We start from the raw sequence: 57,671 nt of genomic DNA, 5'->3' as shown, positions 1-57,671 counted from the left end.
GAAGGGTCAGTATCCTTACACCTCCACGCAGTTATCGGTACAAAAGAAAAGACATGGGGAGGTCACCTTCTTGAAGGAACGGTCAGCCTAAACTTCGAGATAGTGGCTATCGAAATAGCGGGAATCTCTGCCTCGCGTTACAGGGATGAAAAATCAAAGATCAACCTCATACGTGAATAAGCACGAGCTGCCTGGAGCGGCTTAACCGGACAAGCACAAAAACATGCGGGAGGTGGGGTTTGAACCCACGCAGCCAACGGCACTGGAGCTCCCATCGATAGCGATCCTGAGTCCAGCCCCTTTGACCAAGCTCGGGCACTCCCGCAGTAAGACCGAGACCCACACTATTAAGTCTTTACGGGACGGCCCACATCTGCGGGCCTCATACGCGTCCATTTCGTCAGACAGCCTATTAAACGAGACCTTTCTGCCCTTGTAAGTTAGCATGCACGTCAAGAGCGAATTAGCCCACACTAGCAGAAGGGGCTTCACATCGCTTGGCAACCGCAGGGGACGTTCGCCTTGCCGCCCGCACGCGCGAGCGGCTTGATCGCTGGAGGGCGCACCGGCAACAGGCCCCTCTCAGGTTAGAGGTTTGTGGAACTTCCGCGAGGGGTGCTCGTTTCCTTAAGGGGATTTCCGCCCGGTAAACTCCCGTTAGAGTTAAAAAGAAGACGCAGCTCTGAATATGGAACTTCCAAGATCAAGAGAGGAGCTAGCCAAATACATAGACCATACCTTATTGAATCCTTCGGCATCTTATTCGGAGATTGATAAGTTGTGTGATGAAGCGAGACTTTACGGCTTTTATGCAGTATGCGTTAATCCGATTCACGTGGCCAGGTGCAGGCAGAGGCTTCAGGGTACCGACGTAAAGGTCGTATCGGTTGTCGGATTCCCCTTTGGGGCCTCTCGCACCGATGTAAAAACTGAAGAGGCCTCCCGGGCAATAGATGATGGGGCAGATGAGATTGACTTCGTCATGAATATAGGGGCGCTTCGCTCCGGAGATCTCTTGATGGTTAGACGCGATATGGAGCAAATGGCGTCTCTGGTAAAGGACCGCGGAAAGCTGTCCAAGGTGATCTTGGAGACGGGCTACCTCACTGATGACCAAAAGGCCATCGCTTGCCAGCTCGCCGTCGAGGCTGGCATTGACTTCGTCAAGACCAGCACAGGCTATGGCCCGAAGGGAGCAACGGTCGAAGACGTCATGCTCATGAAGCGTGCTGTCGGTAACAGGGCAAGGGTTAAGGCGGCAGGGGGGATAACCGATGCCGGAAAAGCTATGGCGATGATAGGCGCAGGAGCGTCTCGCATAGGATCAAGCCACGGCGTGCAGATACTCCTGTCATTCAATCCAAATGTAGAGAAGTCGGGGCGAACCTCTCTGAGTACCTCAGCACTGCACTCTCCGATCTAAGGACTAAGACGATCTAATGCACAAGCAAGCGCCTCAAGCTGTATGTTGTGCAGCCAGAGACGTGATAACCGAGATAAGGACTTGGTCGCCAGGATAGGACTTAGCCTTGCTAGCATACTCCTGCGCCCTCTTGCGAAGGGCCTCATCAGCTAACGCCTGCTCGACGGCATCCCTGAGCTGTTCAGGGGTCAGTCCGCGAAGCGGGAGGACCAAAGCTATTCCTTTTTTCTCAAGGGATTTCGCTATTCCCCAGTGCTCAGTGTGTGATATCGGCGGCGTCAGTATAAATGGTACCCCAAGATCCACGAATTCGGCCATGCTGGTTTGACCAGCGACCGAAACCAGAGAGTTTATCTCCATACTCCCGTAGTCCCTTATCCAGTCATATACGAGCAACTTTCCATCGAATTCCGAGGAAGCGAAGTTTCCCCGCGCGTTTCCTCTGCTCATAATCGCGCGAACGCCATCCCTGGCCAACAGGACACCTGTCTTGTAGTACAGGTCGTTCAAGATCACCCTTTCCGATTCTATTCCGCTGACCCTTAGGTAAACTACCCCATGATCGCTCTTCCTGCACGCGGTGACCCTACCACAGGGCCCGGCGTAAACCAATTTATCTCTCTTTCTCAAGGGCCACCAAAGCACCACGTTTTCTTCGGCTATCGTCAGCGGAGGGGGAAAATCCGATATCACTACCTTGTCCGAAAATGACCAAAAGGTCGACAGTACCCTGTAGGCGATCGCATCGACAAACCGCTTGAACCTAGGATCCCTGATCGGAGTGAGGACCTTCAACTCATGTATAAGTAACACGATCCTTTTGCCAGCAAGCTTTGCCGCCAGCACCGTAGAAAGCCTTGAATCACTTAAAACGACGTCAGGCTTCTCCTTCCTGATTATGCGATACTCGTCAGCGAGTTGAGTAAAAAAAGAGTTCAGCTGACGGAACAACGACAGAATTGTCCCCTTCATTGTGACCTCACCTCCTTTGGTAACGTAACCGACGGAGGGCTCAGCGTAAGTCCTGAAACCAGACGCTCTTGCAAAATGCACGGCATCACCGTAAGTCGTGAAGTAAACGTCCCATCCAACGCTTCCGAGATACAGGGCGGTTGGCAGGTCCCTCCCAACATGTCCATAACCGATTCCGCATGCCCCTACGTGAAGCTTCATCTAAAGCACCAACTATAGAGGCTTCCTCACGATAGGTCCAAGGGGCTCTTTCTCTGCAAAAACGATGGCTGTAAATGAAAGAACCTTGGTGCGCTCGTCCCTCCAGGCGCTCGGATCCAACCCCGCTTTTATGCACGTCTCGCGTAAAAACTCCTCGGGACCCCAGCCGTATTCCACTGCCACTTGAGGTAAAAGCAAACCGCTCCTGGTGTACCTCTGAACTATAAGGCCATCCCTGCCCACTTTGATATATGATGGAAGCTGCTCTTTGGGTACCGTTAGCTCTTGAGGAGGAGTTAAAACCGACACTTCAAATGTCACTTGCCCAAGCTCCTCGATGCTCAGCGGGTAAAAGCGCGGATCCTCGGTGGCAGCAGCTATAGCTGCCTCGATCGTCGCCTGAACCAACGGAAGTATGGGATAGGGAAAACCTATGCACCCCCTGAGCTCATCATAAGCTCCCTTATTACTTCTCCCATTTATCGTGACAAACACCCCAGCCCTTTCCCAGAGTTGCTTGGGAGTGTCCTTTGGAGGTGCTATCTTAAAGCTCATGTTACTGGCCAAATATTCCTCAACAGCTCTCCTCGCGAGTGCAACCAATAACTCGCCATCTCCATCGCTAAGCTCCATCCCTTCCTACTTATTTCTTAAGATTAAAGCTAATCGCTTGCCACCGTTTAGCAGCATCTTTAGCATTTCTCTCTTCTTCTGTATCTCTCTGGCGTTCCAAAACTCCTTCGACCTCGCCTGCGAATCCCTTAGCAATCTCGCGTCAAAGAGAACGACATTACCCATGTCCACGTAACTCAGGTCCTTGGGCATTATCGGAAACATCCCCCTTTCTGCCACTTGCTCAGCGGTCCTGTCGTCACCTTTGATGATGAAGAGGTACTCGACGCCGCTCCTTTTCAACCGATCTAAGACTTCGTCACTTACCCCGTCATCAATGGCAACGACCTTAAACGAGCCCGTTTCCGCTTCGTCCTCTGGATGAGGGCTCTCCAGCTTTGGTACCAGCACGTCGGTGCCCTCAGCCACCCGCCGAAGCAGCCCCCTTAGCGCTTCAAGCTCCCTTCTAAGCGCATCGTTCTCGCCCTGTCTGTCTGCGAGCAAGCGCTCCAGCGTGTCAACCCTGCGCCGCATCATCTCAATGCGCCTATCTCTGTAAAGGGAAAGCTCGCGTTGCTGCCTCAGTATCTGCTCGTTCTCCTTGAGCTTGTTCACTTCATCGCGAAGCGCGTCGTTTTCATCTCTGAGCTCGCTTACAAGGTTCTCCAGGCTAGCTATCTTCTCACGGCCTATTGGTGGCCTAGTTCCTTTAGCGCGCCCAGGCTCGCGCGGAAAGGCCACTGCGTTCACGGATGCCCTTTTCACGGCCTCCTTCACGTTCTCGCCAGATAAGAGCAACAAAAGCGCCTTTGTGAGCTCGTTTGACGTAAGCCCGCTTTCCATAACGTCGCTCATCTTTTTGCGGGTTACACTTAAGCAGAGTTGGGCTGCAAACAGCGCATCTGATTCATGTATTTCAAGCCCCTCCCAACCGTTTCTTCTCAATAACTCGGTTTTTTCATAAGCAGTATAATAGCGGTTTGGCCTGAACACTGGGCATCCAAAAGCGCTCGCCAACCTTTTAACAGCCCTTGGGACCTTTGGCACATCGGTCGCTACCGCGATTGGCCTTCCCACCGAAATAACGTCCATGGCTACGTCACGGGATCCTTTGTAAGTCTTCGAAAGAAGTAACCTGCCATCTATCGATAGCACGGCAAGACCACTCGACATGCCGGGATCAAAGCCAACTATGACGGGCCTCTCCTCTATTTAGCTTTTCACCATGGAAATGAGATCGGCCGAAAAAAAGTCTTTCGCTCTGGAAGAAATAACCGATATCGCTCGTCCAATCAGAAGGACAGCTGAAAGCTTAAAGCCGCAGCAATCGTCAAATTCATGGGAAGGGGAAGAAATAGCCTGCTGCCAGAAGAAAAGCACAGGCGCGCTCTCAAAAATTTCTGCATAGCGCTGGCTAAAGGAGATCAGGCAACGGCTAAAAAAGAACTTGACGTCATAGAAAGTGCCCAAGGCAAGGGAGAACTTTGGAACGGTTTTCTTTGGGGGCTCAACGGCATGTATGAGGCGGCCGTAAGGAAGGACGTAAGGGCGCTGTTCGTGATGGCATATTCAAGACTTAGCGCAGATGAAATAAAGAAAGTGATGGCCGACCTCAGGCGCGAAGAGGGGGCACTTTTTTTGTCTGAAAGAGAAAGGGGAGTTTTCGAGGCAAACCTTTTCGGGTTAGAAACTGTAGTGGAAGCCCTTGAAAAAGGAACAATAAAGAGGGAAAACCAGCAAGGGGAAGAGGCGCCCATAGTGGACGACGAGGCATCATCCTCGGATGAACAAGGGTAAGCTACCTCACCGCTTTCGAGCGGGGGCTTCGGGCAGCGCGGCCGCGCGTTTCGTTAAGGCACGGGCCGAGCTGAGCCAAGTTGAGGTCGTGATCGCGCGCTGCCAGGCTTTCGGATTTTGGGAGGCATCTCCTAAAATACCCATGCCATGAATTATGCCCTTTTTATCTCCCCGTACTAACGGGCGGGGTCTCCGGTAATAAGGATGGACGTACCTTGCGCGTCGAGGTAGTTCAGGAATGACTTATTGCCATCCCTGCGGGAGATGCAGTACTTGTCCATTTCCTTTAAGGATTGTAAACAGCTCTGAAAAACCGAGGCGTTTCTGGAGCAGGCCCTTCTGCACCTCGTAAGAGGTAGAGCTTTAATCTGGCAAAAGTTATCAAGCTACATGCAAATCGGCGCAATTTTAAAGTCTTTAAAGAGGCTATCCATACCCTTTCTCACAACAAGGGAATTCCTCTCATTTACGCTGCATAAAGTTAAAAGCCTCGCGCTCAATTTAACACCGTGAAGACCGGCTTATCTGCCATCGATATCTCAGCTTGGATCACCGAAAACGCGGATGAGATCACGGGCTCGCGCGTGGATGCCGTTTACGAGTTAGGCTCCATCTTCTTGTTTCGCATTAGAACTAGGGCCGGCGACCGGACCCTAGTCATGAGGCCTGGCCGTTACCTGTACTTGACCAACGTTCATGAGCGCGAGCTTCCCAACTCAAGACCACATCCTCAGCTAAACCAGATCCTCAGGGGCCAAACTTTGAAAGCGATAGAACAGGTAGACACAGAAAGGGTGATAAAGCTCGAGTTTAATGGACAGATCGAGCTTTACCTAGAACTTTTTTCAACTGGACAGCTAGCAGTGGTAGTAAATGGAAAGATAGTTTATTTGCTTCAAACCCTTAGGGCAAGGGACAGGATACTCGAGCAGGGTAAGCCCTACGCGCTGCCTCCCCCAAGGGGCCTACCACTTGAGCGGGCAAAAGCACTTGAAAAAATAGATGGACCTGCCCTTACCTCACTTACCCACCAGATCTCGTTTCCCTTGGAGGGCATAAAGGAGGCCCTTGCTAGAGCAAAGTTGTTGGAGGACAAGGAGCTGACGCCTGAAGGCTACAAGGCATTCATCGTTGAGGCTGAAAAGTTGTGGGAAATGACGAAGAGGAAAGAGGAAATCAGGCCCGTAATAACGAAGTCCGAAAACGGGGTCTCTTTTCATCCATTTCGCTTCATAAGCGATGAAGTTAACGCACAACAGAGGAAGACGTTTAACGAGACCATAGAGGAAGCGTTTTTCCAAGAACTTACTGAAGGAAAAGAGGAGGAGGCTGAAAGGCTTGAAAGAACGGTAAAGAACGCCACCGCGGCTGCTGAAGCCCATAGGCAAAGGGCACAGGAATTAAAGGAAAAAGTGGAGCTCCTTTCCGCTTTGGCTCCCTCGCTTTCGACTGCCCTCTCGGAGCTATCGGCCCTTCAGAAGAAACGCGGCTGGAACGCCCTGGAGCCCGGTGAAGTCGCCGGGCTTCACCTCGTATCAAAGAATCCAAACGGCGGCTACGTAACGTTTGAAGAGGCTCCAGACATACCGTTGGCAATAAACAAGAAGATATGGGATCAGATAGCTGAGCTCCACACCCAACAAGAGGAAGAAGAAAGAAAGGAAAAAAGTGCTATGGAAAAGATCAGGGAACTGGAGGCAAAGCTCAGCGGCAAGAAACAAGAAAGCCAACTCAGGGAGCTAGAGGCATCCATGAGAGTTGCGAGAAAGAGAGAGTGGTACGAAAGGTACAGATGGTTCATAACAAGCGATGGCATACTTGTTATAGGCGGGAAAGACGCAGATCAAAACATTTCGATAATAAGGAATGTAATGAGAAGTGGCCTTTGGGCACTTCATGCTGACGTCCACGGTTCTCCTCTGGCTATAATTTACGAGGACGCTGAAAAAGTCCCTGAAACGAGCGTAAATGAGGCTGCCCAGTTCGTTGCTTCGTACTCCAAGGCGTGGGCCGAAGGTCTTCTTTCCATAAAGGTATCCCTCTTTAAGTCGGAGCAAGTGTCGCTTTCGCCCCCCAGCGGGACTTTCCTATCAAAGGGCTCTTTCATGATATACGGCAAAAAAAGGGAGATAGACGCTGAGCTTGCGCTGTCCATAGGCGTTGAAGCGAGAGAAGGGTGGTTCAGGGTGATCTCGGGTCCTCCCAAGGCCGTTGGGAAAAGGGCCTTAGCCTACGTTACCATAAGGCCTGGTGACCTTCAACGCGAGAAACTGATTGAGGCAATAAGGAAAAGGTTAGCGTTCGAACTAAAGAAGCTTGGTTCTCCTCTTGGCTACATGATAAAGGACTCCGACGTGGAGCCGCTTCTGCCAAGCGGAAAAGGATCTATCATTTCGGATCAACGAGTAGCGCTAACGCGAACGGGTAAAAGGGGTAAGCATCTAGAAGTATAGGCATAACAAGATAATAACCGATGAACGGCGCCCGATCCACGGCAATGCCTTCAGGCCCGAAGCGCAGGAAGCCCACGCCTAGCAGCAACATCGAGTACTTTTTGTCTCACTTCTCCCTTAACTCCCTTCCAATCAAGCAGAAGGGCACTTGTATTACCGTTGGCTTTAAGGACCACGTCGATCACTCTCTCAGGATCGTTCTCCTCCAGTATGGACCCCTGCACTATGTGCCCAACCGCTACGTTGCTCTTGAGAACGTATTTGGTTATGTTTGGAGCATAGTGAGGACCTCCAAGTCCGAGCACCGGTCTAAACTGCTTCCAGTTTCCACAATTTCTGAGCACCTCAGCTATGCCTTCAGCCACAACCCTGGCGTGCTCCGGAACTGACCACTGAGAGGGGCCGCTGCCAAGCTCGGCGAAGAAAGACGGCACTTTTAGGTCAGAAGGGCCATGATGAGTTACCTCATAAGTTACTTGAAACTCCGGTGAGGCTAATCTCTTCATGGTTTCCAGCGCAACACGCATGGGTAATGGAGCCGATACCGATACTTCATACGGAACTCCGCCGAACGGCGCTTCGCTACCAGGATTACCGCTCACATGAACCGTAAACGATGGCAGTTTACCCACGTGCTTAGAGGCAAAAACCACCAGGTCTGCCCGCGGAACGTCTGGGCTCTTCAGATCGATAAGGTCTTTTTCAACGGCTACTATTGGCGCATTTGGTATAAGCTGCCGCAACTGAGATGTTATGTTTATACCCGCTTCGTCATTCGTAGAAAAAACCACAACGCACCCCATGCGTGCATCACCCCGCCAAACGGTGAGACCCTACGACCTCAGCGATGCACAAGCTACCTCGGATCCCTTGCTTATGGTGATCTAGGCCCTCAGTTCCGGTGCGGCCATCCATTTCTCTATATAGCGATCGGTCTTGTTGTTTGTTATGTCGTCTATAAAAGCGGGCATGGCGTCAAGCCGCTTACCGATGACCTCTTTCACCTCTTCTCTTATGGATTCCGCCGTAAGGCCCGGCCTCATGATCAATTGGGCGGTAACGCTCTTAGGAGAGTTAACTGGCCGCCCTATCTGGCTCACCATCCACACGTATACCTCTTCCAATCCCTTCTCAAAGAACTGGGAGTATATGTCACGCGCCATGTCAAAGGACAGTATGTTATAAATCAAACCCACGTGACTGACGGTATTCTTGCCAGCAGCTGCCTCATTGCTTGCAGGCCTATTCAGCGATATTATTCCGTCAACCCTGTTACCCCTGCCGACCTCACCGGAATCGGCGTCTTCCGCGGACGTGCCCGTAACCGTAAGGTAAACGCCGTTAAGCCCCTTGCCTCTCCTGTCAAGCGCGTTGAGGGAGAACTCGAGCTCCTCCCCTTCAAGAAACTCAGACTTTATGTATTCCTCTACTTCAGACTTGAGCTTCTCCTTCTTATTGAAGTAGTCGTCCTCGCTTTTGACGTACCTATCGACGAAGGCAACTGCAGCGGTTATGTCGAACTTGTTCTTCTTTCTTATGGTCATCACCTTTATGTCTTCACCGACCTCCGGATGCTCCTGCTTGAAGGCCTTGGAGTTCAGGTGCCTTTCCAATAAGTAGGTCATGCGCTCAGATTTCGTCAACGGAGCGTAACCGACTGTGGCCGAAGTGTCGTTAGCCTTAGGAATTTCGCCCTTCTCCGAGTACTTTATTGTGGTGCTGTTCTTTACCTTCATTTTCTCGTTCAATATGTACGAAAGCTCTTTAGATCCCTGCTCGATCTCCACCTGGTAAACGATGTCGGAATCGGGGTCAAGGATCTGGTGAAGGGAATTGAGGTTTTCCCTTATCCACTTCTTAGCCGAGGATATCCCTATCTCTCCAACGTCGATCGTCTCTTCTCCCGCGCTCCATGTTGCCCTATCTCCAAGTATGAACAACATGGGTTTTATGATCTTTCCTCCTCCCCAGTTCTGCTCAGCTCTGCCTGCTCTTAGAAATGCCTTATCCACGTTATAATGGTAAATATCATTGAATTTCTTCCAATAGGCGGCCGCAAGCTGGTGTGAAAACTCCTCAACAACGCCGTCGCATATGGTATCAGGGTGCCCTATTCCCTTCCTTTCCACCACTTCTAGCGGTTGAGCGTAAAGCGGAGTCTGCTTCAGCTCCTCGATAAGCAGTTCATCACTTCCAGATGACATGTTACTAGAAACAGCGCGTCCCTAAATAAATTTTTTTATCGATAAAACGTCTAAAAGGTAGCCCCCTGCCCATCACGGACGCTGGAGATCTAGGACCTCACCAAGGCGATCAACGCTATTTCGGTAGCCGCGTTCAAAGGAAGGGAACTAACACCTACGGCAAACCTGGAATGTTTCCCCTTTTCTCCAAAGACTTCAACAAGCAGATCGGACGCGCCGTTAACCACTTTGGCTTGCTCGGTAAACTCAGGATCCGAGTTGACGAACCCCTCCACGCGAACTATCCCCTGCACCGCATCAAGTGACCCCGCCGCTGTCCTGAGCACAGACAAGGCATTAATAGCACAGAGCTTAGCGGACTGAATACCTTGGTCAACGGTCAAATCTCTCGGAAGCTTGCCAGCGTACTTTACTTTGCCGTTTTCCAGCGGCAGCTGGCCAGAAACGTATATCAAACGGGAAGACCTCAAATCCTCTTCCTTCAGGGCAAAATAAGGCGCGTAACTGGCCAAGGCAGATGGTGGTGCGGGTAGCGATATCCCAAGTTGACGAAGCCTCTCTTCAACGCTCATATGAGAGTTCCAGCGCCTCTTTTAACTGTAACGCCTCACTTAAACTGTATAAAGGAGGAAAGATCAGTAACGCCTATTATCTCGTCAAAGCTCAGGCCCAAAGCGTCCAGTATTTGCTCGAGGGTACTTCTCAGGCTTTCTATGTACTTATCTAAGTCTATCTCATCTACCGACGCGAGCTCCGTGGGTTTCACGCCCTCACCTCCTCTCACCTTAACGAACGAGATCACCTCTCCAGGGCCGAGTGGCTTCCCCGTCACGGCGACGTACATACGCGCCGCTTTCACGTGCTGAGGAGTGGTCTTGGTATACGTCGAAAGGTTTTTGTTAAGCATCATATTGAAAGAGACCTCCTCCAAGGAGAATTGCTTGTTCTTTATCCTGGTATATACGTCCTTTACTATCTTCTTGATGTCCTGCTTAGCTGACTCAAACTCCTTTTCATCCTTCACGCTAGCCAATACCTGAAGTATCTGAGAAAACGCCTTCTTAACGATTTCTGGCGTGTTTCTCTTCTTGCCCAATAGACCTTTAACATCCACTTGACCCGAAGGCGTGACCCCGAGGTAATTTTTCTTCAGCTCGGAAAAGACCACGTACCTGTACCTCTTGTCCACCTCGAGCCCTATCCTTAGGGTTTTTTCTGCCCATTGCGATAATTGCTCAAGCTGTTCCTCGGCCGGCTTATAAAGGAAAACGCTATCGGTATCGCCGTAAAGGACCCTAATGCCCATGTCCTGAGCCTTCTTTGTCGTTTGCGTTATGGCGTACCTCCCCATGGCTGTTGTTGCCTCTGCTACCGAAGGAGTGTAGAGTGGAAACGTCTCAGCTCCAAGAACCCCATATGAGGCGTTTATGAAGACCTTCAAAGCCCTCTGGACAACGTCGTACCACACCTTCGCTTGAGGATCGGTCGCCTCCTTAGCCTTTTTCTTAAACCACTTGATCCTAAAGTCCCTTATGAGACCCACATAAGTCGAAAAGATGCCCTGCCAAATTGTGCACACCCAGTGATCGGTTCCCGGTATCTTGTTCGACCTACACTGAGGATGAGGGCAGTCAATGGTCTCGTAGGATAAATTGTATTCCTTAATTATCGAGGGGTACAGCGAACCGAAGTCCATGACAGCCACGTCAAAGTAAACACCCGTAGTTGGCTTGATGACTATGGCACCTTGGTATTTCTTGCCCTTGATGATCGCCTTGCTCTGAACCGTTCCCTTAACGGCCAGGTCGCTCTGATTAGGGATTAGGTAGTTCTTTTCGCGATGCGCCGCGAAGATGGCGCTCCTGGTCCACCCGCTTATACCAAGCCTCACGACCTCCTCTATGGAAAGCCTGGAGATCCTCATTATCAAGAATATTAGCTTCATAACCAAGGAGTCTTGAAATGTAGTAAGCTCAAGGGTGATCTCGGCGTCGTTGAAGTTATAGGCTGAAAGCTGGCCCGTGGTAAGCCCATGCAGAGCAGGAGGCACGACGATCTTTCCTTTCTTAAGCAGCGCCTTCGTTATCTCATCGAGCGTGAAACCCTTGTATGCGCCTCCGAATGCATAAATCTGTATGGCGGCGTTCTTAAAGAACTTATAGAGGTCTAGGTGCCATCCATTGGTAATGTAAGCCTGATCCCTGCTCAGCGAAATGGGGATTTGCTCCTTCTTAAAGCCAAGGTTAAGAGCACGGTGATAAAGGTAGCTAAGGTCAAAGTTATCACCGTTAAAGGTTAGCAGAAGAGGATATTCTTCCATGGTCTTGAAGGTCTTCCTGAGAAGCTCAGCCTCATCGTCAACCTCTTCCACCACAACGTCACTAGGAAGGTCTGCAGACTCTCCTCTCGGAAGTTCAGCCTCATCACGCATTAGAAGATAAACCACCTTTCTTCCATCGCTTCCCGAGAAGGCCGTAGATATAACCGCAAACTTTGCCTCCTCAGGATTCGGAACCAGGTTCTCCCTAGGCGTATAAACCTCTATATCAAGAGCTGCCCTCTTGATGTCAGGAGCTGCAGATATGAGCAAGGGGAAGTACTTGAAAGCCTGAGCCACGTAATCTTCTGTCTCTCCCTCGAAGATCTTTCTCAGCTGCAGCTCTTCGTCTGGAGTAAGATCATTAGGATATGGCCTTATGCTTCCATCGTAAACCATGTAAGGCATGCCCGGCAAAAGCCCGTTGTCGTACGTATAGCAACTGGTATACCTTATCTTCGCTTCCCAGACCCTTGGCAATATTTCCCTGAAGGAGTTTGGCTTACCCCCTATGGCAAGAGGATCACTAGCCATGAGCTTGGTCAGCTGAAGGTACTCACCTGTTAGGGCGTTGTACTTCCTAACCCTTATGGCATCCACGAACTCCTTGCTCTTGGCAATTTGGGGTATTTCTTTGATCTTGTCTGGTGGCACGTCCGTTATGAGGTAAGGCTTGTGGTTTGTCCGATCGTAGTAGGCGTAGACGTTCCCGTCCTCGTCCACGAGCTTCATGTAGGCCTTGCCCTTTTGGGCATCGTACTCGACGGAAAGGAGGTACACTTTTTTTCCTTCCGGAGGCTCGGGCAAGGCCTCCCCATAGCGAATGACCTCGCCCTCCTCCCTTTCCTCCTGCTCATAAATTTCTTCCTCTTCCGCCTCCTCTTCCATAAGGTGGTTGGGCCATAGAAGATAAACCTGACCTATGAAAGGGCAGGCCTCTCAAGATCAAAATTGATCTATTTCTTCGGATCCCTTATTCCCTGTGGGGTTATCTCAAATACCGCCTCCCCTTCCGGAAGGTAAGAGCTGTCGACTAGGTGCGCTATCCTAAGACCTCCCTTGCTTCTCCTCAGGTTGATCCTATTGTTAGGCCCATGCATCATTATGTTACCACCGGCCGACGTGTTCGGGTTTCCAAAGAAGACATCAGGCCTCGACATTATCTGGTTGGTGACAACGACCGCTATGTTGTAAACGTCCGCTAGATTTGTGAGGTCATGGAGATGCCTGTTGAGCTTCTGCTGCCTATCGGCCAAGTGCTCTCTTCCCTGGAATTGCTTGGAGCTCCTAAAGAAGCCTATGACACTATCCACAACGACAAGCTTCGTGTTCCACGCCTTTATGGTATTATCTGGATCCATGAGTATTTTCTCAACTGTAGCCATTTGATCGTCTGTGGCCCGTGCCACGTAAACCCTTGTTCTTTTAAGTGCTTCATCGGGATCCAGGCCCGCAGCCGCGGCAACTTCTCTGAACCTCTTGGGATTAAACGTCTTTTCCGAGTCAATTATAAACGGATTTCCATCCAGTCCGCCCTTCTCCTTCGGGAGCATTACGTTAACGGCCAGCTGTATGGCCAGTTGAGTTTTTCCTGATCCACCCTCCCCATAAAACTCCGTGACCTCCCCGACAGGCACACCCCCTCCAAGAAGGTCATCAAGAGCCGAGGAACCCGTGGTTATCTTTCCCCTATTCTGAACCATCTTCTCCAAGTCATCAGCGGTTATTATCTGTATGTTCAGCTTCTCCCTTGCCGAATTTATTATCTTATGGCACATGGCAACGCTAAGGCCCGTTGCCGCGGAGAGTTCCTCTGCAGAAGCGATTGAAAGGCTTTCATAAGACGTGTAATCGTTTTCATAAAGGCGGAGGGCCGTCGCCTCCCCCACTCCATCGAGCTCCATAAGCTTCTTGATTATGGGGCTATCCTCAGGCACTTCTATGCCCTCGTCGCCTTCGTTCTCGCTCATTTTCACTTAATATCACGTACTTACTATTAAGGAATTATGGGGTGTGCTGAAAGTGACGCTCGTATCACTTGTTCTTCCAGATGGCATGCAAAGCTTATATCGATACAAGTATTTTGAAATTGCCTCGGTGGTATAGCCCGGTCAAGTATGGCGGCCTCTCGAGCCGCAGACCCGAGTTCAAATCTCGGCCGAGGCATACTTCGTGATCTTTTACACATTTGTGTGAGATAAAAAGCGTGAAGTTTATTCGCCACCGGCTGATTTAAAGCGATCACAGCAGTGAGCGAAGACAAGGAACTGATAAAAAAGGTCGTCGAAAAGGCGGTCCAAGAGGGGGTACCGCCAGAGATCGCAAGAGGGGTGGTTGAGGGGAACTGGGATGACTGGAAGAACGAGTTCAACCTTGAGGGTGACAAGGAAAAAGTGATAGGTCTCATCGTTAAGGAGGTTAAAAAAATATATCTCAGCGCCATAAACTCCGATACATACGGCGAGATAGCAGAGCAGCACAATCCCTACATGGAGCGCTTTCCCATAAGTTACTCAGATAATGGGCTTTCAAGAAAGACTATCGAGGGACTCAACGCCATAGCAAAGGACCTAGACTACGAGCTAGGCCAGATCACGTCAATGAGCAAGAGCGAGCTGCTGTCAAGGGTAAAAGAACTCATAAGCAAAGCAAAAGACATGGACAACGAGTACGCAGTAGAATGGCTCGAAAGCCTCATGGAACAACTGCTGAATACCCGAACTTTTTGACCCTATTATCGGGAGCTTTTTGACCTTACCAGGGAAGGCATGAATGAGCATCACTAACTTAAGAAAGAGGGTTTCTTGCTATATTAAGTCCCAAAGAGGTTAAATGCTGACGCACGTATTTATATGAGTTGGGTGAGCCCTGCGACACGGATAGGTTGAGGGTTATAATTCCGGTCGGGGGTCAAGCGCTTAGGCTAAGACCTCTAACAGCCGAAGTATCGAAGGCGGTCATTAGACTTCTCAACCGCCCCATCGTTGAGATAGCTATGGCCAATCTCGCGCGTCAAGGCGTAAAAAACTTCATATTCGGGGTGAAGGGCTACGTGAATTACAAGAGCCTGTTTGACTACTTTGGTGACGGGAGGGGGTTCTCTTCCTATTATGCCATAGAGCCAAGAGCTCACATAAAGTACCAGCCGAGAGTTGATGACGTGGGCAATGCCGACTCCGTGAGGATAAATATGGATTATTATGATATAACCGATCCCGTCGTTGGAGTGCAGGGAGACAACATATTTGATGTAGACATAAAGGAGCTGATCAAGTTCCACGAACAAAAGGACGCCGTAATGACCATAGGGGTGACTGCCGTCGACGACGTCTCAGAGTACGGGGTTGCCAAACTCGATAAGGACATGAGGGTAATGGGATTTGTTGAAAAGCCTAAAAAGGAGGAAGCACCATCAAACCTCATAAATACTGGGGTTTACTTTTTAAGCCCTAAGATAAGGGAAATCTTCCAAGAGGAGCAAGTTAAAAACATGATAAAGGCGGGGCGCTTGGACTTCGGTCTGGACTTCATACCTTACTTACTGAAAAGAGACTACCCGATTTACGCGTACCCTATCAGAGGTCAGTGGTACGACATAGGGAGCCCAAATAAGTACCTGGAAACGATGCAAAAACTCCTTAAGGTTGAAGAGCCTTGGCTCCCAAAAGGAAACCAGATTGCGGCTGACGCGTCCGTTTGGGTACAAGGTGAAAGCGCTGAATCAATTAAAAGGGCAAAGGAGATCGAGAATAAGATAAAGATGGGGAAGATTAAGGTTGAAGGATCCGTTTTGATAGGCAGGCACTGCTCCATAGGAGATAACGTTTACATCAAAGACTCTTCCATAGATAACTATACCATAATAGGAGATGGATCTGTGATAGAGAACTCGGCTATCATGGATCGTGTATTCATCGGTAAAGCTGCACAGATCCGCGATAGCATCGTGGGAAGGCACGCGGAAATTCTCTCCTCCGAAACGGCACAAACAAAGATAATGGGTGTTAGCGTGATTGCAGATGACGTAAGGGTGGGCGAAGGAGTTAGCCTGATAGCCACAAAGATATATCCACATGAGATCATTCCGCCCAAGCGCATAATGGTCGAAGAAGTTGTGTGAACTATTTAGCCATAAAGGACGGCGCTTCACATCGCTTGGCAACCGCAGGGGACGTTCGCCTTGCCGCCGCGAGCGCGAGCGGCTTGATCGCTGGAGGGCGCACCGGCAACGGGCTCCTCTACGGTTAGAGGTTCGTGGAACTTCCGTGAGGGGGCTCTCGTTTCCTTAAGGGGACTTCCGTTCCCCTCCCCCTTGACTATCGCTGAGGTAAAGAAAGCAAAGGCTCGCCTCAAGGCGCCTGCGCTTTCTGAATTCAGCACCTTATCGTGCCGGGCAGCAGCTTCAAGAAAGGCCAAATAAGGAGGGGAGGGCCTCATAGGCCTACTGTTAAACTCTGGGTGGAACTGCGTTCCAACGAAAAACGGAAGCGATGGGTCCTCTATGGCCTCGACTCTCTTTCCCTCGTAGTCAAACGCCGAAAAAACCAGACCTGCTGCTTGAAGTGCCTCCCAGTACTTTGGATTGACCTCGTATCTGTGCCTATGCCTTTCCCTTGGATCTCTTCCTCCGTACATAGCAAACAGCTTTGTATCCTTAATGAGCCTTATGTTTGACCCTCCTAACCTCATGGTTCCACCCATGTCCTTCAAGTTCTTCTGCTCTGGAAGCAGATCTATCACGGGATCTGGTGTGTTTGGATCGAGCTCGGTGCTGTTCGCCTTAAGCCCCAGCTTTTCTCTTGCGAATTCCACCACTGCGAGCTGCATACCGAAACAGATGCCCAAGAAGGGAAGCTTCAGCTTCCGCGCTTCGGCTATCGAGGTTATCATACCCTCGCTTCCTCTCTTACCAAAGCCGGGAAGCACCATCACGCCGTTCAGGTCCGGAAATCCCGAGAGACCATTACCCTTTTCCACCTCCTCAGCATCTATCCAAACGAGTTCAGGCTCAAAACCCAATCTCGCCCCAGCGTGCTTGAGCGCCTCCACTATACTGACGTAAGCGTCCCTCAGCTTAACGTACTTTCCCACCATTCCGATTTTGGGACCTTTTTGCAGGCCCGTGAAGGTTGATGAAAGCTTAAGCGGAAGGTCGCTTTCCCATAAGGACTTCAAGCTAAACTGTCCCAGTATTATGTCCCTAAATCCCTGCGATTCAAGCAAAAGCGGGACTTGATAAATAGAGGGCATATCAGGAACTCTTATAACTCTTTCAACGGGCAGCGACGAAAACAGCGCAAGCTTTGCCCTTTCTTCATCACCGATGGCCCTAGGTGAACGGGCAACGAGCACATCAGGCTGTATCCCTATCTCCCTGAGGGCCTGAACCGAGTGCTGGGCAGGCTTTGTCTTGCTCTCGCCAGTGCTTTCCAAATACGGGACGTAAGCCACGTGAACAAAAAACGCATCTTTTCCCAGCTCCAACTTCATCTGCCGCAGGGCCTCTAAAAAAGGCAGCCCCTCTATGTCTCCTACGGTCCCTCCTACCTCAACTATGAAGAAATCCGCGCCCGACTTTGTGGCTACTGTCCTTATTTTTTCCTTTATATTATCTGTCACATGTGGGATTACCTGAACGCATTCTCCGAGGTAATCTCCCCTCCTTTCTTTCTCAATCACTTCCCTGTAAACGATTCCCGTCGTAAGGTTGTTCTCCTTACCCATGTTCTTATCGAGAAAGCGCTCATAAGTACCCAGATCAAGATCGGTTTCCCCTCCGTCATCCGTCACGAACACTTCTCCATGGCGATAAGGATTCATCGTACCCGCATCTACATTAAGGTAAGGATCAATCTTCATCATGGATACCTTAAAGCCAGCAGAGGAGAGCAACATACCGGTTGATGCAGATACAACCCCCTTACCAAGCCCGCTCATAACTCCACCTGTGACGAATATGTACCGCATATCCACTTTACGGTTACAGATTTAGGCTTATCCCGGGAACCCCTCTCACTCACGCGAACTACTCAAAGCCATAAAGGACGGCGCTTCACATCGCTTGGCAACCGCAGGGGACGCTCGCCTTGCCGCCCGCACGCGCGAGCGGCTTGATCGCTGGAGGGCGCACCGGCAACGGGCTCCTCTACGGTTAGAGGTTCGTGGAACTTCCGTGAGGGGGCTCTCGTTTCCTTAAGGGGACTTCCGTTCCCCTCCCCCTTGACTATCGCTGAGGTAAGAGAATCTGTTCTGTTAACCGAGTAACTTAGCATGCCGCCACGAACCATGACCTCAATGCGACATGCTTAAGCGCAAGAGCCTAAAAAAACTGTGAGCTTTAGTGACGTTGCCATCTCGCTATGACCATACGGTATCCGAGCCAAAGTGGCAAAGCTACTGGCTGAGGTCGGACGTCTACGAGCAAGGGTTCGCTTTCAAGCCCGAATCAGGAAAACCCATATACGTTATAGATACGCCTCCACCCTTCACAAGCGGAGAACCACACATGGGCACGGTGTACTTCACTATGATAGTGGACACGCTTGCGAGATACAAGAGGATGAAGGGATATACCGTGCTTCTTCCCCAAGGGTGGGACACACATGGCCTTCCCACAGAGCTGCAGGTCCAATATAACCTAAAGATCAGCAAGGACAACCCAGATGCCTTCAGGCAAGCGTGCAGGGATTGGACAAAGAAAACAATAAAGTCCATAAAAGATGGCATGATAGCTGTGGGCTACAGGCCCGACTGGGAAAAGTACGAATACAGTACCGATGAAGATCGCTACATCAAGGCAGTCCAGCTTTCCCTTATAGATATGTTCGAAAAAGGGCTCATATACAGGAAACGGTTTCCCGTGTACTGGTGCCCTCACTGCAACACGGTAGTTTCTCAGGCTGAGGTCGGTTACGTGGAAAGGGATGGGTCGCTTGCCTTCATCAAGTTCAAGGCCGCATCTTTAGATGGAAGAGACGTTCAGGTAGCCACAACGAGACCAGAGTTGCTCTTCGCGTGCGTCGCGGTGCTCGTTCACCCATCTGATGAGAGGTACAAGGACGTCGTGGGAAAGGAAGTAATAGTCCCACTAGCAGAGAGGCCAGTAAGAGTTATGGCCGATGAGGCAGTCGACCCGAAGTTTGGGACGGGAGCCGTAATGGTAGCCACGTTCGGCGATGAACAAGACATAAAGTGGCAGATCAAATATGACCTGCCGATAATTGAGGTCATCGATGAAAAGGGAACGCTGAAGAACTCTGGCGAGCTATCAGGCTTGAGCATTGCAGATGCAAGGAAGAAAGCGTTTGAAATGCTCAAACAAAGAAACGAGTTGGTTGACTTAAAGCCCTTCAGGCATAACGTCCTGTCCCACACCGAGAGGCAGAACTGCATGACACCAATCGAGTTCCTATCCAGATATCAGTTCATGGCGAAGATGGTGGACGTAAAGGATGATGTGCTAAGGGCTGCAGAGTCCATGAAGTGGCACCCTCAGCTCATGTTGGATAGGGTTCGGGCTTGGCATTCGGCGCTGGAGTGGGACTGGGTAATATCCAGACAGCGCCTTTTTGGTACTCCTCTTCCTTTTTGGGTATGCAAGGATTGCGGTTCCCTTATACCAGCCCGGCGTGAGGACCTTCCAGTCGACCCAAGAAAGAATGCTCCGCCCGTAAATAAGTGTCCTGTCTGCGGTTCTACAAACTTAGTTGGAGTGGAGGACGTAGCAGACGGTTGGGTCGACTCGAGCATAACCCCGCTCTTTGTAACCGGGTTCTTTGACAACAATTCGCTTTTCAAAAGGGCCTATCCAGTTGACGTTAGACAACAAGGATATGAGATAATTAGGACATGGTTCTGGTACAGCGCCTATAGGGGCATAGTCCTTGCTGGAAAGGCGCCGTTCAAGAGCGTGCTCATCAACGGCATGATCTTGGCCCCAGATGGAAGACCCATGAGCAAGTCGCGCGGAAACGCCATCAACGCTATACAAACGGCAAAAGAACAAGGCGCGGACTCCCTAAGGTACGCCCTTCTCTCGCTAACTGTGGGTGCCGACTTTCCCTTCCACTGGGAAGCTGTTAAGAGGGGAAAGGCCCTACTTCAAAAGCTTTGGTCCGCCTTCCGCCTCATATCTACATGGTCCGTCGAGCCCGTGCAAAACTCCCCCCCGTCTAACTCTCCCATTGATAATTGGATAATGAAGAGGCTCTCTGAAACGGAAAAGACTTACTCAGAGGCCATGGACGACTATAGATTTAACGATGCCCTTGACTCGCTTGTCCAATTCTTCTGGCACGATGTGTGTGATAATTATCTGGAGATTGCAAAACCCAGGATGAGTAGCGGGGATAAAGAATGCGCTTTTGTTCTGGGATTCACTTTTGACTCGCTGCTTAGGCTGTTCTCGCCCTTTCTTCCTCACATAACAGAAGAGATCTATCAGGACCTGAAATGGGGGGACAAGCTAACCGTGCACGCGCTAGAATGGCCAAAGGAACCAGTGTTTAGGGAGGATTTAGCCTCTGAAGGCGCGAAGGAGGTCCAAATAATAGCGGAGGTTAGGTCTGCTAAGGCTGCGAAGGGGCTGCCCTTAGGACAATGGGTCGAAAGGGCTGAGATAAGTGCCGACCTAACTGGGATTTCCAGCGTTCCCAATCTCGAAAGGATGATAGGCGATGTCTTAAGGATTAAAAGCGTGACGGTACAACAGGGAAGCTTTTCGGCTACGTTCAAGCCATAGCCTGCGATAGGATAACCATTATTTTTTGTAGGTCATGAGATGGAACGGATATTGATGCGGCCTTGGCATGGCCTCCTCCCTCGAGCCCAAACTGGGCTGCCAGCGTCCTGCAAAAAGCTCCCACATCAAATAACCCATCACTCCTGAATACAAGATCGGTCCACTCTTCCTTCATCGTAGCGCAGACACCAACGCCCTTTCCGAAATACTTCATGGCATAGAAGGCGGCCTTGCCCGCGTAGCCTATTATTGGGGGATTTTCCACTAAGGCATAACCACTAAGAGCTTTACCATGAGATTTCACGTAGTCATATATCTCGTACTCATGCCTTAGGCCTACCATTGCCAGCTCATCCACGCCATGCACGTAGCCTGGCCGGACGTGCTCTGCCAAAGCCCTTGCTAGCCTCGCGGAAAAAGGCGGGTCATGTCTTTCTGAAAGCGCGTAACCGATCATTGCCGCCTCGTAATAAACGGTCCTTTTGTCATGTCTAGATAGGATATCTCTTACGGTCGGCGTATCATCCATGTAATCCCCTATGGAGCCGTAAGCTGCCAGCAGTTCGGCCTTCTCGTCGCCATAATACCTAAACGCTATTTCCGATGCAGATGCCGAGAGGTCATAAAGGAACTCGACAAACGAAAGATCTGATGGCTTTACGCCCACTGGTAAAGGGTGATGATCTATATAATGTATCTTGTACTTCGACGCGAGTTCTTCCATCTCGTTAACGTTCCTTGGAATTGCTATGTCGGCTATAGCTATCTCGGATCCCTCAGGTATCGAGGAAAAAATCCTTAATAGCTCCCTTGGCCCTGAGGTCAGTATTCTGGCGCCTGGCGAGAACCTCTCAAGGATGGCAGCCGAGCACACGCCATCCTCATCACCGTGCACTATGAGGTAATCGAACAACTCATGTCTACTAGACTTGGCGAAGCTTATAATTCTTTGTGCGCGTAAGTCGCGCCTTAAGGGGACGTCTAGTAAAACGGATAACCTACCAATTTAAGTGCTTAAAATCGCGCTGTTCCAAGTAAGCCATTTAGCGTTCACCGTTCAGGGCTTTCAGAGGGGTTATTTAGAAACAAAGTTCAGGACCTACCAGAAGAGGTCGAAAGCGCTTTCTCCAGCGCCTTCTTTACCTCTTCGGATACCTTTTTTCCATCCACTTTTCCCCTTACAGACCTCATCACGTCGCCCATCACGGCACCGTACGCGCCCATACCCTTGCTCTTTACGAGCTGGGCATCCCTTTCCATGACCTCACCGATTATCTTCTGCAGGTCGACTTCGCCTCCCACCAAGGAATCCGCAAGTGCCTTTAGTTGCTCTTCATCGCTTGGCCGCCTCTCGGAGACAAGCTTTAACAATCCCTCTACCGCTTCCTTCGGATAGCCCCCGTCCACAAGTTTTAGAATCGATAACAACTGCCAATCCGCCAGAAGCGAGACTTGGACGCCCTCCCTCTCCAGCGATTTAAGCGTGCCCATGAGTACTGAAGCGACGTAAGCTGGAGGGAGGTGCGTTTCCTTCAAGGCTTTTTCCGCGATCAAACGCAAAGGCGAGACGTAAAGCTCCTCCGCAGAGCTCTGATCCAGCGAGAACCGATGCCTGAGCTCGTTTACAACGACATAATAAGGTGGAGGGACTGGGCCTAAGTCCAAAGAAGGCCTTGAAATGGGGGGAACGTCGGTTTCTGGATACATCCTGGCGCCCCCGGGAAGCGGGCGCGTGTAAATCGTCCTTGCGCCGCTAACCACTGCCCTTGTTTCTTCCGACGGACCTGACAGGATCTCCTTCAAGCGCTCCTCTACAAGGGAGTACTTGCTTTCGATGCCCTCACCAAGCTTTATGACAACGTCGTCTCCTTCTATTTCCATAGACAAAGGCAATATGAAGACCGTTTCCATGTCCCTTATCTCCTGCTCAAGCGTACTGTTTCCAAGTGGGTACGATAAGTACTTCGCACCTCCCTCGATCCTTATGATAGCCCCATTCCGCTTAACAGCGTGGGCAAGCCCTGCCCTTGAAAGCTCAATTAGATCCAGTTGCCTCTTGGCCTCACCCTCTATCACAGCCGGCATACTTCTTAGGTCTTGGGCTCCTTTTATTTCAACCCTCTTTCCTCCTCTAACGCTTACGTTTATGTCCTGCCTTATGGTGCCCAACCCTCTTTTCACCCTACCGGTAGCCCTGAGCGTTAACCCTATGCCCTTGGCGACCTCTGCCACCGCCTCAGGGCTGGCCTCTATGACGTCAGTCCCTATCTCGACAAGCGGTATGCCTAGCCGAGAAAGGCCATACCCCACATCCCCATCCTTCTTCCAAAGGATATTTGCGGCGTCTTCTTCCAGGTTTATGCCTTCCAAGCTCACCCTTAGATCCCCGTCAACGGTAGCCGAGTCAATGTATCCTCCCTTCGATATCATTATGGTCCTTTGAAAAGCACCGGTATTACTGCCATCCGTGATGGTCTTTCTCATGACGTGAAACTCATCGAAAACCCATGAGTGAAAGTAGTGAGCGATCAAAAGCGCGGCCTCCAAGGCCTCACGGTTTATGTCGTGGGGGGGTTCTTCATCAAGCTCCACAAGGCAGCTCTCGCGGGCTACAACGGAATAGTGAAACCTCCTATTCCTTAACTCTTCATAAGTAGCACTCACGTCGTAGTAACCCAGCTCACTGGGAACCGGGTGTTGTTTCCTCACGACCTCCATGATTTCTGGCTCTCCCTTCATGTCAGACGAGCATCCGCAGAATAATTTTCCAGTTTCAAGCTGTTGATGGATCTCTATGCCTACCTTTAGGCCGACCGCTTTCCAGTCGATCATGATTCATTCACGCGCTCCACTTTATGAAATTATGGTTTCATGCCGATCGGTAAAGGAACGCCCTCGGGTCAGAGGTCGGGCTTATCTCGCCAACCATATCGGTCTCCATTAGGCGCTTAACCTCCTTCATGTCTTTTGTGTGCCCGAGCACGAACATGAGCTTAACCAACGCTGCCTCGGGCGTCCAATCGCACTGATCACCTATAACGCCAGCCTCCTTCAGAAGCCTTCCAGCAGCGTAAACGTTCATGTTCACCCTCCCGTATATGGTTTGGGGAGCCATCACCACCGGTATCCCCGAGTTTATCAGTGACCTAATCGAAGGGAGTATGCTCCTAGCGAGCGGGTCGCTCCCGGGATTGGTTGAAGCATGACCTAAACCAGTGCCAGCCAGCACGACACCGTCGTAATACTTTGAGAGAGAAGCGATGAATTCTGGGTTTATCCCCGGGTGAACGTAAATCAACGCGACCCTATCGTCGAGCTGAAGATCAAGCTTAGGCTTACCTTCGCTTCTTTTGGGGTAATCCCTTATGCGTTCAACGATCGGCTTGCTCGAATCCCCCTTCCAGCGAACCCGTGCATAAGGCAAGACGTTTATGCTCCTGAAGGCATCTCTACGTGAGGTGTGCATCTTCCTAACCTTCACTCCCTGGTGAACCAAGCAGTAGTCATCTGACATACTGCCATGCATTACGACGACCACGCCAGCCATGTCGCTCGCGGCAACCGCCACCGAACACTCCAAGTTCATCACGTTGTCGCTCGATCCCCTATCACTGCTCCTCTGAGCTCCAACCAAAGCCACCGGCACTCCCAAGCCCTGAAGCATGAAGCTCAGAGCAGAAGCCGTATAGTGAAGCGTGTCGGTACCATGCGTTATGACCACACCGTCTGCCCCATCGCTTATCTCGTTGTAAACGGTTTGGGCTAAGAGTTTCCAGTGAGACGGACTCATGTCCTCAGAGAGTATGTTGAGTAAAGGGACGCTCCTTATATTAGCAAGCTGCATTATGCCAGGAAAGAAAGATGAGAGCTCCCTAGCCGTAAGCGCGGGAAACACCGCTCCCGTATTGTAGTCGATTCTTGAGGAGATTGTACCTCCCGCGCTTACTATGGTGACGTTTCTAAGGCCTTTTTTCGGCAACTCCTTGGGCTCCTCTCCCGCGCTGATCTCAGGCTCGGCCCCTTTGCTTATCAGCTCTATTTGCGCGCCGTCAGGGAGCACACCTACGTTATATCCGTTATCGAGCTTCACCACGAGCGCCCTGCCGCCCAAAAGGGCGGGTCTCGGCATCAATATGCCCTCAATAACCTGGTCATCCTTTTTTATCCTTATCCGATCCCAAACGGACACACTAGCAGAGCGCAGCAGCTGCACTACGTCCTCGGGATATCCCCCCATGCTCAAAACAATCGCCGTTCAGCGGCTATTTTCCTGCGAATACACAAAGCGCTTAAGGTACTTAACCCGATTCTTAAGCCTAGGAACGGGATCGCGGTGAGGCATCCTTTCAACTTTCGGCGTTGCTTGCCTAACCTTACCTGCCTTAGTTACCGAACCGTGGCTTGGCATTTGTACCACTCAGGCGATCAAATTTAAGCGTTGCCCAGCGAATTATCGGTGCCAAGTCCCTAAAGGTCCGCCGTACGCTCGCTAACGCTCCTCATAAATTTCAGTACGGAGTAGACCTCATCACTGCTTTTGTCTTCCAAAAGCCTTCTTGTGAAGTTTTCAAGCACCAAGTTGGACTCCTCAAGTACTCTTTCTCCTCTACCCGTTATGGTCAAGTTCACCACACGTCTATCTTCCTGGCTTCTTGTCCTCATAACTAGCCCCCGCTTCTCCATGGAATCAATAAGGGGCGTGAGACCCCCAGGCGACATTAGCACCGTTCTCGAGGCCTCAGTCATGGTGCATGTACCATTGAGGTGGAGGCATCTCAGAACTCTGTACTCTTGAAGCCCAATTCCGAGCTTCCGAAGCTCGAAATCACTGGCCTTCTCTATCCTTTTCCAAGCTTCGACTATCCCGTGCCAAAACTCGATCTCTTTTACCACGGCATTGCCCATGGTTTTAAATTCCTCAGATGCTTTTATGCATTATTAGATGGCGAGACCAGCCATGGCCTCCATAAGCTGCCCCGAAAAAGTTTCTGGCGTGCAAGCTCACTAAAGCCCTGTAAGAAAAACGAAAATGCATTTACGCGCCCTCGATAGATGCTGGGAAAATGATGTCCATCAACGAGCCCACCTTAACGGATATCATAAGGGCCCGGGAAAGAATATCACCATACGTTCATAAAACGCCCCTCGTTCGCTCAGAGACGTTCAGCAAAATGACGGGAAATGAGATCTACCTTAAACTGGAAAACTTTCAGAAAACCGGTTCATTCAAGGTAAGGGGAGCTTTAAATAAGCTCATGACGACTGAGCGCAAGGATTTAGAGAACGGGGTTATAACCGCTTCTGCTGGAAACCATGCTCAGGGAGTAGCCTACGCTGCCATGACCCTAGGCGTTAAGGCCACCGTGGTCATGCCCAAATGGGCAAGTGAAGCCAAAGTGAATGCCACCAAGAGCTATGGCGCGGAAGTGGTGCTCTATGGAGCGAACTTTGATGAGGCAGCCGAAAAGGCAAGGACCATGAGCGATCAACTCGGTATGCTCTACGTTCCGGCCTTCGATGATGATCAGGTCATCGCTGGACAGGGAACCATCGGCCTCGAGATCCTGGAGGACGAACCCAGTATCGATTACGTTGTGGTCCCAGTTGGCGGCGGAGGCCTCATATCTGGCATTGCCCTGGCCTGCCAGGGAAAAGCTCAGGTAGTAGGAGTTGAAAGCGAGGCGTTCCCTTCTATTCATGATGCGCTCATGGGAAAAACTCCATCCTTCGGAAACACCATAGCCGACGGCATAGCCGTGAAAAAGCCGAGCCAAAGGACGCTTACCTACATAAAAAAGTACGTTAAGGACATAACTCTGGTAAGAGATGATGAAATAGCAAAGGCAGTATTCTTGCTCATGGAGAGACAAAAAATAATAGCGGAACCGGCAGGAGCGGTTGGACTTGCAGCTCTGCTATCTGGAGATCTGAAATTGAGTGGTAAGAGGGTAGTGGTTCTGATAAGCGGCGGGAACGTTGACCTGCACTTGCTTTCAAGGATAATTGATCACGCTCTTTTGGATATGGGACGTCTTCTGATAATTAACTTCGTGGCGCCGGATAGACCAGGCGTTCTTTCCATCGCAGTATCAACCATAGCCGAGGTAGGGGGAAATATAATTCACATACAACATGAAAGGGAAAGTCGCGATGTACCCATAGGTTACTCAAAGGTTAAGATATGGATCGAGGTACCCGATCCATCGGCCAGCCAAGAGATAATTAAAAAGTTGAGCCCAATCTTTCCATCAGTCGCTAAGGGCTAATCAGACCTGACCACCCATACTGGCTTTTTTCTGGCTGGAAAAGCTACGTTGTAAACTTGCACTTCTCCGACCTTCACGCTCTCTACTGTACCTTTATGTATATGTCCATGTACCCATGCATCGAATCCGCCCTTCGCTAGCTCCTCCTCAAATCTAGGGTATCCCATTTCCGGCCACATTTTTTCCCTCTCGCCAATCATCGTTGATTTCGTGGGAGAGTAATGACTAAGCACGATCTTCGCGTCAGCTTTCGTGTTCCTCAGTTTTTCAAGGTACTCCCTTATTGTCTTGATCTGTTCTCCCCTTATCTTCCATATGTCTTTTATGTGGGTGCGCTGCCAGTAGGTCGGCCTATCAAGGACCCCCTTGGTCCCAAAGACGGCCAGCTTTTCTCCACCTAAATCAAATATCTCTAGCTCGTCGATGAGCCAGCGGATCTTACCTGCAGTAGCGTGCACAACGTCATCAAAGGTTTCTTCGTATTCCTCGTTACCTTGGCAAGCCACCAAAGGACCGCCGTAAAATGAGCTAAGCCGATCCAGAAAATCACCTAGAGCGCTAGGGTCTCCCTTGTTAACAACGTCCCCGGCTAAAAGGAGGATCTGCGGCTTCGCTTCTTCCACTTCCTTTTGCGTAGCCTCAATGAACTGCTCGGAAAATCTGGGAACGTGTATATCAGAACTGGCCAACACCATCAAGTTGGTGCACCTCTAGCAGGGCAAAGCCCATCAACAAGAGCGCTACTCACCATCGCCTTAACCGAATATGCCTTATAGGTATGGCCCTTGGTTTAGCGCCTGAGCAAGGGCCCGCACCGCGCAATCGTCATCTCCCTTGGTCCCAACGCTAATTCTAGCGAAGCCTGCAGCAAACCGCGGGATCATTAGAGTTAGAGGCAGCTTTGGTATTCCCTTAAGGAACTTCATCAGTATGAAGTTCGTGAAGCTCTTGTAGGGCTTAATACCATTAAGCTTCAACAGCTTGCCGTACAGCCTTTCCCTTTCAAACAAAACGTACTGTGCGTTTTTAAGGGCATAAGAGGGATCCCTTAGCGCCTCCACAGCGGCAGCCATGCTTGGACGTGACAACTCGAACCTAGGTGAAAACCCTTCTACGTCCTTTACGAGCCTGCTCGGGGCCAACAAAAATGAAACGCGCATACCAGCCATGGCAAAGGCCTTGCTCATGGTCCTAAATATCACAAGATTATCGGTCTCGTTCACGAGATCTGCAGATGAGTAACCCGAGTACTCGGTATATGCCTCATCAAGCAGCAAGTAGCCATCGAGAAAGGAAAGGAGCTTGCTGACGTTTTCCCTTGTGCGCAGCATAGGAGAACCAGTAGGGTTATTGGGATCATCTACGACCAAAAGCTTGGGCTTTTCCCTCTTGGCCATTTCTATAAGATCGTCTAGTTCAAGGGACCAGCTATCTCCTTTCTCTGTGAGCGGCACTTTTTCAATTTTGCATCCGAGGGTTCTTAAGATCGGCTCATAGGAGGAAAAAGTCGGCTCGAGCAAAAAGACGAGATCCCCCGGCTTAACCACCCTCGAAAACAACTCATAAAAAACGTATTCCCCTCCGGAGGCAGCGTGAACGTTTTCTGCCCTCACTCCCGCGTATTTCGCCATAAAATCTTTGAGAAGCACGGCAAGTTCTGATGCCGGATATCTGTTCGCGTCAGCAAGCGATTTCCTAGCGGCCTCAAGAACGTTTTTAGGAGGGGGGTGAGGGAACTCGTTATAATAAAGCCTCAGTTCAGAGGGATCGCATGGCATTTGGCGTACATTGAAGCACACATATCAGCTTACCGCCGTTTTCCATGACCAAGCCCCTTGCCGATCTTCTCCTCGAGAGGATAATGGTTCATCGCCTTGTCACCGCCCTATTGAATATTGGAACGGCCAAACCCATAGCGACCACTGCAAACACCAACATGAACACAAGAGGACCCACTATGGCACTCACCCCCGCGTTCAGCACCATGAGGCGCCTCAAGGCTTCCACCATGTAGGTGAGCGGTATGGCCCTTGCTATATCCTGAAGCCACCACGGAAGCTGCATTATCGGGTAGAGTACCCCACTGAGGAATATCATGGGGAACTGAAGCATCATCAGTATCATGGTTGCACTCTCCTGATCCGAAGCTATGGAAGTCGCGATTATACCAATTCCCACGAAACCCAGGTCACCAAGGATGAGCACTGCAAGTATTAACAGCGGGTTTCCGTATATCTTTACGCCAAAGAAGGCCACAACTAGCAACACTATTATGGCGGCCTGTATGAGACCTCTCACTGTTTGAGCTATAGCTTTACCAGTTATTATGGACGACCTGGATACTGGAGCTACCATGAGGCCATCCATGGTGCCAAGCTCCCTTTCCCTTGACACTGCCGCGGCAAGGCCCGCCATTCCAGCCATGACGACGGTTAGACCCACAAAACCCGGGGCCATGTACTCAAACTCGCTGGATGGAGCCCATGGAGCTATGCTCTCAACGAACAGCGGCGAGGGATCGCTATGAATAAGCCCAGCCATTATCTGATCCACTGAGGCCTCAAGCTCCGCCGCCACTTGCGGATCCGTGTTATCGACTATAAGCACTACGCTGTTTTGCTGAGGGAAGGTTGGATAGATTATCAGTACCCCGTAATCCTGTCCGCTGATTACAGCCTGTTTTGCCTGCTGCACTGAAGCGAAGCTCGTTGTCGAAAGGACCCCTGATGACTGAGATACCTGCTGGAACGACTGGGCAAAGGCCTGAGCTTGGCCGCCATTTGCCTCATCAACTACCGCCAGAGGTATGTGGTTTATCTGCCCCGACCCTGGAAACATGAAGCCGAAAAGCGCTATGAGTATGATCGGCATCAACACAAATGTGGTAAGCCTCATCTTCGACCTGCTGAACTCCAGTAGATCCTTCTGGGCTATCCTAAGAGAATCCTTAAGCGTCTTCCCAGCGCCCATTTTCATCACCTCACAACTCTAGCCGAAGCGCTTTGCTTTCCCAGACTGTCCCTGAGCTGTCTTCCGGTCAACTTAAGGAAAAGCTCTTCAAGGTTCTTTACCCCATTTTCCTCCTCAAGTTTCTTCGGCTCACCTATGGCAAGTATTTTTCCATGGTCTATTATGGCCAGCCTCTCCGACAGCTCCTCCGCTAACGGCATCTCGTGTGTTGTGAGTACTATGGTTATATCGGACTCGTGAAGCTGAATTATGAGGTCCTTTATGAACCTAACCGTTTGAGGATCGAGACCCAGGGTCGGCTCGTCCAAGAAGAGAACCTTTGGATTGTGAAGCAGCGCGCGAACCAAGTTCAGCCTTTGTTTCATGCCAGTGGAAAAAGTGCCCACTGGCTTATCCGCAAACCTGCTCAGGTTAACCTCTTCAAGAAGCTCGTCTATCCTCTCTTCGAGCCTATTTCCGCCCAACCCGTAGAGGTTCCCGAAGAACCTCAGGTTCTCTCTGGCAGTGAGCCTATCGTAAACTATGAGCTTGTCGGAAACGAGGCCTATGAGTAACCTCACCTTGTCAGGCTCCTTCTTAATGGAGTAGCCGCCAACGTAAGCATCCCCTTCCGTGGGGCGAAGAAGCGTGGTCAGCATCCTCATGGTAGTGCTCTTACCTGCACCGTTTGGCCCAAGGAGACCGAAGAGCTCTCCGTCCTTTATGCTGAAGCTGATATGATCGACGGCAACGAATCCGTTAAAAACCTTCGTCAGCCCCTCGACCACGATGCTTCCATCTTCCAACTACATCACCCCTTGGCCTGGGCCTTACCACGCCTGCCAAGGACCCCTATGAGAATACCGAGCAGGAATATGACCACTATCAGCAGCACCAGCAAGAGCGAGTTGCTTCCTATCTTCGCGCTTGAAAGATCGCTGCCTATGGAGTTTATAAGGCTCTGTTTCACGTGAACTTGAATCGGTATGTAAGACGTGAATGGAACCTCCGAGTTGTTCTGATACCACGTGACCTGGAGCGTGAGGTTGTAAGTTGTTGGCTTGGCGTTAGAGGTAGTATCCAGTTCGAAGCGGACAATGTCCTGCTGCCCTGGCTTCAGCGAACCGGCGTAATCAGTGGTCACGCCGGAAAACTCATTTGGAGTTATCAGGTTAAACGTCACGTAATTTGCGGTGTAATTACCCGAATTCTTAAGAGTCACGTAGAGCTTCTGCCCCGAGCCGCCCTGCGTGAGATTGTATCCAGATGTGGATATAACCGAGAAGGAGGCCTTGCCGTATATCATGAAGGTTATTGGCACGCTTTCGCTACCGCCAGTCCAGCTGATGATCATTCTTGCAGTGTAGTTCGACGGTGATTTGACCGATCCAACGTTGAAGTAGAACTGCACTGGCACCTCTGTTCCCACGGGCAGAACGCCAATCTCGTGCACAGTCGAATTGCCCCAAGCAGGCAAAAAGCCAGAGGGCAAGCTCAGGTAGACCGTGGCGTTCCGTGCAAGGGATGTGCCATCGTTTACCACGTAAGCCTCAAGCTCAACGTCTTGTTCTCCCGGGAACATGGAAGGTGGGTTGTACCCAACCCCCACCACCTTGATAGAGGCATAACCCGTTATGGGCACCGACAAGTTAAGGTCTTGGGTGAAGCCGTCGGAACTTATGGTCAACGGGATCACGTAAACTCCATCGCTGGCATCGGCCTTGATGGATATAAAGAACGCACCTAAAGCCTGTCCTCCGCTTTCAACGGTGCCGAGCCTGACCGTCTCGTCCCTAGAGTAAACCAACTTCCCATCGGTGTAGTAGGAGTAATAGAAGGGACCCCAGAGCTTCAACGTTGCGTTCGCATTGACGGCACTCCCTCCCTCGTTAACCAGCTCCACGAAGAGCGGGAGGTTGGAATCGCCCGGTGAAGCCACAATAGGTGAGCTTTTAGAGCCCCAGGTAGCTGCTACAACTAGGAAATCTGGCCTTAGCCCAGCTGTCTGCGCCGAAGCCATAGAAAACGAGCCAAGAAGCAGCAACGCAGATACCAAAACAACATATAACGTTTTCACTTTTCATTCACCTCATTAAGCTTATCATCTATCCAAATCATCTGAGAGTCAAGCTCCACTTTGACCCTCTTCAGAAGGTCAGAGGCCTCCGAAGGCCCCAGGAGCTTTACGGCATCCTTGAGGAATCTGAACTGATTCTGATAACCAATCAAGGAGATCTTCACGAGCTGATTCCTTCCCACGAAATCCTCGAGTATCCCCCTGTAGTTATCCCAGTTCTCAAGGAGAGAGGACAGCTTGTCCTTGACGCCGGCAAGCGCAACCTTGCCGTCATCAGTTATTTCGTACACGTTCCTCCCCCCTTCAGAGTACCCCTTAATTAACCCATCCCTCTCCATGCGCTTCAGAAGGGGATAAAGCGCTCCACTGCTGAAATTCCAGGCGCCCCCCGTCTTCTCCCTAATGGTTTCCATGATCTCATAACCGTAATACTTCCTCTTGGAAAGCAAGTGAAGCACGTAAAACCTCATTAGTCCATGCAGCGTTCCACTGTACTGCTTAGAGGGAACTTGGCTAGACATAAATTACTTTAGATCAAGGCTTTTAAGAATATCGCATTATACATATCATGCTATATCTGACGGGTTAACCTCTAACTGGCGTCCATGTGGCGTAAGCGCTGATAAAACCATGGCCACAAGCGCCACACCCATTGAGAAAAGGAAAGCGAGACTCAATCCGTATTCAAAGGCTGCCATATTGAAGCCCTGACCAACGCCGCCTCCATATATCATTATGTCCATGAGCTGGTTAAGCGGAGTACGGCTAAGCAGGAACGGAAAAGTAACCGCAAGACTCAGCATGCTCCCGGTATTTCTGAGCATGGTCCTTATCCCTGAAGCCATCCCCCGTCTGTTAACTGGCACCGAGCTCATTATGGCGTTGGTATTTGGAGAGCTGAATAGGCCGCTGCCAGCGCCCATTACCGTCATGTAGATAGCCAACTTCCAGTAGGGCACTTTGTACGTAATCGTTGAAAGAAGGAAGAGACCAATCGCGCTTATCAACATGCCCAAGGTGCTCAAAATCCTTGCGCCGTACTTATCAGAAAGGCAACCGCTGATCGGTCCAAGCGCCAGAAAACCCAAGCCGTAGGGGATCATCATGATCCCAGCCGAAAACGGAGATTGCCCGTAAGGTCCTTGCAAGAAAAATATGAGCAGGAAGGTCACCGCACCGGTCGATAACCCCATGAAGAGGTTTGCCCCATTGGCCAGAGAAAATACCCTGTGCTTGAAAAGCGAGAGCTCTATTATGGGATACCGAGTCCTGCTTTCAACAAGGAAGAAACCGACGAACATTAAGATAGAGGCAACTATCATGCCTATAACCATGGAAAATGGAAGCCCTGGAAGAGCCACAAAGGTCAGCCCAAGTAGGAGGGCGGTGAGCGCTCCTGCCAAAAGGGCGTTGCCCGCGTAGTCAAAGCCCTGCTCTTTCGTGGGCTCAACGACGTCCCTAAGCCTAAAGTAGGCCCATGGAACGGCAAAGGCGGCAATTGGTATGTTGAAGAAGAATATCCAACGCCAGGAAATGGAGGTGAGTATACCTCCCACAACGGGACCTATAGTGAACCCGGTTATGAACGCTATTTGGTTTACGCCAAGCCCAAGGCCAACCTCTCCTTTCTTGAACGCATCCGTAACTATGGCCGTGCTGTTAACCATGAGGAAGGCCCCACCTAGTGCCTGAATTGACCTAAAGGCTATGAGCTCGTTTCCCGCTAAAGATCCCTTTCCCGTCACGAGGCCGCTCAGAAGAGACCCAACACCGAATATGGCAAATCCCGTGTTGTACATCTTTTTCCTGCCCATGATGTCGGCAAGCTTGCCAAGCGTGGGGACAAGGGTCACCGTTAGAAGCATGTATATGAGTATTATCCAAAGAGCGTAGAAGAAGTTAAGGTTAAGATCCCTCATCATGCTCGGAAGCGCTATGAGAAGGGCCGAGCTCTGAATGCTGCTGAGAAGAGCTCCAACCGTGGTAACAGATAACGCTGTCCACTTGTACTCCAAGGAGGATCAGGCTTTTGAAAATCTTGTCTTTTAAACGTTGCTGATCGGAACGCGCGCGGTGGGAAGAGGAGGGCGCAGCTGGAACACAGGCTCAAGTCCCGCCCGCATTATGCTCGATATTTCCTCCTGCCTCAGGAGCTTTGGTCTCGCAAGCGTTCTAGCCACCTGCAACACGTCATATGGGATCTTTAGCACGTAGAACATCTGAAGCGGTAACCTGCCCATAACGTACTTGCCCATGGTCGCCGCGTAGCGGTTTTCTGGCCCCTTGATCACCAATCCCGCCTTAGAGAATAGGTATCTTTCCACGTAAAAAGCGTAGTTAGCCATCCTAGAGGCCAAGTAAGCCCACACCGGATTTACCGCTCCCCTCAGAAGCGGGTGCAGGCAGTCGTAAAGGTTCCAATCAAAGGTGATGATCTTGTTGTCCTTCAAAAGCTTGTAGAAACTCGTGGAGCCCGGAAGCGGCGTGTAGAGAGTATACTGAATCGCGTCAAGACCCCTTTTAGCAAGCTCTATGGAGAACTTCACACTTCTCTTGAGGGAATCCCACGTCTCGTAAGGCGCGCCAAGTATCATGCCACCAAAAACGGTCACGCCCAGCTTATGGAGCACTTCCACTGCCCTAGCGGACATGTTCGTTGTTATTCCCTTCTTCATCTCCCTCAGTGTCTTATCGTCTCCAGACTCAATGCCGATAAACGCGAGGATCATTCCAGCCTTTGCAGCAGCCTCCATCACGTCTGGCCTTCTCACCACGAGGTCAGCCCTTATCTGGGCAAACCACCTTATGTCAGGAGCCTCCTGAGATATCAAGTTAAATAGCCTCTTCCTGGACTCCTCGCTCCCGGGTATCACCAGATCATCGTCCACGAAGAACATGTACTTATATCCCATGTCCCTCAGCGCGTTTATCTCCTTCATTATCCTGCCCTCGCTCTTCATCCTCCAAGAATGTCCCCACATCGCCGTGACTGAACAAAACTCGCAGTTGTAAGGACAACCCCTGGCCGTCTCTACCGTCGCGAACTTGGCCCCCCTTTCTATGACGTCAGCCCTGTAACTGTCTTGCTCTATGAGATCCCACGCCGGCATGGGCGACTCGTCGAGGTTTGCCAACGGAGGCCTCGGAGGAGTGAGCTTTACCTCGCCATGGTCGACGTAGGCTATGCCCTGAACTGAAGATGGCGACCTGCCGCTTGATATCGATCTCATGAGATCAACGGTAGTGACCTCTCCCTCGCCCCTAACCACGTAATCAAAACCATCCCTCAGCACAACCGGATACATGAAGGTTGCGTGATGCCCTCCTGCAAAGGTAATCAGATCCTTGTCTCTTTCCTTTATGGCCTTCACGACGTCGGCCGCATCAGGATAGTACGATGTAGCTATAGTAGTAAATCCTACCGCGTCATACTTGAGCACCTTTCTAGCGAACTCCTCAGGTGCGCTCTTGTGAATCATGCGATCGTATATCCTTACCTCGTGACCAGCATCACGCAAGGCTCCGGCCAGCTCCGCCAATCCCAGTGGAGGCATCCTAATTCCGAAGGAGTTATAGTAGCCTTCGCCGTAGGGGTCGTAGGGCTTTACCAGTAGTATCTTCATGGCATTTCACATGTATAAGCGCCTTATATTTTTACAGCTTACTATTTTCAAAAAAAGCTTCCTAAATCGAAGTCAGGGCTTCAAGGGCTACCTTGGTTGCCCTCTGCGCGTAAGCCTTCATATGAGAGGCGTCGAGCATTTCAGTGCGTTCGATCATGTTATCGCTTATCATGAGTAACGCAGCTGACCTATAGCCCCTTATCTGCCCAAGCGCGAAGAGCGTAGCGCACTCCATTTCAACGGCCGTAAACCCAAGTGACGAAAGCCTCTGCGCGAACCCGGGATCCTCGGCGTAGAACGCATCACTTGAAAAAACGGGTCCGACCTTGTACTGAAGGCCCTCGTTGTTGGCCGCTCTTACCAGCGCGCTTACCAGTTCGTGATCTGGCGCCGGGGCAAGACATATGTCCTTCACGTACTGTCCGATGGTACCCCCTGGATTGCTGGCAGCGGAACTGGGTATGACCAAGTCGCCGTATTTCTGCCCGGGTGCAAGCCCCCCAGCGGTTCCAAGCCTTATCATAACCTTTGCCCCGTACTGGTAAAGCTCTTCGAAAACTATAGCCGCAGAAGGGGCGCCCACCCCGTGGCAAGCCACGCTAACTAACTTATCGTTATAGAAGCCCGTGTAAACGTAAAAGCCCCTGTTGGTATTTACGAGTCTGGCATCCTTCAGTACCTCGGACACGAGTTTTACCCTTTCTGGGTCACCTGCTACGAGAACCCTTTCAGCTAAGTCGCTTTTTTTCAATTTTATGTGAAGAGGTTCTATCACCATTCCAATCATTATGCGATTGGCAATTAAATATAAACCTTAGGCGCGATCAAAAGCTCCTTAGATCAATAGGGGTTGCCTCCACGACCTTAACCTTTAACCTTTCACCCGGAAAGGCTGGCTGCCTTAGGACTACCTGCTTGTAGTTTTGTGTCCTTGCTGTAGGGGCATCTCCGCCCTGCACTACCAACGCCTCGACTTCTCTCCCCACATATCTGCGGTTTATCGCAAGAGCCTCCTCCTTCCAAAGCGCGGATAATAAGTCGCTCCTGACCTTCTTTATAGGGTCAGGGACCTGCTCCCACGCGGCGGCATCTGTCAACGGGCGCGGTGAGTACCTGGCGACGTTCACCTTATCGAATTTAACCCTCTTCAACGCGCTAACGGTTAAGGAGAAGTCATCGTCTGTCTCTCCTGGAAAGCCAACTATTATGTCGGTGTGCACTGAGGCCTCTGGAAACGCGCTCTTGATCTTCCTGAATATCTCAAAGACCTCGTCTGAGGTATAGCCACGCCTCATGTTTTTAAGGACCGAATCGCTGAAGCTCTGGACCGGCACGTGGAAGAACTTGAAGACCTTGCTTGACCGATACGCGTCAAGAAGATCGTCTATCCAAACCAGAAGCCCGCGCGGATTTATCATGCCAACCCTCACGCGAAAATCGCCTGGAAGGTCGGCCATCATGGCAAGTAGTTCGGGAAAGCTCATTCCAAGATCTCTTCCCCAGGAGTTTATCTCCACGGCCGTGATGTCGACCTCGACCGCGCCCCTTTCAACGGCTTCCTTCACCAACCTCAGCAGGGTCTTTGGCGGATAACTTGCTATGGCCCCTCTGGCGAGCTTGGTTGCACAAAAAGAGCAGTTCCCCCCGCAACCGGTCCCAATTGGGAGGGTGTAAATGGGCCCTCCGGGAGGGGGAGGAAGAAGATCGCCCAGCTCACCTCTCAGGTCGCACCCAAGCGATCCCAGAAACTGGCGCCTATCCCTCAGCGGAATCACGCTCGCCCCTGCCGACAACCCTACCGAGGGGTACACCTCAGCCGAGCAACCAGTCACTATGACCTCCTTTCCCGCGTTCCTAAGCCTCCTTATCGACGAGGACAGCTTCCTGTCCGATGCCTCCCTGACCGCGCATCCGTTTATTATGATCACGTCCGCGTCCTCGCTTTTGTCGACAACGGTCATGCCAGTGCTCCGCAACGCCTCCGCGAGACCCTTGGCATCCGCCTGGCTCAGCGCGCATCCCATCCCTTCAACAAAGGCCTTTTTACCTTTGATTGCCATAAAGTCCAAGCCTCTGGCCAACCCTTCCGATCAGCCTCCTTGAAAGTGGCGAAAGCCTTCCGCCACCGTTGGTCCCGCCTTTCCTGATGGCGCTCAACACGTCTTCCCAGCTATCCGCGCTCTCGAGATCTCCTCCGTAGGTGTAGCCGTTACCCACCTCCCAGGGGAAGTGAGCGTCGCTGCCACCGGTCCTCGCAAAGCCTGTCAACGAGGCTGCCTTGCGGTTAGACCCAAACCAGTTTGATGCATTGAAGACCTCGACGCCATCAACCTTCGCGCCCCTTTCTAAGGCCTTTCCCATACCCATCTTGAATCCAGAAAACGGATGCGCTGCTACGGCTAGGCCGCCCCTTTGGTGTATAAAGTCAACGGCCTCTTCAAGGCTCACGCCCTTAGCTGGGCACTCGAAAAGACCAAGGCCTAGAAGGTGTCCAACTGCCGTGCTGATCTCCACGCCCGGCACCACTATTATCTCCTTCTCGTCCTTGAAGGCAGCTATCCCGTTCGTGGTATTGTGATCCGTAACCGCGAAGCCCGATAGTCCTTTCCGCTTCGCGAAGGTTATGATATCCTTTGGCTTGTTTACCGAGTCCTTGGAAGAAACCGTGTGAACGTGAAGATCGAATACCCTCAAAAAATTCGCCTCAATGTATCCTCGAGCCTTCAGGAACGTCGCGCATGGGAACCAGTATGCCAAGCGAGCCATCGCTTCCCTCAGCCGCCAGCACCATGCACTCTGACTTCTCACCCATCATCTCCCTGCCCTTTATATTGACAAGAACGGCGATCTTTTTGCCTATGAGCTCCTCTGGCTCGTACTTGAGCCCAAGCCCGCCCAGAGTGGTCTTCGTAAACCCTCCAAAGTCAAATTTTATGCGCAAGAGCTTCTTCGATCCCCGTACCCTTTCAGCGCTTATCACCTTTCCTATCCTTATGTCGATCTTCTGGAAATCCTCTATGCCTATCTCGGGAAGTAGCGGCTCGATGGGCTTCTTGGGCGAGACCTTGGAAAAGACTGGATGCGGTTTGGAAACACTGCTACCCGGGGAGAGCTCACTGTCCACCGCCTTCCAGCTTGGGCTGAGCCCAAGGAAGGACAACATGGTTAAAGCCGATGACGGAGCTATGGGATAGAGCATAAGCGCTATGTCCTTTGCCACGTTACTTGCCACGTAAATCGTGTCCCTGCCCTTTCCCTCTTTGACCTGCTTCCAGGGCTCCCTCTCGTTAACGTACCTGTTTCCCGCCCTCGCGAGCGCGAGCATCTCTTCCACTGCTGATGAGAGGGATGTTCTATCCATGGCCTCCGTATAGGCCTTGGCCCTTTCCTTGGCGTAGCTCATCAGTTCTCTGCTTTCCGTGTCAAGCTCTCCTGGATCAGGTATGTGGCCGCCGAAGAACTGATCCACGAAGGTGAGTGTCCTATGGACGTAATTTCCCAGCGTGTCGTTGAGGTCGGAGTTGACCCTTCCCATGGATGACTCAATCGTTATCGAGGTATCTTTGCTCTCCGGCCTTACCTGCATGAGCACGAACCTCCAGTACTCGGCAGGCATGGCCGAAAGGGCCTCATCGCTCCATATGCCCTTCTTCTTGCTCTTCGACGCCTTCTCTCCGCCGAAAAGTATGAACTCCGTTGAGCTAACCGTCCACGGAAGGACGTAGTCCTCGTTGGAAGCCATCAGGAGGGCGGGCAAAATTATGGTGTGGAAGGGGATGTTGTCCTTTCCCACAAAGCAAACGAACCTCGTTTTCTTATCGAACCAGTAATCCTTCCACCTATCTGACTCACCCCTGAGCTCGAAGTACTCCTTCGTGGCGGATACGTAACCAAGAACTGCCTCCATCCAAACGTAAATTGTCTTTCCCTCGGCGCCCGGGAAAGGTGCAGGTATGCCCCAGCGGTTATCGCGCGTCACAGAACGAGGCTTGAGCCCGTCCCTTATCATGGCAAGGCTCGTGCTTTTCGCGTTGTCAGGCAACGCGTCATTAGACTTTATGTAGGCTTCGAGCCTATCGGAAAAGGCGGGCAGGTCAAAGTCCCACTCGTAAGTACTCTTCCAGGTTATGGGCTCATCGCAGAAAACCCCCCTCGGGTTTATCAAGAGCTTTGGCTCCAGCAACCTCCCGCAGTTATCGCACTGATCTCCATGGGCCTCGGGATAACCGCAATAGGGGCAAGTACCTATCACAAACCTGTCGGGAAGGAACATCTTCTTTTCCTCGCAGTAGGGCATCTCGATCTCGCGCTTCGTAATGTAACCGTTCCTGTAGACCTTGTCGTAAAAATCTCTAACAAAGGACTTGTGCACTTCGCTTTCCGTACGCGTGTAGTTATCGAAGTTTATTTCCCAAGCCTTGAGTATTTCAAGGATCTTCTTGTGGTTTTCGTCGGTTATCTGCTTGGGATCAACTCCCTTTTTAACAGCCTCTACTTCAATCGGCGTTCCGTGCTCGTCCGAGCCGCTGACCATCACCACATCATCGCCCTGCATCCTCAGGTAACGCGTGAAAACGTCAGCCGAAAGCAGATGTATTAGGGTACCTAGGTGGGGCTCGTAGTTAACGTAAGGCCAAGCTGAGGTCACTACCCACTTTCTACCAGACATAATTCATAGAGCCAATAGAGTATAAAAGCTGAGGGGTCGGCCATCCGGTTTCCTACCCTCAAGCGTCACCGCTTAGTACTTTATGATTTCGAGGTGCTTCGCCCTGTAAAAGTTGTAAGCGTCGGTCATGGATAACTTGTACTCATCTCCGTCCTTCTTCTTCATAACCAAGTCATATCCGTCAGCGCCTTCCACGCTCGCCACTTCCCCATCAAGTACTACGGAACTGCCCAGCCTGAGCCTGAATATCCTTACCAGCGATATCTTTTGATAAACGAGCCTGCCGTCCCTTTCCTTTTTCAGCAACTTCTGGCTGTAGCTGGTCTGCGCGAGAAACCTCTTCTCCAGCTCATGCCTTAAGTTCAGCGAAAAACTCGGAGAGTAAGCCTGCACATCAACTCCGCCCTCTTTTTCATCGAACTTAAGGGGCATTTCAGAATGCCTCCGCCCAATTGACTCAACCATGTGCCTAAGCCTTGTCACTTCATCGCGATCAAGTCTGCGTCCCTCTCCCCTTATCTGGATCAGATACGGGTAGTTTTTCTCCTGAGCCATGGCGCACGAAGGGCATATGGAACTCTCATAAGAGACCTCAACTTCACCTTTCTCATCCTTAACAAGTCCAAGGCCCACATTTATCTCGGCAGTAAAGGCCACTCTTGCTCCGCTGTTATGTTCGCCCACGTGATCTATCGTGATTTCGTATCCCTCGCTGTCCTTAAGCAAGCCGTAAAGGGCCGAGTGCACGAGGTCTGCCCAGCCTTCTCCAGTTGGTGCTGGTATCCACTGCCCCTTCCACCTTATTGATCCGCATACCCTGCACTTTGGAACCCTCAACTTTACGAGCGCGGGCAACCGATCTATATGAGACAACGCGCAGTCCTCACATAGGTTACCCTCTACTAAATGATGGGGGCTTTCGCGCGAGTACCCCCTTCCATCCTTGAGTTCCCTTCCGCAAAGCGCACAAACTCTCAAATCTAAGCATATACGTAAGGCGTTTTTAAACTCATCCTTAGAGGGCAGCCCCCGACCTCACCTACTCTTAAGTAGCGAGGGGAAGAAAAAGCGCTTGCCCGCTGCAGTCTTAATGCCATCCCACTCCTTGAGGATCTTTACGCTTTCGTTTGCAACCCTGATCGCATCGTCAACTCCGGCATTTGCGTCGAACTCACCCGTTTCCCTCTGGGCTATGACCGCCGTTACCGCGCCGGCCCTTCCTCCGTACAGCCTCGCAACGGTAAAAAGCGTAGCCGTCTCCATCTCGAAGTTGAGCACGCCAGCCCGCCTCAGGTCAGGCAGGACTTCCTGCATCCAGCTCTGCTCGTATCCCCTGTATCCCGGCCTGCCTTGGCCGGTGTAAAACGTGTCGGTGCTCGCGGTAACGCCGACGTGATATCTTATGCCGAGTTCTTCTGATGCCTCTATAAGGGCCATGGTTACCTCCATGTCTGCCGCAGCGGGGTACTCCGTTCTCACGTATTGCTTGCTTGCTCCATCCAGCCTAACGGAGGCCGCGGTGATGACCAAATCACCGAGCTTTATGCCTTGTTGGATAGCGCCCGTGGTGCCAACCCTTATGAACGTGTCGGCCCCAACCCTGAAAAGCTCCTCAAGCGCGATTGAAAGGCTTGGTCCTCCTATGCCAGTTGAAGTACACGATATTCCTACTCCTGCGTAGGTCCCCGTGTGAGTGACGTATTCCCGGTGAGATGCCCTGAACCTAACGCTGTCCCACCGAGATGATATGCGCTCAGTTCTGGAGGGGTCACCGGGCAGCAGCGCGTATCTCTCGACATCGCCGGGGCCGCAAGCTATATGGTATTCCTTGCCGTTTACTTTCGGTTCTTCGGCGGCCATTTTCATCACCCAGATGAAAAACGTCGGGCAAAAGCTCCCTTAGCTTTTGCACTTTTTCCCCGTATATGACGTCCATATCCGGCGAGAATTCGCTCAACACCTGGCGGCACGCTCCGCATGGAGATGGGTTTACCAAGTCAGATACCACAGCTATGGCCTGAAAATCTCTGAAACCCTCAGATACTGCCTTGAAAGCGGCCACCCTTTCGGCGCACATGGTAAGTCCGTACGAAGCATTTTCAACGTTACAGCCCGTGAAGACGTGCCCGTCCTTGGTCAATATGGCCGCACCTACCCTTATCTTAGAGTACGGCGAATAAGAGTTCTTCATAGCCTCCTCCGCAGCCTTAACGAGATCTGCATACCTCTTATCCATGATACTCGATGCGAAACCGCTGTTAAGGCTAACGAGAAATGGACCGCAGGCCACGCAAATAACCAGCATGACATCTGCAAGAACGCCTTAACCTTTTGGCCTTCCGACCTCTCGTGCCGCGGTGTGCTTCCAGCTAACTGCACTCCAATCTCGGCTTATATTTTCTCCTTAAAACTTTAATGCCAATGGCCAACTTAGTTTTGATAACTTTGTCAGATGAAGAGGGAGGAAGAAGAAGACCAAAGTTTTCTGCAAACCTGCCGTTCGAGGGATCGTCGGGAGAGACGTATTACCTGAAGTTTGCCGTTTGGGATGGAAAAGGTGGCAGTCATGTGTACACCGCGACGCTGACCGTTCGCGAGGGATCGAACTACACCGACGTGGCTAAAATAAGCGTGGCTGAAAGGGATCAATCGTTCAAGCTCATATCTAAAAAACTTTATGGCGAGGAACAGCTCAAATACAGAGCAGGCTCGGATACCTCAGAGAATGCAGACGAACAGGACGATAGCGGTTTCTGATTGGTCACTGGGTTATGCTGATAATGACCTTCCCAATTACCTTCCCGTCTTCCATGTCCTTATGAGCTTGTGATACTTTACTCAAAGGCACTACGCTGCTTATGATGGGCTTTAGCCTATCAGCTCTTGCTAGCTTGAGGACCTTTAGAAGCTCAGCCTTTGTCCCTCCGTAAGCGCCCATAAGTGTTATCTGCCTCGTATAAAGGTCCCTCACGTCCAATGGAACATCCTTTCCAGTGGTCGCCCCTGGAGTCACAAGACGGCCAGTTGGAGAAAGGCACCTGATGCTTTGAGCCCACGTAGCGGCTCCCACGTTCTCGAACACGACATCGACGCCCTGCCCGTTGGTTATTTCCATGACCGACCGCACAACATCGCTTGACCTGTAATCTATGACGTGGTCCGCGCCGAGACCTTCCACGAACCTCAACTTCTCCTCTCCTCCAGCGGTAGCTATCACGGTTGCACCAAGCAACTTTGCTATCTGGACAGCTGCGCTTCCAAGCCCCCCGCTAGCTCCCCACACCAAAACGACGTCGGAGGGCCCGACTCTAGCGAGCGTTACCAATGAGTGCCAGGCCGTCATAAATGTGACAGGAATTGCTGCCGCCACTTTTTCGTCCAGGCCATCTAGCGCAATCGCATTATAAGCTGGAATCGTAATGTACTCCGCGTAAGTTCCTTCTGCCTGATTTCCAAGTAGTTTCCTGTTCACGCATTGATCCTCTCTGCCCGTAATGCAGAAACGACAAGAACGATCAACTATAAGCGGATAAAGGACGACGCCATCACCCTCTTTTACGCCTTTGACCCCAGGTCCTAACGCCTCGATCGTGCCCGCACCGTCCGCGCCTAGCACGTGGGGAAATGGCGTCTTATATCCTCCTATGCCTCTTCTTACCCAGATGTCGACGTGGTTCAGCGAAGCGTAGCTCAACCTCACGAGAACTTCACCGTACTCTGGCCTTGGCTTTTCAAGATCCCCATATCTTATGACCTCGGGCCCTCCGTTTTCAGTTATAAATGCAGCCTTCATCTTCGCTTACTATTCCATACGATGCAGAGTTAAGCGCTTTGCGCTCCATCTTTGGCACCCTGCACCCAAGGACGCATTACCCTCTTACCCTGCGCGTTCACCGAAAATAAACTTAATTATCACTTAGTAGTTTCTCTCGGGCTCGTAGCTCAGCATGGAAGAGCGCCGGACTTTTAACGATCGGAAGAGATCCGTTGGCCGCGGGTTCAAATCCCGCCGAGCCCGCTTTTCAAAAAACCTATTTACCACTGCCATGTATTACTGAATTGAGCTATTACCAAGGGCCGGACAGAAGAAAGCCAAGTGGAGGACTTAAGGGAAGGCAGAGGAAGAAGAGAGCATACGAACTCAAGAGGCCTTTCCACCCATGCGTTGCCCTCGCAGAAAAAGAGCTCTTCGTGGTTGAAAGGGTAAGAGGTGGAAACAAAAAAGTCAGGGCAAAGAACGTCACATTTGTGAACGTGTACGATCCAACTACGAAATCGGTTAAGAAAGAAAAGATAATTGCCGTAGAAAGAACTCCATCTCACGCCGAGTACGCCAGGTCCAACATAATAACCAAAGGCAGTTACGTAAAGACCGAAAACGGTCTGGTTCTTATAACCTCGAGGGTCGGACAACATGGCGTGGTAAACGGAAGGGTCGTAGAGCAGGCAAAAGCAGCTTGAAGGTGTCTTCTTGAAAGAGATAAGGATTTGGACCGCTTATTTCGACGCCTCTAAGACGAGGCGGTACGGCAGAAGGATAAGATCAGATCTTGCCGTAAGGAGGCCCACGCAACAAGATCTCCTAGAAGCGGCCAAGAGGCTAGGTCTTTCGGCCACTGCCGAAGAGGCCCGCTATCCGAGGGACTCATGGGAAACGGGAAGGGTTAAGATCTCGTGGGAAGGCAAGAAGCAAACCCTCATAAAGAGAATCGGGCAGGAGCTCAGAAAGATAAAGCAAGAACCAGCAAAGGTGAGTGAACGTGAAAAAAGCTAGGGTTGTACACGTAACGCCATCAAACCTCATCGTCGCAACGACGTCAGGCGATGTAAGAGGAGAACTTATAGCCGCGGATTCCAAGGGTAACCTCATAGGAGAGGTGGTTGACGTTTTCGGGCCTGTTTCAGCTCCTTACCTTCTTATCAAGCCTCAAAAGGCAGTTGTTGAAGAGGGAACCCAACTCTTCCTCTACAGAAAGGCCAGAGATAAAAGGGAGAGAAAGTGAGCTGGAAACGGGGATCCCAAGATAGGTATTATAAGGTCGCGCGCAGAGAGGGATATAGGTCGAGATCGGCCCTCAAGCTTGAGGAGATCCTTAGAACGAAGAGGCCCAGAAACGGGGATGCTGTGCTTGACCTTGGCTGTTCCCCAGGCGGATGGTCTCAGATCCTCTCAAACCTAGTGGGGCCTAAAGGATCCGTAACCGGCGTGGACGTGGTAGATCCCCACATAACGCTTCCCAACTTCCGCTTCATCCAGATGGACATGAGAGACCAGGTACCTTCCGTGGGGCCCTTTTCATGGATTTTCTGCGATGCGGCCCCAAAGTTCATGGGCGTGAGGGACGTTGACATGGCTAGGGCACAGGAACTATGGTACGCGTGCCTGAATTGGTGTGACAAAACCCTAAGGCAGGGAGGGGCCCTCGTCATGAAGGTCTTTCAGTCAAGGGAACTTGACGAGATAAGACCCGAAATAGCTCGGCGCTTTTCGAGCATAAAGTTCGTAAAGCCCAAGGCTTCAAGAAGGGAAAGCTCAGAGATCTACCTGCTCTGCGATGGGTTCAGGAGCCCTTTAAGCAACGACACCGGGTCTTCGTCACCGGCATCAAATCTAACTCCTTGACCGTCGAAGTGAGTGGCGCTAGCAGAAAGCCCTGCTTCCGTTAGCCTGCCCACCACCGACTCCGTAGAGGGACTTCTTCCCCTGAGAAGCGTCGGCAACGTGTAGTAAAAGGGCGCATGGCCCAATTCATCCCTAAGCAGATGTATGAGCTTGATTGCCCTCTGAGGGTTTTGATACATGCGCTCTCTCGCCTTCAATGCGTCAGCAACCCTTCTCACGAAATCCGGAGATGAGAGCTCGCCAAGCCAAAGGGGACCGGCAACCTCAGGAAGGCCATTCCCTTCCTTGAAGCGCCCCAAAAGCTCCATGAGATCATTCCCCCACTTCCTCACCTTGCTCTTGAAGAGGTAACCCACGTATCCCAGCGCAAGAGAAGGGTCAGCCGTGCGATTCATGCTTACCCTCACGAATACCCTCACGTAATGATCCGCATAAAACGAAAGAAGGGGGTCGATGAAAAGACCCTGCACCCTTGCCCTCCTGAACGCGTACGATATGAGCACCCTGACCGCTATCTCATGGCAAAACTCCGACCTGAACGTCAAGGAACCGTACTTTTCAAGTGCGGCTTGCGGATACCTTCCGCAAAGGGTTGCTAGATCCGTGGCAGTAAATCCCAGCATGCCTCCTACCTTCACCGCGGACAGCGCCGCATCGATATAAGGAGCTGGGGAACCGAAGGGATCGAGGTCCACGAGATCGTAGCGATGGTTGGGAGAACTGTTGACCGCGAGGAAAACCCGAGCGTCGGAGGACTGAACCATTACGTTTTCGCTCACCCCATTCTCACGGGCCGATTTCAAAAAAAGAGATAACGATGAAGGAGAAAGGTCGTTGGCATCAACCTTTGCGCCGATCAAAGCGTACCTTATGGCCCTCGCTCCCACGCCAGTCATTACGTCGGCAACTCTAGGCTCATGAAGCAAGGAGACCACGGCCAAGGATATGTCGCGGTTCAAAGAGGCAACAGGGTTGTAAAATGGTATAGAGCTTCTCTTGACCTCGTGGACGTCGGGGACGAGGAGCCTCGCCTCTCCCTCGCTCACCCACTTTACCGGAAAGCCCGCGTGTTGAGCTTCCAACTCTTCCTCACGAAGCTAGGGTTCATACCGACTCTCAATAAAAACTCAATGGTTTTGCGATCTGAAGGATATCCTGAACCCGCGAACAGGACACCGCTAACCGCGTTGTCCCTTATAACCTTGGCTATTATAGAGGCAGCCGAAACAAAGGGGCACGAAGAATCCGCATCATGGGTTGCCCGCACAGGTATTCCGCCTGCGTACTCCGAAACCTTGCGCGCGAACCTAATCTCAGAGCCCAGCGCGTCCACAACAGCTTCGCTCGGCTTAAGCGTTCTTATGAGCTCAGCCATCAACAACGCCTCGAGCTCGTTCAGGCTTCCTCCGCTTGCCTTCACATTGGAGTCTATAACACCGGGCGGCACAACAAACGCCTCCACGGGCATAGTGAATACGATCTTACTGGCAAGCTCTTCCCTTTTTTTGGGACTCAGCTTTTTTGAGTCCTTAACCCCAATTTTTTCGAGCTCCTCACGAACGCCCTCATCACCCGCAACCGCTGCTATCACCATGGGCCCTATGACTGGCCCCCTACCGGCCTCGTCTACACCCGCAATGACCTCGCTCATGTTCCCTTCCACTCGGCATATATCATCATGTGATCTTTTTCGAATGGCTCCAGCTCCCTTTGATCGATTATTTCAAAACCTCCTTTCTTCAAGACGTCCCTTTCTTTTGCGAACACCCTCCTCGGGTCCGCTACGACGTCAATACTTCTCGCCTTTATGGCGATCATACCCTTTCCGCCCTCTTTGAGGAAGTACCTTGCGTTGTTAACAAATAGCTCGGCCTGATTTGGCTGCGCAACGTCACAATAAAGGTAATCAACCTGAAGGACCCTGCCCATGTAGCTCTCAGGACGTCTCGCATCCGCTAATATTGGGACTATGTTCTTCTTTCTGGAAGCGACGCCCAAAAGTTCGCTCATAGCCACACGCGAGATCTCTATGGCGTATATTATACCAGATAAGCCAACTACGTCTGACACATGGCTTACCGTAGTCCCCTGTGCGGCGCCGAGGTAAAGCACACTGCTTCCAGGCCTTATGAAGTCGCCCCTAAACCCCTTAACTATAAAAGCCGCGAGCTTACTGCGATACGGGATCCATATCCTATACTCATCGCCGTTTACCCTGACCAAGGGTTCACCGTAAACGCTGTAACCCCTAACTAAGTTCCTCGTGGCAAGCTCTTTTCTGGTCCTTCCTCCTTCCTCCAATGAAACAAAGTACATCCCTGGCATTTCAGGAATCTCGGTCGCAGAAAGACCTCTTAACTCTATCCTAGGTCACTTTCGGCGCTTTCTCCCCTTATCATGCTTCCTTCCAAACGGCCTACCTTCCTTTCTTGGGCGAGGGGGAGAAGACAGTATCTGCTTCACCTTAGCTTCAAGGTCTGCCTTTATAGCCGGGTCAATCCGTCCTTCTCCGAAAACGTCAATCCTTGCCGCGATGGCTATCTTACTAGCTACTGCCCTTGCAAGCCTTCCCCTGAGCCACTTGGGGGCTGAATGAACCGCCGGGTATTGAAATATGACGCCGTGCTTTGGCGGCCTCGCGCCCGTCTTCATGGCGCGGAAAAGCGCCTTCTCGGCGCCTAACACCTGAATGGTGCTGGATGGCATCCTCGCAAGCCTATCCAACCCTCCTGCTAAAGAGATTAGCCTAGCACCGAGAGCGGCGCCAACGAGCTCTGTCAGGTTGGGGGCTGCCTCCTTCATGGCCCTTTCAACGTAATCGTCTAGCTCTTCCCTTACATCGTACAGCTGAAGGAGGCCCTGCGCTAGCTCGCGCAGGGGCTTCCATGCTTCTTCATCCCACTGTGCTCCCATCGATGAATCCGCAGCCTTGATTATGGATTTGGCTGATTTTATACCAGAAAGCGATTGCTCATCTAGATATGGCCTAATGCCAGCTAGAACGACCTTTAGGTAAGCCCTCTGGTCAGGGACTATGGAGTTAAGCTCAGGAAAGTGAACTCCGTACCACTCTCTAGCGCGGGTGGACAGAACGTTAAGGGTCTCATCTAGGTCATCAATTGCTCTTATGCCCTCGGCCGCCAGAAGGTCCTTTCTCGAAGATTCCTGCTTTATGACGCTTCTGCTCTGCTTTGCGGAAAACGAGGTTAAAGCTTCTCTGTACTTATCTACCGGAAGGCCAAGCGCCGTCGAGACGACCTGTTCGGAAAGCACGTTGCGAAATTCCTCTGGCGCCGCTATTCTAGCCTTGTAACCCTTGAGCGCCCCTAAAACGTCTTCTGAAAACACAACCAGCTCTTCTCCTGCGGGCACCGCCGACAAGGCCTGACTAAGGAGCTCAGGGATCTCACCGTGCGAGAGGGAGCCAAATACCGCATCGGCCTCGTCCTCGGTTAACGGCCTTGCGTACCTCTTTTCCATATCGTCCCCAAAGACCAGTATACCCGCAGGGGTGACCACCAAATAAGAGGGCATACATTAACCCTAGCCCTCTCTTAAAAGCTTTAGAAAGAGCTTTTTCGCGTGCTCAATACCATGGGAGTTGCTCGCGCCCGCCGGACCATAAAATCAGAGGCCTCGGTCAATAAATGTTAATAATAACAGGAAGCCTCGTAAAGCCTCGAGCGGGCTTCGAACCCGCGACCCCCTGCTTACGAGGCAGGTGCTCTGACCGGGCTGAGCTATCGAGGCAAATTCATAATAAGGGTGCGCTTAAAGATTACGACTTGAAAATCGGAGAGGTAGGGGAGAGAAAGCTCATCGAAAACTTCATGAAGTTCATTGACATGCCCAGTGGCGTCTTTCCCCCCTTCGATGATACCGTGGCCTTTAAGATCGGAAACGAGTTGCTCTCGTTCAAAATAGATACCTTCGTATTCAGCACAGATAGGCCACAAGGCCTTGAGCCCTATGATGTGGGATGGAAAGCGATCACGGCGGTAGCTTCTGACATGGCGGCCAAGGCCGCTTCCCCTTACCTTTTCCAGTGCTCCCTCTCACTGCCGCCGGATACAGATGAGGATGACGCGATGCAAATAGAGAGAGGACTTAGCGAGGCCGCCAGGGCTTACGGCGGAGCCCTTGTAGGGGGAGACACGGGAGAGGCCAAAGACGGCGTCATAGCGGTAACGGGAATTGGAGTTCACGTTAGCGGTACCTTCATACCCCGGAAAAACAGGCTCACCTCAGGAGACCTCGTGGCCATTACGGGATCTTTCGGATACGTTGCCCTTGGCCTTACCGCCATGATGGGAAAGACCAAGCTCAACGGACCAATCGTCTCAAAGTCAATTCAGGCCTTCAAGCACCCCGTGGCTAGGCTTAAGAGCGGACTCGCGCTTGTGGGGCTTGGTGCGAAGGTCTCCATGGACAGCAGCGATGGCCTTGCGCTCACCCTTCACGAGCTGGCTTCTCTGAACTCTGTAGATGTGGAAATCAATAAGATTCCAACCGACGAGTCCCTTATAGCCTTCTTCAAGGACAATAGAATCGACCCACTGCCTTTCGTGTTTTACGGCGGAGAGGAATACGAGCTTGCGGCCATATTTCCCGAGCGCGTTTCCGGAGAAGCCCTAAGAGAGCTCGGCTTCACCGTAATAGGAAGGGTGAAGAAGCCTGGATCTGGAAAGATAACGTATGATGGAAGGGAGCTTAAAGGAGAAGGCTATGAGCACTTTAAGTCAGAAGATCCCTAGCGCTCGCGCAAAAAAGCGCTTATCCCAAAGCGCCGCTGGAAGACCATAAGAAAATTAATCACCTCAATTCATCACAACGCTTAAAGCCCTCGATCTCCACGTTCTCGGTGAAATTGCCACCAGACGTAGTATATGATTACTCTAAGTGCATCGGAAATGGCCAGTGCGTTCAAGTTTGCCCCGTTCAAATACTCGAACTCACCGCGGACAAGAGGTGGTGCAAGGCCATTGATGGATATGTGGACAACAAGGAAGCAGTCGAGGCGTTCCACTCGCAAGTAGAGGGAAAGAAAGATGCTGTCCCCATAAAAATACATAATGCCATGTCCGCCTGCCTGGGATGTGCTGCTTGCGTGGCGGCATGCCCAGAGGGAGCGATAAACATAATTCCCGAGTTTGCAGAGGGACAGACCGCGGTGGAAAAAATCCAGTAAGCTTTTCCCCGCCATTCCTTATATTGTGATTTTTTGCCCACGTGAGTTTTATATCCAGCGCTTTTTGGCTTCTTAAATCACGATTAAGCCAAGTACTACGATGCTCACTATGATCGCAGCGTAAAGCGGCCCAAATACCTTAACCGTTAGGGCCGTTTTTTCTCTTTTAACTATAAGATAGCTCATAAGGATAAGCGGCAAAACGAGCCCCACGGACGATATGAGGCCAGACGTGTATGCCGCCTCCTCGAATGCCAAAGAATGCCAATTCACCATAAAACCGAGCAGGAAAGTTCCTCCGAAGACCAAGCCCAGCGTACCTGGTAAGAACTCATCCTTAGAGGACAAGGGCCTCCCCGTTAAAAAGGAAAGGGAGGAAAGCCAAGGCTTGAGGGCAACCGCAAAGGAAGTCATGCAGGAAGAAAAGAGCGCTATGGGAAATGCCACATATGCTAGGCGGCCCATCACTGGCACGAGCGAGGAAGCTATCCCAGTCAAATCGGTGGGCGAGCTGCCGTGGAAGGACACAGCGAAGGTCACTGCTAGCGATAGGGAAATAATCAATCCTATGACGTCGCCCGCGCCAATCCCGAGGAAGCTGCTCCTTTCCTCGTAGCCGCTCTCCTCAGCAAAGAAAAGGGCGTCGGGCGCAACCGTTGCCCCTATTAACGCGGCCACGTCCCCTCCGTCAAACTTGGCTCCAAATCCCAAGATTCCGCCGGCCACCGTCCGCGCCGCCGAACCATGCAATACGTAAAGCACCGCGGCAGCGGGAAACGCGAGCATGGGAAGCGAACCAGCCAATATGACCGCGGTCCAACGCTTTCCCGTGACGCTTGGCGCCAAGAAAAGTATAGCCATCGAAACCGGTATAAAAAGCGGCCACCTTGCTTGAAAAAGCATCGAAATGGCGAGAGAGGCAGCCGTAACCTCAACCACCATCGCGGAAACGTTGCTGGCCATAAGCGATAAAGCAGAGATAGCCGCGGGAACGTCACCAAACCGCCTCCTTATCACCTCGAGAAAGGTCACGTGATCCTCGCTTCCAATGACGGAAGCAGCGTACTCTATGAAAGGCCAAAGGATGAATGGCAGCAACACCGCCCAAAGGAGCGACGTGCCATTAGCTCCGAATATGTAGGCGTATGTTCCTATCATGGATGCCTCAACCGATGAAAGGCCTTCAATAAGGCCCGGTGCCGCTTCCCTCAACCGGCTCAAGAATGATCCCTCGTGGCCTTAGCCCTGATTATAAAGCTTGGGCTTCCATCATCCATTGTGGCGATCACGCCTCCTTCCAAAACAGTGCTAAGCTGAGAGCTCTCGGACCCTACGCCGTGCTCCAGTGTGACGCCCTCCGGTAGGTCATCCGCCTGAGGGATGCTGGCGCTCATGGTCACGTAATTGCCCTGCGTTGACACCGTAAACATGGCCACACCTTCCCCCTTCGCTTCCTTTTCTCCCCTGATCTCCTTTTTCAGCTCTCCAAGCTCTTCGATTATGCTGTCTTTGGAAAGCTGGACGACCTTTCCCTGAGCTGGCTCGACGCTTTCCGCATCATCGATCCTGGACACGGATATCTTGCTCTTTTTGTGGACTTCCATGAAATAGATTATTATGGGCACAACACCAGCAGCCACATATAGACCGGATATGACATAAGGCGACAAGCCAGCCAAGATCAGGAATTCTGTAGCCATTTCAAGTCTAAGCCGCTAAGGGGGATTATTTGATATCCCCGAAAATAAATCGGGCTCCCAAGGCCTGCACTCAACCGTAAATCCCTGCATTGGAAGCCGGGGATTTTCCAGAAAAAAATCAGTCAAAAGTGATAATGAAGCGACACCAGCATCAATTCCCTCGTAAGGATGGCTTGGCTTTATGCACCTCATAAATAGGGGCGATAAACTTTTTTCAGTCGCTTATAGTAGGCCCTAGCGTAAAAAATGGTAGAGATAAAAGAGGTAGCCAACTTAACGCCTGAGGAAAGGGAACTGAAAAAAGAACTGCTTTCTAAGCCCGTTGAGGCCATAGACCCGAGGTCAATCGAGACCGTGTCGGATCTGCTTCACGCTTATCAAAATATGTCGGTTCAAGCGAGAAACTTGGGAAGATGCCTCGAAGTATATGAAAACATGTTATCGGACAAAAGAAGGCCGGTGATTTTTCTAGGCCTTGCTGGCCCGCTCATAGCAGGAGGATTAAGGGAAACCATAAGGACCATGGTCGATCTTGGTCTCGTTGACGTTATAGTTTCCACGGGCGCGATAATGTACCAGGACATTTACCAGGCAAGAGGCTACAAGCACTACATTGGAAGCCCTAACAGCGACGATGCCAAACTTAGGGACCTTTACATAGACAGGATATACGATACTTTCGTAGACGAGGAAAAGTTCATAGAAACCGACACGTGGATCGGAGAGTTTGCTTCGTCCTTAGAACCAAGGGGATACTCGAGCAGGGAGTTCATGGAACTGCTTGGAAAGCAGCTAAAAGATGAAAAATCCATAGTGGCCACAGCCGCAAGGAGAGGAGTCCCGATATTCATACCGGCCATAAATGATAGCTCCATAGGAATTGGCCTTACCTCGCACTACAGATGGGCAAAGCTCAACAACAAACCCAGGATGTACATAGACTCCATTAGGGATAACTACGAGCTGACACAGATAGTTGTCAAATACAAAAATACGGCCGCCATATACATAGCTGGTGGGGTTCCCAAGAACTTCATAAACGATTCCGTGGTGATGGGATATGTCTTCAACGTAGATACGGGTGGTCATCTTTACGCCTTTCAGCTTACCACGGATGCCCCTCACTGGGGTGGTCTGAGCGGTAGCACATTAGAAGAGGCTACCAGTTGGGGAAAGATAGCTAAAAAAGCAACCAGGGCCACGGCTTACGTCGATCCCATGGTCTCATTGCCGTTAATAATAACTGCCGTCGTCCAGGATGGTTACGGCAACAAGAGGCCAAGACTGAAACTGACATGGAAGGGAGACGAGCTGGCTGCCATCGAAAAAGAGGGCTTATAGATGTCCGTATCTCATTTCAGATGAGACTTTTTAGCTAAACCATTCAAAAGGTCAAGCGCCTCCTAGCACCTTTGCATTGAACTACGCTAGCCCTGAAGACGCAAGCTAAGACCACAATATCTCTCGATGGAAGGTGGCATTATCGAAAGAACCACCTATATGGGGTTGCTCCCATGCTCTTCGCCCATGGCGTAAAGGGCCTTAGAATAATGCCTTATCAAGTCAGCTGTCCTTATCACTCCCTTGAGTTTCCTGTCCCTGTCAACGACGAAAACTATGCCCTTACCAGAGCTCAATATGCGATTAACTGCCACGCCGGCGGTTTCATCTTCAAAAAGCGGCCTATCTCTTATAATGAGTTCCGTCACATTGGTGACCTTGGAGGCCAAAAGCGTTTCGAGCTCAACCCTTCCCACATATTTTCCGGTTGGGTCTACCACGGGCAAGGCTGTATCTCCAGATAGCGAGAAGAGCGATATGGCGTGACTGAGGTCATCATCTGGGCTCAACCTAAACCTCGTAGGCCTCATAATCTCGCTCAGAGTTGCTTCAGTTTCCAGTTTCGCTTTATTGCTTATTCTCATCAATGCCACGTGCGTCCTGGCAGGCGAGAACTGCAGTTGGTTCTCATAAAGTCCCTTGTTTGAAGTTAGAAGATATGCCGTGGCGCCCGCCAAAAGCGCTGGAATTATGGCGTAAGGAGACATGGTCTCCGCGACGAAGGCGACCGCTGCAAGCAACGTTTTGTTGGTAGCTGCTACCATGGCCGCTGCGCCAGCGGCAACTAGGATCGGGCTAAATGGAAGCCCCAAGACCTTCAGCAGCCCGACAGAGGCGACCGCTCCTATGAAAATGGAGGGTATAAAAAGCCCACCGCTACCGCCTTCATTCAACGTGACCGACGTGGTAATTATCTTAGCAAGCACCAACATGAGAATGAACGCGACTCCATAGTTCCAAAGGCCGCCGGAAAGCAGCGAAGCCGATATGACACCGTAGCCAATGCCGAGGGATAAAGGCATAACGCATCCTATGGCTGCTAAAGTCAGCCCACCGACCACGACCGCCACGTAATCCCACTTTTTGCCACTTACGTTGATCCTCTCCATGTACTTGTATACGTAAATGAACGCAAGAGCTATCCCTCCAAGGAATAACCCCTCAAGTACCGAAAACCCCATTTCAAATGGCGAGGGAAAAGTTATACCCCGTATCTGAGCAAATATGGGTGTTTGCCCAACTATGGCTACGTATATGCCGTACGCCACAACTCCCATCGGTATGGCGGGAAGAAAGACGTTGTGCTCGATGTCCTGAGTATAGGGCACCTCTATCGCGAACAGTATGCCAGTCAGGGGAGCTTTCAGTACAGCCCCCAGTGCCGCCCCAGCGCCTGCTAAGAAAAGCACCCTCATCTCGTTTCCCTTTACCCCCAATAGCCTGGAAAGCCGATAAGCTATGGATCCTCCTATGGAAAGGCTTGGTCCTTCGAGCCCAGCGCTTCCTCCAAAGCCCATTGTTATAGCTGAAGATATGGGAGATGCCAAAGATTCTTTTGCATCTCCAGCCCCATCTTCAAAGTGAAATCTCCTAAGTACTACGTGGGTGCTAGAGCCAGGCAGGGAATTTCCCACAAATCTCATGATCAGGTAGGAAAGCAGAAAGCCCAGTGGCAAAACGACAAATATGAACGGAAAGCGAAGGTAAGGTGATATAGATCTCCATATCAAGTCATAAAAGGTGATGAAGGCAGCCTCAACAACCCCTATGACACTACCCATGAATAACGGTATGAATATCCACTTATGCAGGGCGTTGCGGAGCCAGATTGAAGTCTCGTTCTTCAACCCTGCTCCCCTATTGGGAAGGCTATTAAGTGTATTCACCTGCCAAAAAGATCCCAAAAAAAGCGATCGTCGGGAGACAAGCGCGTCTCAGCACACGATCAGCTTGACAGTTGCAGTGCGGCTTGACGATATTTCATCCTCAAGATAGAGGGAAGTGAGAGGTGGGTGCCAAACCCATCTCACGATCCTCAAGGCAACCTTAACGCATAAATCAAAAAGCCTTCGCATCATAATCCCGTCAAGGTTAAAGCCGCACGCACGTTATCTTTTGCGCTGGCGCTTGAGCGCACCGTTCAAGGCGGTGGTCATGGGAAAAGGAGAAAACACAAACCTGTTCAGAGAGGTCATGTATTTCAACGGGCTTTCCAAGGAGGACCAGCTTCGCGTGATCGATGCTCTGGAAGGCGACCCTCATACGCTTAACGCGCTAGTAAACATAGGCTGGGCTCCAGAAAGCTTCTCAAACCTCGACTCAGAGGTCCAGAAACGGCTGCTCGTACTGGCCAAGGACAACGAAAAATTGGCGCGCAGGTTGAACCTTGGGGCTGCTTTCGCCAGGGCAGGTCCCGATGTAAAAGCCCTCATGATCGATTGCCTCAATAACGATGAGTTAAGGGCTGCCTTTGCCTTCCAGCTAGGGCTCAACTCCGCCGATCTAACTGATGATGCATTTGATGACGCGAGCCAGCTAATACTCTCAAATGAGCGCATGACGCTGATGTTTGCCTATGGCGCAGGAGCTGCCTCACTTACCCTTCAGGAGAGCGTGCTGCAAAAACTCATATCGCTTGCCGAATCAAACCATGTCTTCGCGCGCAATTATGGGCGCTCGTTTGTTCAATCTATAAGGAATTCGAATAGCTTGGACTCCCCCGCAAAACTGAGCTCCGTAGAACTTATTCTGAAGAACGCAAAAGGAGAACTTGCAGATGCGATCTGCGATGAAATTTCAAAAGACCCAACAGCGCTCCCGGCTATTGCCGCGCAGTTATCAGGAAACGATGAGCTTGTCTCAAAGCTCGCACTTCAGCTATCCAAGAATATCAAGAATTATCGCGGCTCAAAACAAGAAGCTCTCATTCAATCCCTTATAACTAACTCCTCCTTGGCGTTGGCCTTCTGCTCGTCCGCATACGGCTTAGGCCTCAACCTAATCCGCGAACTCAAGGACGATAAGCTAGAGTCGCTTCTACGGAGCTCGCCGGCCTTTGCTGCATGCTTAGGAGCCCACACGGGAAAAGAGCTTAACGGTCTCAATCGTAAAGAAAGACGCAAGATAATCGAGATGGCCAAGAGATCTCCGGCCCTTGCCTCGGGACTTGCAGATGGCATAAAGGAGTGCAAAGAAGTCCTAAGCAATGATGCAAAGGCCGATATCGACGAGCTAGCGGCTCGCTCCGAGGATTTCAGAAGGCGCCTCACTTCATGAAGAAAGGTTACCGAAAAACCTAATATCGCTCGTTGTGAAGATAATGCGGGAGTGCCCGAGCATGGTCAAAGGGGCCGGACTGAGGTCGCTAGGGCGTCAGACCTCCGGCGCCGTTGGCTGCGTGGGTTCAAACCCCACCTCCCGCATAAAAATCCTCAACAGGACCTTGTAAAAAATCACTTGGCTTCTTTGTCGGCCTCGGCGGCTCCCAGCGTTGGGGCCTCCGGGAACCTCTCCTTT

The 57,671-nt window shown here is 51.2% G+C and carries 54 protein-coding genes and 5 tRNA genes (1 of these 59 running past the window's edge); 20 read left to right on the top strand and 39 right to left on the bottom strand.

Annotated features, from left to right (window positions below):
- Nucleotides 1–180, top strand: the final stretch of a protein-coding gene (locus tag PRZ02_RS00295) for a PPC domain-containing DNA-binding protein (protein ID WP_449463865.1). 243 nt of this gene lie to the left of the window's left edge; the window shows 180 of its 423 coding nt (coding positions 244–423); its start codon lies beyond the left edge, outside the window; it ends in the stop codon at nt 178–180.
- Nucleotides 181–224: 44 nt separating this feature from the next.
- Here PRZ02_RS00295 and PRZ02_RS00290 read toward each other — a convergent pair.
- Nucleotides 225–325: transfer RNA gene (locus PRZ02_RS00290), tRNA-Leu, on the bottom strand.
- Between the two features lie 363 nt (nt 326–688).
- Between PRZ02_RS00290 and deoC the strand changes: the two genes are divergently transcribed.
- Nucleotides 689–1,423: a deoxyribose-phosphate aldolase gene (deoC, locus tag PRZ02_RS00285; RefSeq protein WP_449463864.1), complete on the top strand. Its 735-nt coding sequence runs from the start codon at nt 689–691 to the stop codon at nt 1,421–1,423.
- A 33-nt stretch (nt 1,424–1,456) separates the two neighbouring features.
- On the opposite strand, the gene PRZ02_RS00280 is transcribed toward deoC, so the two are convergent.
- The 3 genes from PRZ02_RS00280 to PRZ02_RS00270 are packed head-to-tail and all read right to left on the bottom strand — an operon-like array spanning nt 1,457 to nt 4,402.
- Complete coding sequence (locus PRZ02_RS00280) at nt 1,457–2,596, bottom strand: glycosyltransferase (RefSeq protein WP_449463863.1); 1,140 nt, start codon at nt 2,594–2,596, stop codon at nt 1,457–1,459.
- A 12-nt stretch (nt 2,597–2,608) separates the two neighbouring features.
- Nucleotides 2,609–3,229, bottom strand: a complete 621-nt coding sequence (locus PRZ02_RS00275; RefSeq protein ID WP_449463862.1) for a TIGR00296 family protein — start codon at nt 3,227–3,229, stop codon at nt 2,609–2,611.
- Nucleotides 3,230–3,235: 6 nt separating this feature from the next.
- On the bottom strand, nt 3,236–4,402 hold the full coding sequence (locus tag PRZ02_RS00270; RefSeq protein WP_449464415.1) for a DUF460 domain-containing protein: 1,167 nt from the start codon (nt 4,400–4,402) through the stop codon (nt 3,236–3,238).
- Between the two features lie 144 nt (nt 4,403–4,546).
- On the opposite strand from PRZ02_RS00270, the gene PRZ02_RS00265 reads away from it, so the two are divergent.
- Entirely contained in the window at nt 4,547–5,005 is a 459-nt protein-coding gene (locus PRZ02_RS00265) for a hypothetical protein (RefSeq protein ID WP_449463861.1), read from the top strand.
- Nucleotides 5,006–5,514: 509 nt separating this feature from the next.
- Nucleotides 5,515–7,458 carry a ribosome rescue protein RqcH gene (gene rqcH, locus PRZ02_RS00260; protein ID WP_449463860.1) on the top strand — a complete coding sequence of 648 codons (1,944 nt, stop codon included), beginning with the start codon at nt 5,515–5,517 and terminating at the stop codon, nt 7,456–7,458.
- 50 nt (nt 7,459–7,508) lie between these two features.
- On the opposite strand, the gene PRZ02_RS00255 is transcribed toward rqcH, so the two are convergent.
- The 5 genes from PRZ02_RS00255 to radA all read right to left on the bottom strand — a co-directional run bounded on the left by PRZ02_RS00255 (nt 7,509) and on the right by radA (nt 13,949).
- Complete coding sequence (locus PRZ02_RS00255) at nt 7,509–8,261, bottom strand: D-aminoacyl-tRNA deacylase (RefSeq protein ID WP_449463859.1); 753 nt, start codon at nt 8,259–8,261, stop codon at nt 7,509–7,511.
- 81 nt (nt 8,262–8,342) lie between these two features.
- Nucleotides 8,343–9,662, bottom strand: a complete 1,320-nt coding sequence (locus PRZ02_RS00250) for a methionine adenosyltransferase (RefSeq protein WP_449463858.1) — start codon at nt 9,660–9,662, stop codon at nt 8,343–8,345.
- Nucleotides 9,663–9,751: 89 nt separating this feature from the next.
- Nucleotides 9,752–10,234, bottom strand: coding sequence for a RidA family protein (locus PRZ02_RS00245; protein WP_449463857.1), 483 nt, complete (start codon nt 10,232–10,234; stop codon nt 9,752–9,754).
- A 35-nt stretch (nt 10,235–10,269) separates the two neighbouring features.
- Nucleotides 10,270–12,867 (bottom strand): DNA-directed DNA polymerase I, encoded by a 2,598-nt coding sequence (locus PRZ02_RS00240; RefSeq protein WP_449463856.1) that lies wholly within the window; start codon nt 12,865–12,867, stop codon nt 10,270–10,272.
- Nucleotides 12,868–12,935: 68 nt separating this feature from the next.
- Nucleotides 12,936–13,949, bottom strand: coding sequence for a DNA repair and recombination protein RadA (gene radA, locus PRZ02_RS00235; RefSeq protein WP_449463855.1), 1,014 nt, complete (start codon nt 13,947–13,949; stop codon nt 12,936–12,938).
- Between the two features lie 121 nt (nt 13,950–14,070).
- Here radA and PRZ02_RS00230 point away from each other — a divergent pair.
- From PRZ02_RS00230 to PRZ02_RS00220, 3 genes are all read left to right on the top strand, one after another.
- Nucleotides 14,071–14,145: transfer RNA gene (locus PRZ02_RS00230), tRNA-Glu, on the top strand.
- Between the two features lie 83 nt (nt 14,146–14,228).
- Nucleotides 14,229–14,708, top strand: coding sequence for a hypothetical protein (locus PRZ02_RS00225; RefSeq protein WP_449463854.1), 480 nt, complete (start codon nt 14,229–14,231; stop codon nt 14,706–14,708).
- 128 nt (nt 14,709–14,836) lie between these two features.
- The gene (locus PRZ02_RS00220) at nt 14,837–16,099 is read left to right on the top strand and encodes a sugar phosphate nucleotidyltransferase (RefSeq protein WP_449463853.1); all 1,263 of its coding nucleotides are present in this window, start codon (nt 14,837–14,839) and stop codon (nt 16,097–16,099) included.
- Nucleotides 16,100–16,125: 26 nt separating this feature from the next.
- Here the strand turns inward: PRZ02_RS00220 and PRZ02_RS00215 are convergent, their stop codons facing one another.
- Nucleotides 16,126–17,946 (bottom strand): CTP synthase, encoded by a 1,821-nt coding sequence (locus PRZ02_RS00215; protein ID WP_449463852.1) that lies wholly within the window; start codon nt 17,944–17,946, stop codon nt 16,126–16,128.
- Between the two features lie 379 nt (nt 17,947–18,325).
- Here PRZ02_RS00215 and PRZ02_RS00210 point away from each other — a divergent pair, with 379 nt between their 5' ends.
- Nucleotides 18,326–20,719 carry a valine--tRNA ligase gene (locus PRZ02_RS00210; RefSeq protein ID WP_449463851.1) on the top strand — a complete coding sequence of 798 codons (2,394 nt, stop codon included), beginning with the start codon at nt 18,326–18,328 and terminating at the stop codon, nt 20,717–20,719.
- Here the strand turns inward: PRZ02_RS00210 and PRZ02_RS00205 are convergent.
- The 5 genes from PRZ02_RS00205 to PRZ02_RS00185 all read right to left on the bottom strand — a co-directional run bounded on the left by PRZ02_RS00205 (nt 20,709) and on the right by PRZ02_RS00185 (nt 25,624).
- Nucleotides 20,709–21,632, bottom strand: a complete 924-nt coding sequence (locus tag PRZ02_RS00205) for a hypothetical protein (RefSeq protein WP_449463850.1) — start codon at nt 21,630–21,632, stop codon at nt 20,709–20,711. The genes PRZ02_RS00210 and PRZ02_RS00205 overlap by 11 nt on opposite strands.
- Before the next feature lie 179 nt (nt 21,633–21,811).
- Nucleotides 21,812–23,551 carry a hypothetical protein gene (locus PRZ02_RS00200; RefSeq protein WP_449463849.1) on the bottom strand — a complete coding sequence of 580 codons (1,740 nt, stop codon included), beginning with the start codon at nt 23,549–23,551 and terminating at the stop codon, nt 21,812–21,814.
- Between the two features lie 37 nt (nt 23,552–23,588).
- Nucleotides 23,589–24,956, bottom strand: coding sequence for a Glu-tRNA(Gln) amidotransferase subunit GatD (gene gatD / locus PRZ02_RS00195; protein ID WP_449464414.1), 1,368 nt, complete (start codon nt 24,954–24,956; stop codon nt 23,589–23,591).
- Nucleotides 24,957–24,974: 18 nt separating this feature from the next.
- Nucleotides 24,975–25,127 (bottom strand): 30S ribosomal protein S30e, encoded by a 153-nt coding sequence (locus tag PRZ02_RS00190; RefSeq protein ID WP_449463261.1) that lies wholly within the window; start codon nt 25,125–25,127, stop codon nt 24,975–24,977.
- A gap of 59 nt (nt 25,128–25,186) precedes the next feature.
- The gene (locus tag PRZ02_RS00185; protein WP_449463848.1) at nt 25,187–25,624 is read right to left on the bottom strand and encodes a MarR family winged helix-turn-helix transcriptional regulator; all 438 of its coding nucleotides are present in this window, start codon (nt 25,622–25,624) and stop codon (nt 25,187–25,189) included.
- 161 nt (nt 25,625–25,785) lie between these two features.
- Here PRZ02_RS00185 and ilvA point away from each other — a divergent pair, with 161 nt between their 5' ends.
- Nucleotides 25,786–26,985, top strand: coding sequence for a threonine ammonia-lyase (ilvA, locus tag PRZ02_RS00180; protein ID WP_449463847.1), 1,200 nt, complete (start codon nt 25,786–25,788; stop codon nt 26,983–26,985).
- Here the strand turns inward: ilvA and PRZ02_RS00175 are convergent.
- From PRZ02_RS00175 to PRZ02_RS00105, 15 genes are all read right to left on the bottom strand, one after another.
- The gene (locus PRZ02_RS00175; RefSeq protein ID WP_449463846.1) at nt 26,982–27,680 is read right to left on the bottom strand and encodes a metallophosphoesterase family protein; all 699 of its coding nucleotides are present in this window, start codon (nt 27,678–27,680) and stop codon (nt 26,982–26,984) included. The two genes, ilvA and PRZ02_RS00175, sit on opposite strands and share 4 nt — an antisense overlap.
- Nucleotides 27,681–27,755: 75 nt before the next feature.
- On the bottom strand, nt 27,756–28,763 hold the full coding sequence (locus PRZ02_RS00170; protein WP_449463845.1) for an aminotransferase class I/II-fold pyridoxal phosphate-dependent enzyme: 1,008 nt from the start codon (nt 28,761–28,763) through the stop codon (nt 27,756–27,758).
- A gap of 88 nt (nt 28,764–28,851) precedes the next feature.
- Complete coding sequence (locus PRZ02_RS00165) at nt 28,852–29,955, bottom strand: ABC transporter permease (protein WP_449463844.1); 1,104 nt, start codon at nt 29,953–29,955, stop codon at nt 28,852–28,854.
- Between the two features lie 5 nt (nt 29,956–29,960).
- Entirely contained in the window at nt 29,961–30,740 is a 780-nt protein-coding gene (locus tag PRZ02_RS00160; protein ID WP_449463843.1) for an ABC transporter ATP-binding protein, read from the bottom strand.
- A 5-nt stretch (nt 30,741–30,745) separates the two neighbouring features.
- On the bottom strand, nt 30,746–32,011 hold the full coding sequence (locus PRZ02_RS00155) for a COG1361 S-layer family protein (RefSeq protein WP_449463842.1): 1,266 nt from the start codon (nt 32,009–32,011) through the stop codon (nt 30,746–30,748).
- A complete protein-coding gene (locus PRZ02_RS00150) occupies nt 32,008–32,532 on the bottom strand; it encodes a PadR family transcriptional regulator (protein ID WP_449463841.1) in 525 nt (174 codons plus the stop codon). The genes PRZ02_RS00155 and PRZ02_RS00150 overlap by 4 nt, the downstream gene beginning before the upstream one ends.
- Before the next feature lie 45 nt (nt 32,533–32,577).
- Entirely contained in the window at nt 32,578–34,026 is a 1,449-nt protein-coding gene (locus tag PRZ02_RS00145) for an MFS transporter (RefSeq protein ID WP_449463840.1), read from the bottom strand.
- Between the two features lie 30 nt (nt 34,027–34,056).
- Entirely contained in the window at nt 34,057–35,634 is a 1,578-nt protein-coding gene (locus PRZ02_RS00140) for a B12-binding domain-containing radical SAM protein (protein WP_449463839.1), read from the bottom strand.
- A gap of 61 nt (nt 35,635–35,695) precedes the next feature.
- Entirely contained in the window at nt 35,696–36,412 is a 717-nt protein-coding gene (locus PRZ02_RS00135) for a purine-nucleoside phosphorylase (RefSeq protein WP_449463838.1), read from the bottom strand.
- A 46-nt stretch (nt 36,413–36,458) separates the two neighbouring features.
- Nucleotides 36,459–37,694 (bottom strand): tRNA (N(6)-L-threonylcarbamoyladenosine(37)-C(2))-methylthiotransferase, encoded by a 1,236-nt coding sequence (locus PRZ02_RS00130; RefSeq protein ID WP_449463837.1) that lies wholly within the window; start codon nt 37,692–37,694, stop codon nt 36,459–36,461.
- On the bottom strand, nt 37,678–38,328 hold the full coding sequence (locus tag PRZ02_RS00125; RefSeq protein WP_449463836.1) for a CehA/McbA family metallohydrolase: 651 nt from the start codon (nt 38,326–38,328) through the stop codon (nt 37,678–37,680). The genes PRZ02_RS00130 and PRZ02_RS00125 overlap by 17 nt, the downstream gene beginning before the upstream one ends.
- Before the next feature lie 10 nt (nt 38,329–38,338).
- Nucleotides 38,339–40,303 (bottom strand): methionine--tRNA ligase, encoded by a 1,965-nt coding sequence (metG, locus tag PRZ02_RS00120; RefSeq protein ID WP_449463835.1) that lies wholly within the window; start codon nt 40,301–40,303, stop codon nt 38,339–38,341.
- Nucleotides 40,304–40,375: 72 nt separating this feature from the next.
- Nucleotides 40,376–41,281, bottom strand: coding sequence for an NMD3-related protein (locus PRZ02_RS00115; protein ID WP_449463834.1), 906 nt, complete (start codon nt 41,279–41,281; stop codon nt 40,376–40,378).
- A 57-nt stretch (nt 41,282–41,338) separates the two neighbouring features.
- The gene (udp, locus tag PRZ02_RS00110) at nt 41,339–42,163 is read right to left on the bottom strand and encodes a uridine phosphorylase (RefSeq protein ID WP_449463833.1); all 825 of its coding nucleotides are present in this window, start codon (nt 42,161–42,163) and stop codon (nt 41,339–41,341) included.
- A complete protein-coding gene (locus tag PRZ02_RS00105) occupies nt 42,072–42,539 on the bottom strand; it encodes a cytidine deaminase (RefSeq protein WP_449463832.1) in 468 nt (155 codons plus the stop codon). Before PRZ02_RS00105 ends, udp begins: the two co-directional genes overlap by 92 nt.
- Nucleotides 42,540–42,748: 209 nt before the next feature.
- Between PRZ02_RS00105 and PRZ02_RS00100 the strand changes: the two genes are divergently transcribed.
- Nucleotides 42,749–43,060: a hypothetical protein gene (locus tag PRZ02_RS00100; protein WP_449463831.1), complete on the top strand. Its 312-nt coding sequence runs from the start codon at nt 42,749–42,751 to the stop codon at nt 43,058–43,060.
- Between the two features lie 4 nt (nt 43,061–43,064).
- Here the strand turns inward: PRZ02_RS00100 and PRZ02_RS00095 are convergent, their stop codons facing one another.
- Nucleotides 43,065–44,096: a zinc-binding dehydrogenase gene (locus tag PRZ02_RS00095; RefSeq protein WP_449463830.1), complete on the bottom strand. Its 1,032-nt coding sequence runs from the start codon at nt 44,094–44,096 to the stop codon at nt 43,065–43,067.
- A gap of 138 nt (nt 44,097–44,234) precedes the next feature.
- Here PRZ02_RS00095 and PRZ02_RS00090 point away from each other — a divergent pair.
- The 5 genes from PRZ02_RS00090 (at nt 44,235) to PRZ02_RS00070 (ending at nt 45,926) form a co-directional block, all read left to right on the top strand.
- Nucleotides 44,235–44,321, top strand: a tRNA-Lys gene (locus PRZ02_RS00090).
- Between the two features lie 41 nt (nt 44,322–44,362).
- Nucleotides 44,363–44,764, top strand: coding sequence for a 30S ribosomal protein S8e (locus PRZ02_RS00085; protein ID WP_449463829.1), 402 nt, complete (start codon nt 44,363–44,365; stop codon nt 44,762–44,764).
- A gap of 10 nt (nt 44,765–44,774) precedes the next feature.
- Nucleotides 44,775–45,077 carry a signal recognition particle subunit SRP19/SEC65 family protein gene (locus tag PRZ02_RS00080; protein ID WP_449463828.1) on the top strand — a complete coding sequence of 101 codons (303 nt, stop codon included), beginning with the start codon at nt 44,775–44,777 and terminating at the stop codon, nt 45,075–45,077.
- On the top strand, nt 45,064–45,306 hold the full coding sequence (locus tag PRZ02_RS00075) for a Gar1/Naf1 family protein (RefSeq protein WP_449463827.1): 243 nt from the start codon (nt 45,064–45,066) through the stop codon (nt 45,304–45,306). The genes PRZ02_RS00080 and PRZ02_RS00075 overlap by 14 nt, the downstream gene beginning before the upstream one ends.
- Nucleotides 45,303–45,926 carry an SAM-dependent methyltransferase gene (locus PRZ02_RS00070; protein WP_449463826.1) on the top strand — a complete coding sequence of 208 codons (624 nt, stop codon included), beginning with the start codon at nt 45,303–45,305 and terminating at the stop codon, nt 45,924–45,926. The genes PRZ02_RS00075 and PRZ02_RS00070 overlap by 4 nt, the downstream gene beginning before the upstream one ends.
- Here PRZ02_RS00070 and PRZ02_RS00065 read toward each other — a convergent pair.
- The 5 genes from PRZ02_RS00065 to PRZ02_RS00045 form a co-directional block, all read right to left on the bottom strand.
- Nucleotides 45,845–47,008 (bottom strand): hypothetical protein, encoded by a 1,164-nt coding sequence (locus tag PRZ02_RS00065; protein ID WP_449463825.1) that lies wholly within the window; start codon nt 47,006–47,008, stop codon nt 45,845–45,847. The two genes, PRZ02_RS00070 and PRZ02_RS00065, sit on opposite strands and share 82 nt — an antisense overlap.
- Nucleotides 46,978–47,577: a ribonuclease HII gene (gene rnhB / locus PRZ02_RS00060; protein ID WP_449463824.1), complete on the bottom strand. Its 600-nt coding sequence runs from the start codon at nt 47,575–47,577 to the stop codon at nt 46,978–46,980. Before rnhB ends, PRZ02_RS00065 begins: the two co-directional genes overlap by 31 nt.
- Nucleotides 47,574–48,251: a fibrillarin-like rRNA/tRNA 2'-O-methyltransferase gene (locus PRZ02_RS00055; protein WP_449463823.1), complete on the bottom strand. Its 678-nt coding sequence runs from the start codon at nt 48,249–48,251 to the stop codon at nt 47,574–47,576. Before PRZ02_RS00055 ends, rnhB begins: the two co-directional genes overlap by 4 nt.
- Before the next feature lie 45 nt (nt 48,252–48,296).
- Nucleotides 48,297–49,460, bottom strand: a complete 1,164-nt coding sequence (locus PRZ02_RS00050) for an NOP5/NOP56 family protein (protein WP_449463822.1) — start codon at nt 49,458–49,460, stop codon at nt 48,297–48,299.
- Nucleotides 49,461–49,601: 141 nt separating this feature from the next.
- Nucleotides 49,602–49,676: transfer RNA gene (locus PRZ02_RS00045), tRNA-Thr, on the bottom strand.
- 35 nt (nt 49,677–49,711) lie between these two features.
- Here PRZ02_RS00045 and PRZ02_RS00040 point away from each other — a divergent pair.
- Both PRZ02_RS00040 and PRZ02_RS00035 read left to right on the top strand, forming a co-directional pair.
- The gene (locus tag PRZ02_RS00040) at nt 49,712–50,680 is read left to right on the top strand and encodes a thiamine-phosphate kinase (RefSeq protein WP_449463821.1); all 969 of its coding nucleotides are present in this window, start codon (nt 49,712–49,714) and stop codon (nt 50,678–50,680) included.
- 107 nt (nt 50,681–50,787) lie between these two features.
- Nucleotides 50,788–51,114 (top strand): 4Fe-4S dicluster domain-containing protein, encoded by a 327-nt coding sequence (locus PRZ02_RS00035; protein ID WP_449463820.1) that lies wholly within the window; start codon nt 50,788–50,790, stop codon nt 51,112–51,114.
- Between the two features lie 72 nt (nt 51,115–51,186).
- Here PRZ02_RS00035 and PRZ02_RS00030 read toward each other — a convergent pair whose 3' ends face one another.
- Together PRZ02_RS00030 and PRZ02_RS00025 are read right to left on the bottom strand one after the other, a co-directional pair.
- Nucleotides 51,187–52,335 carry a divalent metal cation transporter gene (locus PRZ02_RS00030; RefSeq protein ID WP_449463819.1) on the bottom strand — a complete coding sequence of 383 codons (1,149 nt, stop codon included), beginning with the start codon at nt 52,333–52,335 and terminating at the stop codon, nt 51,187–51,189.
- Entirely contained in the window at nt 52,332–52,814 is a 483-nt protein-coding gene (locus tag PRZ02_RS00025) for a hypothetical protein (protein WP_449463818.1), read from the bottom strand. Before PRZ02_RS00025 ends, PRZ02_RS00030 begins: the two co-directional genes overlap by 4 nt.
- A gap of 246 nt (nt 52,815–53,060) precedes the next feature.
- Between PRZ02_RS00025 and PRZ02_RS00020 the strand changes: the two genes are divergently transcribed.
- Nucleotides 53,061–54,155, top strand: a complete 1,095-nt coding sequence (locus PRZ02_RS00020) for a deoxyhypusine synthase family protein (RefSeq protein ID WP_449463817.1) — start codon at nt 53,061–53,063, stop codon at nt 54,153–54,155.
- A gap of 155 nt (nt 54,156–54,310) precedes the next feature.
- Here the strand turns inward: PRZ02_RS00020 and PRZ02_RS00015 are convergent, their stop codons facing one another.
- Nucleotides 54,311–56,002 carry a chloride channel protein gene (locus PRZ02_RS00015; RefSeq protein WP_449463816.1) on the bottom strand — a complete coding sequence of 564 codons (1,692 nt, stop codon included), beginning with the start codon at nt 56,000–56,002 and terminating at the stop codon, nt 54,311–54,313.
- Nucleotides 56,003–56,309: 307 nt separating this feature from the next.
- Between PRZ02_RS00015 and PRZ02_RS00010 the strand changes: the two genes are divergently transcribed.
- Complete coding sequence (locus PRZ02_RS00010) at nt 56,310–57,431, top strand: hypothetical protein (protein ID WP_449463815.1); 1,122 nt, start codon at nt 56,310–56,312, stop codon at nt 57,429–57,431.
- Between the two features lie 45 nt (nt 57,432–57,476).
- A tRNA-Leu gene (locus tag PRZ02_RS00005) sits at nt 57,477–57,577 on the top strand.
- Nucleotides 57,578–57,671 lie beyond the last annotated feature (94 nt).

The sequence above is a fragment of the Tardisphaera saccharovorans genome (genome assembly GCF_046635845.1).
Lineage (GTDB): Archaea > Thermoproteota > Thermoprotei_A > Marsarchaeales > UBA168 > UBA168.
Note: the sequence above shows the minus strand (reverse complement) of the source record. Positions and strands in the feature narration are given on the sequence as shown.

What these genes read in the sequence shown, in the direction of transcription:
- deoC (WP_449463864.1), top strand. Translation starts at nt 689, where the DNA reads ATGGAACTTCCAAGATCAAGAGAGGAGCTAGCCAAATACATAGACCAT.
- PRZ02_RS00280 (WP_449463863.1), bottom strand. Translation starts at nt 2,596, where the DNA reads ATGAAGCTTCACGTAGGGGCATGCGGAATCGGTTATGGACATGTTGGG.
- PRZ02_RS00275 (WP_449463862.1), bottom strand. Translation starts at nt 3,229, where the DNA reads ATGGAGCTTAGCGATGGAGATGGCGAGTTATTGGTTGCACTCGCGAGG.
- PRZ02_RS00265 (WP_449463861.1), top strand. Translation starts at nt 4,547, where the DNA reads ATGGGAAGGGGAAGAAATAGCCTGCTGCCAGAAGAAAAGCACAGGCGC.
- PRZ02_RS00255 (WP_449463859.1), bottom strand. Translation starts at nt 8,261, where the DNA reads ATGGGGTGCGTTGTGGTTTTTTCTACGAATGACGAAGCGGGTATAAAC.
- PRZ02_RS00250 (WP_449463858.1), bottom strand. Translation starts at nt 9,662, where the DNA reads ATGTCATCTGGAAGTGATGAACTGCTTATCGAGGAGCTGAAGCAGACT.
- PRZ02_RS00245 (WP_449463857.1), bottom strand. Translation starts at nt 10,234, where the DNA reads ATGAGCGTTGAAGAGAGGCTTCGTCAACTTGGGATATCGCTACCCGCA.
- PRZ02_RS00240 (WP_449463856.1), bottom strand. Translation starts at nt 12,867, where the DNA reads ATGGAAGAGGAGGCGGAAGAGGAAGAAATTTATGAGCAGGAGGAAAGG.
- radA (WP_449463855.1), bottom strand. Translation starts at nt 13,949, where the DNA reads ATGAGCGAGAACGAAGGCGACGAGGGCATAGAAGTGCCTGAGGATAGC.
- PRZ02_RS00215 (WP_449463852.1), bottom strand. Translation starts at nt 17,946, where the DNA reads ATGCGGTACATATTCGTCACAGGTGGAGTTATGAGCGGGCTTGGTAAG.
- PRZ02_RS00200 (WP_449463849.1), bottom strand. Translation starts at nt 23,551, where the DNA reads ATGATCGACTGGAAAGCGGTCGGCCTAAAGGTAGGCATAGAGATCCAT.
- gatD (WP_449464414.1), bottom strand. Translation starts at nt 24,956, where the DNA reads ATGGGGGGATATCCCGAGGACGTAGTGCAGCTGCTGCGCTCTGCTAGT.
- PRZ02_RS00190 (WP_449463261.1), bottom strand. Translation starts at nt 25,127, where the DNA reads ATGCCAAGCCACGGTTCGGTAACTAAGGCAGGTAAGGTTAGGCAAGCA.
- PRZ02_RS00185 (WP_449463848.1), bottom strand. Translation starts at nt 25,624, where the DNA reads ATGGGCAATGCCGTGGTAAAAGAGATCGAGTTTTGGCACGGGATAGTC.
- ilvA (WP_449463847.1), top strand. Translation starts at nt 25,786, where the DNA reads ATGTCCATCAACGAGCCCACCTTAACGGATATCATAAGGGCCCGGGAA.
- PRZ02_RS00175 (WP_449463846.1), bottom strand. Translation starts at nt 27,680, where the DNA reads ATGGTGTTGGCCAGTTCTGATATACACGTTCCCAGATTTTCCGAGCAG.
- PRZ02_RS00170 (WP_449463845.1), bottom strand. Translation starts at nt 28,763, where the DNA reads ATGCCATGCGATCCCTCTGAACTGAGGCTTTATTATAACGAGTTCCCT.
- PRZ02_RS00165 (WP_449463844.1), bottom strand. Translation starts at nt 29,955, where the DNA reads ATGGGCGCTGGGAAGACGCTTAAGGATTCTCTTAGGATAGCCCAGAAG.
- PRZ02_RS00150 (WP_449463841.1), bottom strand. Translation starts at nt 32,532, where the DNA reads ATGTCTAGCCAAGTTCCCTCTAAGCAGTACAGTGGAACGCTGCATGGA.
- PRZ02_RS00140 (WP_449463839.1), bottom strand. Translation starts at nt 35,634, where the DNA reads ATGAAGATACTACTGGTAAAGCCCTACGACCCCTACGGCGAAGGCTAC.
- PRZ02_RS00135 (WP_449463838.1), bottom strand. Translation starts at nt 36,412, where the DNA reads ATGGTGATAGAACCTCTTCACATAAAATTGAAAAAAAGCGACTTAGCT.
- PRZ02_RS00130 (WP_449463837.1), bottom strand. Translation starts at nt 37,694, where the DNA reads ATGGCAATCAAAGGTAAAAAGGCCTTTGTTGAAGGGATGGGATGCGCG.
- metG (WP_449463835.1), bottom strand. Translation starts at nt 40,303, where the DNA reads ATGTCTGGTAGAAAGTGGGTAGTGACCTCAGCTTGGCCTTACGTTAAC.
- udp (WP_449463833.1), bottom strand. Translation starts at nt 42,163, where the DNA reads ATGGCCGCCGAAGAACCGAAAGTAAACGGCAAGGAATACCATATAGCT.
- PRZ02_RS00105 (WP_449463832.1), bottom strand. Translation starts at nt 42,539, where the DNA reads ATGGATAAGAGGTATGCAGATCTCGTTAAGGCTGCGGAGGAGGCTATG.
- PRZ02_RS00095 (WP_449463830.1), bottom strand. Translation starts at nt 44,096, where the DNA reads ATGAAGGCTGCATTTATAACTGAAAACGGAGGGCCCGAGGTCATAAGA.
- rnhB (WP_449463824.1), bottom strand. Translation starts at nt 47,577, where the DNA reads ATGAGCGAGGTCATTGCGGGTGTAGACGAGGCCGGTAGGGGGCCAGTC.
- PRZ02_RS00055 (WP_449463823.1), bottom strand. Translation starts at nt 48,251, where the DNA reads ATGCCAGGGATGTACTTTGTTTCATTGGAGGAAGGAGGAAGGACCAGA.
- PRZ02_RS00050 (WP_449463822.1), bottom strand. Translation starts at nt 49,460, where the DNA reads ATGCCCTCTTATTTGGTGGTCACCCCTGCGGGTATACTGGTCTTTGGG.
- PRZ02_RS00025 (WP_449463818.1), bottom strand. Translation starts at nt 52,814, where the DNA reads ATGGCTACAGAATTCCTGATCTTGGCTGGCTTGTCGCCTTATGTCATA.
- PRZ02_RS00020 (WP_449463817.1), top strand. Translation starts at nt 53,061, where the DNA reads ATGGTAGAGATAAAAGAGGTAGCCAACTTAACGCCTGAGGAAAGGGAA.
- PRZ02_RS00010 (WP_449463815.1), top strand. Translation starts at nt 56,310, where the DNA reads ATGGGAAAAGGAGAAAACACAAACCTGTTCAGAGAGGTCATGTATTTC.